At 70.2% G+C, this 47,903-nt stretch carries 40 protein-coding genes and 1 pseudogene; 23 read left to right on the top strand and 18 right to left on the bottom strand.

Annotated features, from left to right (window positions below; translation table 11 throughout):
* Positions 1–87: 87 nt before the first annotated feature.
* Positions 88–6,378: an amino acid adenylation domain-containing protein gene (locus ACIA1L_RS32350; protein ID WP_396076862.1), complete on the bottom strand. Its 6,291-nt coding sequence runs from the start codon at positions 6,376–6,378 to the stop codon at positions 88–90.
* An 8-nt stretch (positions 6,379–6,386) separates the two neighbouring features.
* Positions 6,387–6,590 (bottom strand): MbtH family protein, encoded by a 204-nt coding sequence (locus tag ACIA1L_RS32345; RefSeq protein WP_396076861.1) that lies wholly within the window; start codon positions 6,588–6,590, stop codon positions 6,387–6,389.
* Positions 6,591–7,245: 655 nt separating this feature from the next.
* On the opposite strand from ACIA1L_RS32345, the gene lepB reads away from it, so the two are divergent.
* Positions 7,246–7,872: a signal peptidase I gene (gene lepB / locus ACIA1L_RS32340; protein ID WP_396076860.1), complete on the top strand. Its 627-nt coding sequence runs from the start codon at positions 7,246–7,248 to the stop codon at positions 7,870–7,872.
* 46 nt (positions 7,873–7,918) lie between these two features.
* Here lepB and fahA read toward each other — a convergent pair whose 3' ends face one another.
* From fahA to ACIA1L_RS32305, 7 genes are all read right to left on the bottom strand, one after another.
* A complete protein-coding gene (gene fahA / locus ACIA1L_RS32335) occupies positions 7,919–9,148 on the bottom strand; it encodes a fumarylacetoacetase (protein ID WP_396076859.1) in 1,230 nt (409 codons plus the stop codon).
* Positions 9,145–9,996 (bottom strand): hypothetical protein, encoded by an 852-nt coding sequence (locus ACIA1L_RS32330; protein WP_396076858.1) that lies wholly within the window; start codon positions 9,994–9,996, stop codon positions 9,145–9,147. Before ACIA1L_RS32330 ends, fahA begins: the two co-directional genes overlap by 4 nt.
* On the bottom strand, positions 9,993–11,198 hold the full coding sequence (locus ACIA1L_RS32325) for a homogentisate 1,2-dioxygenase (RefSeq protein WP_396076857.1): 1,206 nt from the start codon (positions 11,196–11,198) through the stop codon (positions 9,993–9,995). The genes ACIA1L_RS32330 and ACIA1L_RS32325 overlap by 4 nt, the downstream gene beginning before the upstream one ends.
* Before the next feature lie 69 nt (positions 11,199–11,267).
* The gene (gene hppD, locus ACIA1L_RS32320; protein ID WP_396076856.1) at positions 11,268–12,473 is read right to left on the bottom strand and encodes a 4-hydroxyphenylpyruvate dioxygenase; all 1,206 of its coding nucleotides are present in this window, start codon (positions 12,471–12,473) and stop codon (positions 11,268–11,270) included.
* Positions 12,474–12,702: 229 nt separating this feature from the next.
* Positions 12,703–13,935, bottom strand: a complete 1,233-nt coding sequence (locus ACIA1L_RS32315) for an ATP-grasp domain-containing protein (RefSeq protein ID WP_396076855.1) — start codon at positions 13,933–13,935, stop codon at positions 12,703–12,705.
* An 11-nt stretch (positions 13,936–13,946) separates the two neighbouring features.
* Positions 13,947–15,215: an MFS transporter gene (locus tag ACIA1L_RS32310; protein WP_396076854.1), complete on the bottom strand. Its 1,269-nt coding sequence runs from the start codon at positions 15,213–15,215 to the stop codon at positions 13,947–13,949.
* Positions 15,216–15,248: 33 nt separating this feature from the next.
* The gene (locus ACIA1L_RS32305; RefSeq protein WP_396076853.1) at positions 15,249–17,243 is read right to left on the bottom strand and encodes a PEP/pyruvate-binding domain-containing protein; all 1,995 of its coding nucleotides are present in this window, start codon (positions 17,241–17,243) and stop codon (positions 15,249–15,251) included.
* A 253-nt stretch (positions 17,244–17,496) separates the two neighbouring features.
* Between ACIA1L_RS32305 and ACIA1L_RS32300 the strand changes: the two genes are divergently transcribed.
* Positions 17,497–18,189 carry a 2-phosphosulfolactate phosphatase gene (locus tag ACIA1L_RS32300; RefSeq protein ID WP_396076851.1) on the top strand — a complete coding sequence of 231 codons (693 nt, stop codon included), beginning with the start codon at positions 17,497–17,499 and terminating at the stop codon, positions 18,187–18,189.
* Here the strand turns inward: ACIA1L_RS32300 and ACIA1L_RS32295 are convergent.
* A complete protein-coding gene (locus ACIA1L_RS32295) occupies positions 18,176–19,324 on the bottom strand; it encodes a M15 family metallopeptidase (RefSeq protein ID WP_396076850.1) in 1,149 nt (382 codons plus the stop codon). The two genes, ACIA1L_RS32300 and ACIA1L_RS32295, sit on opposite strands and share 14 nt — an antisense overlap.
* A 399-nt stretch (positions 19,325–19,723) precedes the next feature.
* Between ACIA1L_RS32295 and ACIA1L_RS32290 the strand changes: the two genes are divergently transcribed.
* The 12 genes from ACIA1L_RS32290 (at position 19,724) to ACIA1L_RS32235 (ending at position 32,261) form a co-directional block, all read left to right on the top strand.
* Entirely contained in the window at positions 19,724–21,400 is a 1,677-nt protein-coding gene (locus ACIA1L_RS32290; RefSeq protein WP_396076849.1) for a CAP domain-containing protein, read from the top strand.
* A gap of 157 nt (positions 21,401–21,557) precedes the next feature.
* The gene (locus ACIA1L_RS32285) at positions 21,558–23,180 is read left to right on the top strand and encodes a methyl-accepting chemotaxis protein (protein WP_396076848.1); all 1,623 of its coding nucleotides are present in this window, start codon (positions 21,558–21,560) and stop codon (positions 23,178–23,180) included.
* Positions 23,181–23,199: 19 nt separating this feature from the next.
* Complete coding sequence (locus ACIA1L_RS32280; RefSeq protein ID WP_396076847.1) at positions 23,200–23,493, top strand: hypothetical protein; 294 nt, start codon at positions 23,200–23,202, stop codon at positions 23,491–23,493.
* Positions 23,494–23,507: 14 nt separating this feature from the next.
* Positions 23,508–24,029, top strand: a complete 522-nt coding sequence (locus ACIA1L_RS32275) for a GAF domain-containing protein (protein ID WP_396076846.1) — start codon at positions 23,508–23,510, stop codon at positions 24,027–24,029.
* Between the two features lie 89 nt (positions 24,030–24,118).
* Positions 24,119–25,891 (top strand): ATP-binding protein, encoded by a 1,773-nt coding sequence (locus ACIA1L_RS32270; protein ID WP_396076845.1) that lies wholly within the window; start codon positions 24,119–24,121, stop codon positions 25,889–25,891.
* A gap of 56 nt (positions 25,892–25,947) precedes the next feature.
* On the top strand, positions 25,948–27,681 hold the full coding sequence (locus tag ACIA1L_RS32265) for an ABC transporter ATP-binding protein (RefSeq protein ID WP_396076844.1): 1,734 nt from the start codon (positions 25,948–25,950) through the stop codon (positions 27,679–27,681).
* Entirely contained in the window at positions 27,678–28,427 is a 750-nt protein-coding gene (locus ACIA1L_RS32260) for an energy-coupling factor transporter transmembrane component T (protein ID WP_396076843.1), read from the top strand. Before ACIA1L_RS32265 ends, ACIA1L_RS32260 begins: the two co-directional genes overlap by 4 nt.
* The gene (locus tag ACIA1L_RS32255) at positions 28,424–28,981 is read left to right on the top strand and encodes an ECF transporter S component (RefSeq protein WP_396076842.1); all 558 of its coding nucleotides are present in this window, start codon (positions 28,424–28,426) and stop codon (positions 28,979–28,981) included. Before ACIA1L_RS32260 ends, ACIA1L_RS32255 begins: the two co-directional genes overlap by 4 nt.
* 2 nt (positions 28,982–28,983) lie before the next feature.
* Positions 28,984–29,790, top strand: coding sequence for a siderophore-interacting protein (locus tag ACIA1L_RS32250; protein WP_396076841.1), 807 nt, complete (start codon positions 28,984–28,986; stop codon positions 29,788–29,790).
* A 124-nt stretch (positions 29,791–29,914) separates the two neighbouring features.
* Entirely contained in the window at positions 29,915–30,550 is a 636-nt protein-coding gene (locus ACIA1L_RS32245; RefSeq protein WP_396076840.1) for an HNH endonuclease family protein, read from the top strand.
* 29 nt (positions 30,551–30,579) lie between these two features.
* On the top strand, positions 30,580–31,707 hold the full coding sequence (locus ACIA1L_RS32240) for a hypothetical protein (RefSeq protein ID WP_396076839.1): 1,128 nt from the start codon (positions 30,580–30,582) through the stop codon (positions 31,705–31,707).
* Complete coding sequence (locus tag ACIA1L_RS32235) at positions 31,695–32,261, top strand: TOPRIM nucleotidyl transferase/hydrolase domain-containing protein (protein WP_396076838.1); 567 nt, start codon at positions 31,695–31,697, stop codon at positions 32,259–32,261. The genes ACIA1L_RS32240 and ACIA1L_RS32235 overlap by 13 nt, the downstream gene beginning before the upstream one ends.
* An 89-nt stretch (positions 32,262–32,350) precedes the next feature.
* Here the strand turns inward: ACIA1L_RS32235 and ACIA1L_RS32230 are convergent, their stop codons facing one another.
* Entirely contained in the window at positions 32,351–34,273 is a 1,923-nt protein-coding gene (locus ACIA1L_RS32230; RefSeq protein WP_396076837.1) for a LamG-like jellyroll fold domain-containing protein, read from the bottom strand.
* A gap of 219 nt (positions 34,274–34,492) precedes the next feature.
* Entirely contained in the window at positions 34,493–34,954 is a 462-nt protein-coding gene (locus ACIA1L_RS32225; protein ID WP_396076836.1) for an acyl-CoA thioesterase, read from the bottom strand.
* Positions 34,955–35,237: 283 nt separating this feature from the next.
* On the opposite strand from ACIA1L_RS32225, the gene ACIA1L_RS32220 reads away from it, so the two are divergent.
* Both ACIA1L_RS32220 and ACIA1L_RS32215 read left to right on the top strand, forming a co-directional pair.
* A complete protein-coding gene (locus ACIA1L_RS32220; RefSeq protein WP_396076835.1) occupies positions 35,238–36,011 on the top strand; it encodes an ABC transporter ATP-binding protein in 774 nt (257 codons plus the stop codon).
* Positions 36,008–38,494, top strand: a complete 2,487-nt coding sequence (locus tag ACIA1L_RS32215; protein ID WP_396076834.1) for an ABC transporter permease — start codon at positions 36,008–36,010, stop codon at positions 38,492–38,494. Before ACIA1L_RS32220 ends, ACIA1L_RS32215 begins: the two co-directional genes overlap by 4 nt.
* Here the strand turns inward: ACIA1L_RS32215 and ACIA1L_RS32210 are convergent.
* The gene (locus ACIA1L_RS32210) at positions 38,484–38,831 is read right to left on the bottom strand and encodes a VOC family protein (RefSeq protein WP_396076833.1); all 348 of its coding nucleotides are present in this window, start codon (positions 38,829–38,831) and stop codon (positions 38,484–38,486) included. The genes ACIA1L_RS32215 and ACIA1L_RS32210 overlap by 11 nt on opposite strands.
* Between ACIA1L_RS32210 and ACIA1L_RS32205 the strand changes: the two are divergent.
* The 3 genes and pseudogenes from ACIA1L_RS32205 to ACIA1L_RS32195 all read left to right on the top strand — a co-directional run.
* Positions 38,806–40,038 (top strand): annotated as a pseudogene (locus tag ACIA1L_RS32205) (GAF domain-containing protein); the annotation flags it as partial. The gene ACIA1L_RS32210 and the pseudogene ACIA1L_RS32205 sit on opposite strands and share 26 nt — an antisense overlap.
* A 6-nt stretch (positions 40,039–40,044) precedes the next feature.
* Positions 40,045–40,554 carry a methyl-accepting chemotaxis protein gene (locus tag ACIA1L_RS32200; protein ID WP_396076863.1) on the top strand — a complete coding sequence of 170 codons (510 nt, stop codon included), beginning with the start codon at positions 40,045–40,047 and terminating at the stop codon, positions 40,552–40,554.
* A gap of 181 nt (positions 40,555–40,735) precedes the next feature.
* A complete protein-coding gene (locus tag ACIA1L_RS32195; RefSeq protein WP_396076832.1) occupies positions 40,736–41,164 on the top strand; it encodes a hypothetical protein in 429 nt (142 codons plus the stop codon).
* On the opposite strand, the gene ACIA1L_RS32190 is transcribed toward ACIA1L_RS32195, so the two are convergent.
* Positions 41,161–41,712, bottom strand: a complete 552-nt coding sequence (locus ACIA1L_RS32190; protein WP_396076831.1) for a DUF3455 domain-containing protein — start codon at positions 41,710–41,712, stop codon at positions 41,161–41,163. The two genes, ACIA1L_RS32195 and ACIA1L_RS32190, sit on opposite strands and share 4 nt — an antisense overlap.
* A 174-nt stretch (positions 41,713–41,886) precedes the next feature.
* Here ACIA1L_RS32190 and ACIA1L_RS32185 point away from each other — a divergent pair, with 174 nt between their 5' ends.
* Positions 41,887–42,987, top strand: coding sequence for a winged helix DNA-binding domain-containing protein (locus ACIA1L_RS32185; RefSeq protein WP_396076830.1), 1,101 nt, complete (start codon positions 41,887–41,889; stop codon positions 42,985–42,987).
* A gap of 73 nt (positions 42,988–43,060) precedes the next feature.
* Positions 43,061–43,747 (top strand): hypothetical protein, encoded by a 687-nt coding sequence (locus tag ACIA1L_RS32180; protein WP_396076829.1) that lies wholly within the window; start codon positions 43,061–43,063, stop codon positions 43,745–43,747.
* Positions 43,748–43,785: 38 nt separating this feature from the next.
* Here ACIA1L_RS32180 and ACIA1L_RS32175 read toward each other — a convergent pair whose 3' ends face one another.
* The 4 genes from ACIA1L_RS32175 to ACIA1L_RS32160 all read right to left on the bottom strand — a co-directional run bounded on the left by ACIA1L_RS32175 (position 43,786) and on the right by ACIA1L_RS32160 (position 46,855).
* Complete coding sequence (locus tag ACIA1L_RS32175; RefSeq protein WP_396076828.1) at positions 43,786–44,412, bottom strand: GPP34 family phosphoprotein; 627 nt, start codon at positions 44,410–44,412, stop codon at positions 43,786–43,788.
* A 1-nt stretch (position 44,413) separates the two neighbouring features.
* Positions 44,414–44,629, bottom strand: a complete 216-nt coding sequence (locus ACIA1L_RS32170) for a hypothetical protein (protein ID WP_396076827.1) — start codon at positions 44,627–44,629, stop codon at positions 44,414–44,416.
* Between the two features lie 4 nt (positions 44,630–44,633).
* On the bottom strand, positions 44,634–45,545 hold the full coding sequence (locus ACIA1L_RS32165) for an SPFH domain-containing protein (RefSeq protein WP_396076826.1): 912 nt from the start codon (positions 45,543–45,545) through the stop codon (positions 44,634–44,636).
* Between the two features lie 92 nt (positions 45,546–45,637).
* Positions 45,638–46,855 (bottom strand): multiprotein-bridging factor 1 family protein, encoded by a 1,218-nt coding sequence (locus ACIA1L_RS32160; protein WP_396076825.1) that lies wholly within the window; start codon positions 46,853–46,855, stop codon positions 45,638–45,640.
* Positions 46,856–46,976: 121 nt separating this feature from the next.
* Here ACIA1L_RS32160 and ACIA1L_RS32155 point away from each other — a divergent pair, with 121 nt between their 5' ends.
* On the top strand, positions 46,977–47,207 hold the full coding sequence (locus tag ACIA1L_RS32155) for a hypothetical protein (protein WP_396076824.1): 231 nt from the start codon (positions 46,977–46,979) through the stop codon (positions 47,205–47,207).
* Positions 47,208–47,405: 198 nt separating this feature from the next.
* Positions 47,406–47,681: a hypothetical protein gene (locus ACIA1L_RS32150; protein ID WP_396076823.1), complete on the top strand. Its 276-nt coding sequence runs from the start codon at positions 47,406–47,408 to the stop codon at positions 47,679–47,681.
* Positions 47,682–47,903: the final 222 nt, after the last annotated feature.

Below are 47,903 nucleotides of genomic sequence, written 5' to 3'. Positions count from 1 at the left end.
CTACGACCCCGCCAAACACGGCGGAGCCTCGCGGTTCACCACCTCCCCGCCGCTCGCTCAAGCGGCGTGAGGTTGACACAGGGGGTGTCATGCGGGGTTCTCCTTCTTCGCCATGCGGCGCAGGGTCGGCCGGGCGGGTCGGGCGCTCGTCAGTCGTTCGCTGATCAGGGCCGGCGTTCGGGCGGCGAACAGGTCGCGGATGGACAGTTCCGCCTTGAGTGCGGTGCGGATGCGGCTCACCAGTCGGGTCGCGAGCAGGGAGTGGCCGCCGAGGGCGAAGAAGTCGTCGTCGATACCGACGGCGGGCAGGCCGAGCAGATCGGCGAACAGCCCGCAGAGGACTTCCTCCCGCTGGTTGCGAGGCGCCCGGCCCGGTTCGGTGACCACCACCGGGGCCGGCAGCGCAGCCTTGTCGACCTTGCCGTTGGAGGTCATCGGGAAGGCGTCGAGGACAACGACTGTCGGGACCATGTAGCCGGGGAGTTCGCGGGCGACGTGCTCACGCACCCCGGCCGGGTCCAGCTTCCGGTCGGCATCCGTCGTCACGTACGCGACGAGGCGCTTGTCGCCGGGCTGGTCCGCCCGGGCCAGCACCACGGCCTGGACCACGTCCGGGTGGCCGGCGACCATCCGGGTGACCTCGCCGAGCTCGATCCGGAAGCCGCGGATCTTCACCTGGTCGTCGGTGCGGCCCAGGAAGACGAGCTGCCCGTCCGGGGCCCACCGCACCAGGTCGCCGGTGCGGTACATCCGCTGTCCCGGGTCCCACGGGCAGGCCACGAACCGTTCCGCGGACAGGTCCGGGCGGCGCAGATAGCCGCGGGACAAACCCTGACCGGCCACGTACAGCTCGCCGGGCACGCCGGGCGGAACCGGGGACAGTCCCGCGTCCAGAACGTACAGGCGGGTGTTGGCGACCGGGCCACCGATGGGCGCCGGATCGACACCCGCCGACAACGGGCGACTGACCGTCGCGCAGACGGTGGCCTCTGTCGGACCGTACGCGTTGATCAGGCTGCGGCCGACCGACCACCGGTCCACCACCTCCCCGGACGGCGCCTCCCCCGCCACCCCCAGCGCTCGTACGCTCGGCAGCGCGTCGACGGGCAGAACGGCCAGTGCGGCGGGTGGCAGCGTCGCCTGGGTCACGCCGTGCTCGGCGATCGTCGCGGCGAGCGGCGGCCCCACGGTGAGCCGACCGGCGGACGGCACCACGAGCGTCGCCCCGGTCGTCAGGGCCGGGAAGATGTCCCACACCGAGGCGTCGAAGCTGGGCGAGGCGAACTGCAGGATCCGGCTGTCCGGGGTGATGCCGAACCGCGCCACCTTGGTGTGGATCAGGCTCGGGAGTCCGGCGTGGGTGACGGCGACGCCCTTGGGGCGCCCGGTGGAGCCCGAGGTGTAGATGACGTAAGCAACGGTCGCCGTGGTCAGCTGGCGGACCCGCTCGGCGTCGGTCACGGCCGTGTCCGGCAGCGCGGACAGCTGCTCGGTCAGGCCGGCGGAGTCGAGGAGCGTCGTGGGCACGTCCAGGTCCGGCAGAGCGGACGCTGTCTCGGCGACGGTCAGCAACCGGACCGGCCGGGCGTCGTCGACGAGATACCGGATCCGGCTGTCCGGATAGGACGGATCGATCGGCAGGAACGCGGCTCCCGACTTGGTGACGGCAAGCATGGCGATGACCCAGTCGACGGATCGCGGGAAGGACAGCGCCACGATGTCTTCGGCGCCGATCCCCTGACCGATCAGCCAGCGGGCGAGCACATTTGCCCGGGCGTCGAGCGCAGAGTAGGTCAGGGTGCGGTCGTCACCCACGACCGCCGTCGCATCCGGGGTCTTGTCGACCTGAGCCGCGAACAGCTCGCCGAGCGTGCCGTGCGGCACCGATGTCGTGGACTCGTTCCAGGTGACCAGCAGGCGCTCCCGCTCGGCAGGGGTGACCACGTCGATCTGGCTGATCCGGCGGTCCGGTGTGGTGACGGCTGCGGCCAGCACCAGGAGGAACCGGTCGACGAGCGCTCGCACCGTCGTCGCCTCGAACACGTCGGTGGCGTACTCGAACTGGCCGTCGAGGCCGGCGGCCCCGGGATGGACGACGAATGAGGCGGTCAGGTCGAACTTGGCGATGCCGAGGGGGACCAGCGCCGGCGCCACACTGCCCTCCGGCAGCTCCCACGCAGCCTGGCCGGCGTCCTGCACGGTGAGCATCGCCTGCACCAGCGGCTGCCGGACCGCCGTACGGTCCGGCGCGAGCTGTTCCACGAGCCGGTCGAACGGCACGTCCTGGTGGGCGAACGCGTCCAGGTCGCCCTCGCGGACCCGACCGAGCAGCGTCCGGACATCGGGATCGCCGGACAGGTCGGTACGCAGAACCAGGGTGTTCACGAAGAATCCGGCCAGCTCGTCAAGCGCCTCGTCGGCCCGGCCCGCGGTCGGGGTGCCGATGACGACGTCCTTGCCGGCGCCGACCCGGTGCAGCAGCACGGCGAACACCGCGTGCAGCACCATGAACAGCGTCGCGTCGTGCTCGTGGGCCAGCCTGAGCAGCGCGCGGTGCAGCTCTGCGGGCACGGCGAACGGCACTTGCCCACCGCGATGCGACGGCGTGGCCGGGTGGGCCCGGTCCACCGGCAGCTCCAGATAGGGCGGCGCACCGGCCAGCGTCTCGCGCCAGAAGGCCAGTTGCCGATTCTGCAAGCTGCCGGGGTCCGCCGCGTCGCCCAGCAGTTCGCGCTGCCACAGGGCGTAGTCGGCGTACTGCACCGGCAGGGCGGGCCAGTCCGGTGCGATCCCGGCGAGTCGGGCGGCGTACATGGCGGACAGGTCCCGCATCAGCGGCGCGAGGGACAAGCCGTCGGCGGCGATGTGGTGCAACACGAGCAGCAACAGCTGCCCATCCGGACCGTCGGCACCGAGATGAGCGCGCAGCGGCAGGTCGCGGGACAGGTCGAAGGCGCGGTGCGCCGCTTCGGACAGCCACTGTTCCGGGTCTCCGCCGGGCCGCTCGATCGTGATGGTGGCCTGGTCCGCGGGCCGGATCACCTGGTGCGGCACGCCTTCGTCCGCGGCGAACACGGTCCGCAGGCTCTCGTGCCGGGCCACGATGTCGGTCAGCGCCGCCTGCAGCGCACCCTCGTCGACCGGGCCGGCGAGGCGCAGCGCGTACGGCATGTTGTAGGTAGCGCTGGGGCCGTCCAGCTCGTGCACGAACCACAGCCGCTGTTGGGCTGCGGACAGCGGCACCACGGCGGGGCGGGGCATCTTCGCAAGCGACGGGCGGGGGCCGGACCGCGCGGACGCCAGCAGCTCGGCGAACCGGGCCGGGGTGGGTGCGGCGAAGACGTCTCGCAGGGACGACTCCACGCCGAGGGCGGCGCGGACCCGGCCGGTGAGCCGGGCAGCCAACAGCGAATGCCCGCCGAGAGCGAAGAAGTCACTGTCCGGGCCGACCTCGGGCAGGCCGAGCAGCTCCGCGAAGAGCCGGCAGAGAATCTCCTCGCGCGCGGTCCGGGGCGCGCGGGCGGGTTCCGCCGGGGCGGCCAGGTCCGGAACGGGCAGCGCCCGCCTGTCGACCTTTCCGTTGCGGGTGAGCGGGACCAGGTCGATCAGCGCGACCGTGCCGGGCACCATGTGCGCCGGGAGCCGGGCGGCGGCGTGGTCGCGGACGGCGGCCGGGTCGGCGGCACCGACCACATAGACCACAAGTCGTTGGTCGCCCGCGCGGTCCTCGCGCACCATGGCGACCGCCTGGCGAACGTCCGGGTGGCTCGCACAGGCCGCCTCGACCTCGCCGAGCTCGATCCGAAAGCCGCGGATCTTCACCTGGTCGTCGGTCCGCCCGGCGAAGACGAGCTGTCCTTCGGAGGTCCACCGGGCCAGGTCACCGGTGCGGTACATGCGCTCACCCGAGGTACCCAGAGGGTGGGCCACGAAGCGACCGGCGGTCAGGTCGGGCCGGCGCAGGTAGCCACGGGCCAGGCCCACTCCGGCCGCGTACAGCTCGCCGACCGCGCCTGGGGGCAGCGGGCGGAAGTGCTCGTCCAGGACGAACACCTCGGTGCCCGTGATCGGCGCGCCGATCGGCACCGGCGTGCCGGCGGCGAGCGGCTCGCTCAGGGTGGTGGTGACGGTGTTCTCGGTCGGACCGTACACATTGATCATGCGACGGCCCGTGTGCCACTCCTCGACCAGGTCCTGCGGCACGGCCTCACCGGCGACGGCCAGAACTCGTACGCCGGGAAGGGCGTCGGCGGGCAGCACGGCGAGCGCGGCGGGCGGCAGTTTGAGATGGGTGACGCCCAGCTCGGCCACCGTGGCGGCCAGCGGCGCCCCGACGGCGAGGCGCTCCGCGGACGGGGTCACCAGGGTGGCGCCGGACAGCAGGGTGACCCACAGGTCGGACTGTGCCGCGTCGAAGCTTGGCGAGGCGAACTGCAACATCCGGTCGCCCGGACCCACCTGCAACCGCTCGCCCTGGGCGGCGGCGAGGCTCGACAGGCCGGTGTGGGTGACGGCGACGCCCTTGGGCTGGCCGGTCGAACCAGACGTGTAGATCACGTACGCCGGGTTGGCGACCCGCACCGGGCGCACCAGCTCTGCGGCGTCGAGCGGGGCGTCCGAGCAACCGGTCGCGTCCAGCAGGACCACGGGAACTTCGGTTGCCGGCAGGTCCGCGGCCGTTTCGGGCACCGTCACGAGCGAAACGGGCCGGGCGTCGCCCAGCATGTAGCGAATCCGCTCGGCCGGGTAGGCCGGGTCGATCGGCAGGTATGCCGCGCCGGTCTTAGCCACCGCCAGCATCGCGATAGCCCAGTGCACCGAACGCGGGAAGGAGAGGGCGACCAGGTCCTCGGCACCGACCTGCCGGCCGATGAGCCAGCGGGCGATCCGGTTGGTCTCGCGGTCCAGCTGCGCGTAGGTGAGCGTGTCGTCCTCGCCGGCCAAGGCGACGGCGTCCGGGGTGCGCCGCGCCTGAGCGGTGAAGAGCTCAGAGATCGTGGCCGGTACGACCGCGGCGCCACCGGCGGACCACGCGGCGGTGCGCTCGCGTTCGACGGCGGTGAGCAGCTCGACGTCGGCGACCGCGCTGTCCGGCGTCGCCCCGGCGAACCGGGTGAGGAAACTGAGGAAGCGCGTACGGTGCCCGGCGAGCTCGTCGCCGGAATACAGCGTCGGGTTGCCGTCGAGGGCGACGTCGTAGCCCTCGCCCGCACGGCGGTCAAAGACGATCATGGCGAGGTCGTCGACCCAGCCGTTCGTCAGATTGCTCGCGGCTGCCGGGCTGGCCCCGAAGGACAAGCCGTAGTCGAAGCTCTGGATGTTGGCGCGCGGACCGGCGGGCCGGGCGCCTCCCGGCGCGCCCTGCTGATCCCGGCGCAGGTCCTCGACCCGGTAGTTCTGGTGCCGCAGCACGGCACGCGCCTCGGCAGCGACCTGCGCGATGAGTGCCGCGACGCTCGCCTGCGGTGCGACTGCCACTCGCAGCGGCAGCAGGTTCGACAGCATGGCCGGGGTCGCCCGGTCCTCCTCGTGCGCGCGTGCGGCGACCGGCAGACCGACAACGACTTCTTCGGCGGCGGTCATCCGGTGCAGGTACGCGGCCCAGGCGGCGATGACCACCAGCGGCCAGCGCGTCTGGTGGGCCGCGGCTGTCTCGTCCAGCAGCCGTACGGCGTCGGCGTCGAGCCGGCCGGGCGCGCGGATCACCCCGGTGGGCTCGGTGGGCTGCCGGTGGGACAAACCGGCCGGCTCGGGGCAGTCGCGCAGGTAGTCGGCCCAGAACTGGCGGTCCTGGGTGCGCTGGTCGGAGTCCGCGTACGCCCGTTCTCGACCGACAAGTGCCTCGTACCGACCGAAGGGGCGGTCCGGGATCGGGGTGCCGGCCGCGAGCGCCGAGTAGACCTCGGCGACCCGGCGCGCGACGAGGCTCATGCCGTAGGCGTCGATGACGAGGTGGTGGTAGCTCTGCCACCAGAGCTGACGGCTGTCGGAGAGGCGATAGAGGGCAAACCGGAACAACGGCTCGCCCGACAGGTCGAAGGGCTCGGCCTGCCGGGCGGCCATGTGCGCACATGCCGCCTCGAACGGCTCCCGCTCGCCGCGGAGGTCGAAGACCGGGAACTCCCAGTTGTCGACCGCGCCGAGGTGTTGCTGCGGTTCGCCGTCGGGGGCTTCGGCGAACCGGGCGGTGAGGCATTCCGCTTCGCCGACCGTGTGGGCCAGGGCCCGTTCGAGCAGGTCGGGCTGGACCGGGCCGGCGATGTCCAGGTATTCGGCGAGGGTGTGCACCAGGCTGTCGGGGGCGAGCTGCTGGGCGTACCAGATGCCGAGCTGGGCGGTGGTCAGCGGCAGGGCTACGGGGATGTGGGGGGCGGTCATGACAACGGTCAGCTCATCGCTTCGATCAGGCTCTTGGGCCGCATGTCGGTCCAATTTTCATTGACGTAGTCGAGGCAGTCCTGCCGCGGACTGGCAGTTTTGACAACGGTCCAACCAGCCGGCACGTCGGCGAATTCGGGCCAGAGCGAGTGCTGGCCTTCGGCATTGACCAGGACGAGAAAAGTGCCGTTCTCATCGTCGAAGGGATTCATTAAGCATCCTTACTTTCTTTGGCGGCACGGGTACGCCCGCAGCCGCAGACGCGACACGAAAAGCGACCAAGGCCCAACGGGGAGCGACACTAACACGAGGAGAATTCGGGTAAATCCGTTCATAGCGTCCATTTGCTGTCCACGTTGTGAGACGCCGCACGGGTGAGCTGAGCCACGACTTTGGCGCCCATGAATGCGTTGGGCACCCGTTCGAAACAAGCTACCCCAAGGTAACTTCGCCCAAAGTAATCACGCTAGAAAATTGCACCCCGCGCGCAGCTAGCAAATTCGAGGTGAACGCCGACTGAAAATGGGTACCCGGCAGGCGGGGTCGCCACCAACGACTCCAGGTAGCGACCACAATGCCGACCACTCCTTACGCGGTCGGCAAGCTTCTTGCCTCATCCGGCAGCGCCTCGATGCATCAAGCAGCGAGAGATCGCCGGTACGGTCCGATCACCCGCTGTCACGGTGCACCTGTGGGTGCCGGCCTGACTCCACACAAGACGATGACCTGCGGGCGTTGCCCGAATTCGCCGTCGTCGAGGGGCAACCGGGAACCCGATGCGACCGAACCGGTCAAGCCCTCGAGCGGCCGGAGTCGGTGCCCTGCCGGGCCACTGGCCGAGGCGCACGCGGAATGTACTCTTCGTCCGTGGCTACCGAGACCGACAGCAGCAAGGACGACACACCGCGGACCGCCGGGTCCCGGCTCAAGGAACTGATCATCCTCGCCGTGGTCGGCGTGCTGGTGGCGGTCGGCGTCCGGGCCTACCTGCTGCAGACGTTCTACATCCCGTCCGGATCGATGGAGCAAACCCTGCTCATCGACGACAAGGTGCTGGTCGACAAGATCAGCTATCGGATGCAGGAGCCCGAGCGCGGCGAGATCGTGGTGTTCCACCCCCCGCAGGCCTGGAACGCCGGGGAGGGCCAGGAATACATCAAGCGGGTCGTAGGCGTGGCCGGCGACCGGGTCGTGTGCTGCGAGGAAACCGGCCGGATCACCGTCAACGGCCAGCCGCTCGACGAAGACTACGTCTACCCCGGCGACAAGCCGTCCGAGCGCGATTTTGACGTCACCGTGCCCGACGGCTTCGTCTTCCTCCTCGGCGACCACCGCAGCGCCTCCGCCGACTCGCGGGCGCACCTCACCGAGCAGAACGGGATGGTGCCGGTGGACAGCATCGTGGGCCGGGCCTTCGCGACGTACTGGCCGCCGGCCCGGATGCGCATGCTGTCCGTACCCGAGACTTTCAGCGCCGTTCCCGACGTCCACTGACCGACTCGTCCCGGCCGGTCGGTGACCGGCCGGGACGTCGGCGAGCTCAGCTGGCGGGTCGGATCCGGCCGCGGACCTCGCCGAGACCGATGACGCTGCCGCCCGGGCCGGGCAGGGACGCGGAAATGACGACCTCGTCGCCGTCCTCCAGGAACGTGCGGGTGGATCCGTCGCCCAGCTTCAGCGGCTCCTGACCGCCCCAGGACAGCTCGATCAGCGAGCCACGCTCATCGGCCTCCGCGCCGCTGATCGTGCCGGAGGCGTACAGGTCGCCGGTCCGCAGCGAAGCGCCGTTGGCGGTCATGTGCGCCATCATCTGGGCGCCGGTCCAGTACATGCTCGCGAACCGTGGACTGGAGATGAGGTGGCCGTTGAGGCGCACCTCGAGGCGGATGTCGAGACCCCACGGCGGCGTCTCCGCGTCGTCCAGGTACGGCAGCAGCGGCACGGTCCGCTCCGGCGGCGCGACCCGAGCCGCCTCCAGGGCGGCCAGCGGCAGCACCCAGGGCGAGACCGAGGTGGCGAACGACTTGCCCAGGAACGGTCCCAACGGGACGTATTCCCACGCCTGGATGTCCCGGGCAGACCAGTCGTTCACCAGGCAGATGCCGAAGACATGCCGCTCGAACGCGGTGTGGGCGACGGGAACACCCAGCTCCGACGGCGCCCCCACGACGAAGCCGAGCTCGGCCTCGATGTCCAGGCGCTGCGACGGACCGAAGGTGATCTCCCCGTCCGGGCTGCGCCGCTGACCCTGCGGCCGGACGACGTCGGTGCCGGACGCGATGACGGTGCCGGCGCGGCCGTGATAGCCGATCGGCAGGTGCTTCCAGTTCGGCGTCAACGGGTCCTGACCGGGCCGGAACATCCGCCCCAGGTTGGTCGCGTGCTGTTCGGAGGCGTAGAAGTCCACGTAGTCGGACACGCTGAACGGCACATGCAGGCTGGCGTCCGTGGCTGCCACGAGATGCGGCTCCACCCGCTGCCGGTGGGTGTCGTCGGTGAGCCAGGCGGTCACCGCGGCCCGCACCTCGGCCCACACCTGCGGCCCGGCCGCCAGCAGCGCGTTCAGCGCGGGACCGCTGACCACGGAGACCAGATCCGGAGCCAGGTCGCGCGCCGCACCGGCCAGATCCAGGATCAGCGCACCGATCGCCACACCGACCCGCGGCTCCGGCGTAGCGGCGGTGCTGAACACGCCATAGGGCAGGGCGCCAACGCCGAACGGGTGGTCCGCCGGGATGTCGAGCCAGGTGGTGGGAAGGGCGGCGGTCAACGCTGTTCCTCTCGCAGAAGTCCGTGGTGCCGCAGGCCGTCGATCGGCTCGACGACGCTGCAGGTGCCGAAGCTGACGAAATGCCGGCGGACCCGGGCGGCCGTGACGGCGTCCATCCCGGCAATCGCGGCCGCGATCCGGGCACCGTCCTGGTCGGCCAGAGCCGCGGCGACCGCCTCGGTGTCTGCGCCGTCTATCGCACGGGAGGTCGCCACCAGAACGTTCAGGAAGCCGTGGTGCTCAAATCCGGTGGCGGGGTCCCGGTGCCGGATCGGGTCGTGCAGGCCGGCGGTGAGCTTGAACGCGGCGTCACCCCGGACCGCGGCCTGCACCGCGGCGGCGAGCGCCGGCTCGCTGGGAAATGCCGACGCCACCACGCCGCCGGTGCGGACCTTGAGGCGCAGGCCGGCACCGACAAGCGCCGCCACCTGCGCTGGGGTGACGTCACCGAGCGGCAGTTCGACATAGGTCGGCACTCCCGGCGGCGCGTACCGGTCGAGGGCGGCGATCAAGGTGCTCAGCGTCGCGGCGGACGCGGGCACCTCCAGGGCGACCAGCCGCACCCGCGGCTCGGCGCCCACCTCGGCAATGGCGGCGTCGACCTGGTCGGCGCCACTCGGCAACGTCAACGAGACAGCCAGCGGAGCACCGCCGGTCAGCTCCCCCGTCAGCTCCGCCCAGCGCGGGAAGGAACAGATGAAGGGGCCGAGCAGCGGCGCCTGCGGGGTTGCCCAGCGCTCCCGGTGCAGGCGCACGGCGTCGGCCATCGGGGCGTCGCCGGGCGGGAACACCGCCGCGTCGTCGAACAGGCCGTCGAACAGGCCCGGTGCGGTGTCGGTCGGGGTCACGAAGCCGGGCCCCGGCCGGCCCAGGTCCAGGCGTACTTGCCGTCGTCGCTGGCCCGGCCGCCCTCGCCCAGGCCGAGCGGGCGGAAGGTGTCCACCATGACAGCCAACTCGTCGAACCGCTCCGCACCGAGGCTGCCCTCGATGGCGCTGGGCTGCGGGCCGTGCGAGTGGCCGCCCGGGTGCAGCGAGATCGAGCCGACGTTGATGCCGGAGCCCTTGCGGGCCTCGTAATCGCCGCCGACGTAGAACATGACCTCGTCACTGTCCACGTTGGAGTGGTAATAGGGCACCGGCACGGCCAGCGGGTGGTAGTCCACCTTGCGCGGCACGAAGTTGCAGATGACGAAGTTGTGCCCCTCGAAGACCTGGTGCACCGGCGGCGGCTGGTGCACCCGGCCGGTGATCGGCTCGAAGTCGGCGATGTTGAACACGTACGGATACAGGCAGCCGTCCCAGCCGACCACGTCGAACGGGTGCTCCGGCACCACGTGCACGGTCCCGGCGAGCCCGGCCGGCCCGTCGCCCCGGTGCTTGATGTAGACCTCGACATCGTGGGCATCCAGCACCCGGGGCGCGTCCGGCACCCGCAGGTCGCGCTCGCAGTACGGCGAGTGCTCCAGGAACTGCCCGAAGCGCGAGAGGTACCGCTTGGGCGGGAGGATGTGGCTGTTGGCCTCGATGGCGTACAGGCGCAGCGGACCGTCGCCGGACGGCACCCAGCGGTGCGTGGTGGCGCGGGGCAGGATCACGTAGTCGCCGGAGCCGACCTCCAGGTCGCCGAAGACGGTCTCCACGGTGCCGGTGCCGGCCTCGACGTAGATGCACTCGTCGCCGGTGGCGTTGCGGTAGAGCGGGGACGGTTCACCCGCCACGACGTACGAGATCCGCACGTCGGCGTTGCCGAGGACGAGCCGGCGGTCGCGCACCGCGTCGCGCGACTTCCATTCCTGCTCGCCGAAAAGCGTGTGCAGCTTCAGGTGTCGGGGCAGCAGCGGCTGATTGGACACCGTGCTCTGGTCGGGCAGGTCCCAGGGCCGGGCGTCGACGACGGCCGACGGGACGTGCCGGTGGTAGAGCAGCGACGAGTCGGAGGAGAAGCCCTCCTCTCCCATCAGCTCCTCGTAGTAGAGCTTGCCGCCGGGATCGCGGTGCTGGGTGTGCCGCTTCGGTGGGATGCTGCCGGACCGCTGGTAGTGCGCCATCCGTGACTCCGTTCGCCCGATCGGTTGCCGCCGGTGCCGGGGCGGCGCGAGGCCGCCCCGGGTCGCCGATCAGAAGTTACCGCGCCGCTCCTGCTCGCGCTCGATGGCCTCGAAGAGCGCCTTGAAGTTGCCCTTGCCGAAGCCGAGCGATCCGTGCCGCTCGATGAACTCGAAGAACACCGTGGGGCGGTCGCCAGTCGGCTTGGTGAAGATCTGCAGCAGGTAGCCGTCCTCGTCGCGGTCCACCAGGATGCCGCGCTTCTGCAGCTCCTCGATGGGTACGCGGACCTCACCGATCCGGGCGCGCAGCTCCGGGTCCTCGTAGTAGGAGGCCGGGGTGTCGAGGAACTCGATGCCCTCGCCGCGCAGCACGTCGACGGTGCGCAGGATGTCGTTGGTGGCGAGCGCGAGGTGCTGGGCGCCGGGGCCGCCGTAGAACTCGAGGTACTCGTCGATCTGCGACTTCTTCTTGCCCATGGCGGGCTCGTTCAGCGGGAATTTGACCCGGTGGTTGCCCGAGGCGACCACCTTCGACATCAGCGCGGAGTAGTCGGTGGCGATGTCGTCGCCGACGAACTCGGCCATGTTGGTGAAGCCCATGACCCGGTTGTAGAACTCGACCCACTCGTCCATGGCACCCAGCTCGACGTTGCCGACGACGTGGTCCAGCGCCTGGAAGACCCGCTTCGGGGCACCCTCGCGCTTGACGAACGACGAGGTGCGGGCGACGTAACCGGGCAGGTACGGGCCGGTGTAGCGGGCCCGGTTGACCAGGGTGTGCCGGGTGTCGCCGTACGCGGCGATGGCGGCCATCCGGACGGTGCCGTGCTCGTCGGTGACGTCGTGCGGCTCGACCAGGACGGTGGCGCCGGTCGACCGGGCGTGCTCGACGCACTTGTCGACGTCGGGCACCTCGAGGGCGATGTCGGTGAGGCCGTCGCCGTGCTTGGCGTGGTGGGCGATGACCGGGCTGTCCGGCTGCACGCCGCCGTTGATGACGAACCGGACCGCGCCGCTCTTGAGCACGAACGACACGTGGTCGCGGTTACCGGTCTCGGGGCCGGAGTAGGCCACCAGCTCCATGCCGAACGCGGACTGGAAGAAGTGCGAGGTCTGCGTCGCGTTGCCGACCGCCCACACGACCGCGTCCCACCCGGTGACCGGGAACGGGTCGCTGCCGGAGTCGTACTCGACGAGCCCGACGAGCTGCTTGAGGGTGTCGAGGTCGAGCTCCGCGAGCCGCTCCTCGTTGGTGAGCGTGTCGTGCACGGACATGCCGGTCTCCTTCACCTGGTCGTCGGCGGATGCCACCTAGCTTGGTGAATGCGGCCCGGCTGCACAACAAGCGCATTCTGCGGCGAGCAGATTGTTCAGAGTGACCGGCCGGACCGGGGTCATGCTGCACAATCTGCTCAGCACGTGGGCTCACTCGCCGAGCCGCCCACCTCCGTATGGTCGCGCGTCCGGCCGGGCGGGCATGCCGATACCGGGGAAACGGCCCGGCTCAGGAAGCGAGGGTGACCCGGACGTCGCGGGCGGCGGCCAGGGCAGCGTTGTAGGACAGGCTCGCGCTGCCCGCCCGGGTGCGGATCTGGCAGATCGCCCCCCGATGGTCGCGCGGCGGATACACCTCGTCGCCGATGCCGGCAGACCACACCACACTGGTCACGAACGGCGATTCCTCGATCGCCGCGCGATCCGGCAGGTCCGTGACGATGCCGATCTCGGCCGGGTAGACCGTGACGGTGCTGGCGTACTGACCGGTGGGCGCCACGTCCGGCAGCCGTTCACCGAGGGCGCTGCGGCACAACAGCTCCCAGCACGAGACGGTCAGGCAGTCGTCCATCATCAGCGCCAGCAGGCCGCCGCCGAGCCGGGCGTTGACCTCCACCAGGACCGGCCCCTCGGGCGTCAGGATGAACTCGGAGTGCAGGAAGCCCTGGGTCAACTCGAAATGCTTGGCGCACGCCTCGACCGCCCCGACCATCTCGTCGGCGTCGGCGTGCGGCACCGCGGCCGGGAACGTGTACGACACCTCGCAGAAGTGCGGCCGCGGCCCGAGCTGCCGGTCGGTGATGCCCAGCGTGACGCACCGGCCGTTGTCGACGACGGTCTCCACGCTGTAGAGCGGCCCGGTCACGAACTCCTCGGCCATCAGCTCGCCGCCGAGGTAGCGCCCGGGGGCGATCAGCGTCGCGTGGTGTGCGCGTACCTCTTCCTCGGTCCGGCACAGCAGCACGTCGAGGCTGCCGGAACCCTTGACGTTCTTCAGCACGATCGGCCCGCCGACCGTGGCGAACAGTGCGAGGGCGTCCGAGACGTCGTGCACCGCCGCCCAGCGCGGCGACCGGATGTCCAACGCCGCGTAGTGCTCCCGGGCGAGGCGCTTGTCGCGCAGCACGGCGATGGCCTCGGCCGGGTGGAAGGGGACGCCGAGCTCGTTCGCCAGCGCCGCCGCGAACGGCAGGTTGCGGTCGCCGATGCTGACGACGCCGTGCGGGGTATCGCTGGCGCGGACCCAGTCGGCCAGACCGGCGTCGAGCGCCTCGGTGTCGGTGTCGGCGCTGCGGAAGATCCGGCCGCGGTCGGCAAGCGTTGGCAACAGGTCACCGGCCGGGGCGGCGGCGTACCGATCGGGATCGGTGCTGACGAGCCCGACGTCGATACCGTGCTCGACGGCCCAGGCGAGGGCGGACAGACCGGTGCCGGCGATGCCGGCTTCGACGAAGACGAGCATGGTGGGACCTCCTAGGTCGCGGCGTGGCGCCGGGAGACGTACGCGGACAGCGGCGCCAGCACCAGGATGAGAACGACTGCGGCGCCCGCCGACAGCAACAGGAACGTCTGCAGGCGGCCGGTGGCGAGGAACGATCCGAGGGCCAGCGCGACGCCGGCGCACACGGCGCGGTCGATGAGGGACTCGAAGGACAGCAGGGTGGCGCGGAAGCGGGACTCGGTGATCGCCTCGTTGAGCAGCTTCCGCTGCACCGGGTAGACCAGCCCGGCAACGAGCGAGAACGCGCACAGGCAGACCACGGTGAAAACACCAGGCGCGGGCACCACCAGGGCGAGGCTGGCCGCCATGAGGACCGTGAGGACCGACACGGCAGCAAGGTCGCCGGTGAAGCGCCGGACGCGGTGGCTGAGCGTCGCCCCGGCCACCTCGAACAGGGTCATCGCGGCGAGGACGGTGCCGTGCCATACGACCGGCGTGTCCTTGGCGGTCAGGATCGGCTGGAACAGGTTGACCTGCAGGATGCGTGACAGCGTGAAGACCGCGATGCCCTGCAGCATGATCAGCACCAGCAGCGGCTTGCGGCGCAGGAATCGGGCTGCGCCGCCCACCGTACGCAAAGTGGAGGCCTGCTTTCCGGTGGCCTCGGAATGCTCCGGGTCGGCGCCGAGCAGCGCCGGCAGGCGCAGCGCGAGCAGCAGGGCGACGACGGCGTTGAGCGCGGTCAGCCAGTAGACACTGGCCGGCAGCCAGGCCATCAGCACACCGGCGGCCGGCCAACACACGATCTTGCCGACCAGGCTGTAGGCCCGGGCATTGCCTTCGGCGCGCTGGTAGAACCAGCCTGCGTCGTGGCGTTGCAGGTACTCGTAGAGGTACGCACTCGCCGCACCGGAAACCAGCGACCGGGCCAGCGCGATGAGCAGCCAGTGCGCGAGGAAACCGCCATAGCTGGGCTCGGCGATCGGCACCAGGTTGGCTACCAGCAGCACCGCCGCGCCGCCGATCATGCTGCGGCGCAAGCCCAGCCGGTCGGCGAGCAGCCCGGTCGGGATCTCGAACAGACAGAACGCGATGTAGTAGATGCTCTGGATGCCGAAGATCTGCCGGTCGTCGAGGCCGACGACCTTTTGGTACGTGTAGAAGACCGGCACCCAGACGAGCAGGCCGAAGAAGAACTGGAAGCCGTAGTGGATCCAGACGATCCGGCGGACGTGCTCCGGCGCCTTACGGGACGGCTTCGCCTGGGCCTCAGCGGGCATGGTGGTGCCAACGGCGGACATGCAAATGCTCCTGCGGTGCAAGTCAGGGCCGGGTCAGGCCGAGTACGGGCGCAGCTGCACGATCGCGATGCGGTCGTCGTCGGCGACCCACTCGATGTCGACCGGCGCCGAGAAGGTGTAGTCGGGCGAGAAATGCGCCTGCAGCAGCCGCCCGGCCACGGCGAGGCGTTGCAGCCGCGCGCGACCGGCCTCGGGCAGGTCCTGCTCGGCATCGCCCAGCGACACCGTGCGGCCGCCGCCTTCCACGGTGTTGAACAGGTACTGCATCGGCGCGTGAGACCCCGCCACCACGTCCACCACGGACCGGGTCGAGACGTTGAGGTACACGTTGCGGAAGTCCGCGGGAGCCAGCGGGTTCGTGGTCACCATGACACCGCCCATGGTGTTGGCGACTTCCTCCTGGATCACCACGCCCATGTAGGAGTCGTCCAGGGAGATGCCCGCCTGCTGCCGGAGCCGGACGCTGCGCGGCGACAGCAGGGACGCCCACACCGTCTTGAGGCTGTCCATCACGTGGTCGGCGGTGGTGACATGGTTGACCGACTCGTAGATGCCGGCCGCCGAGAACCCGGCCAGGTCCTCCGCGTTCGACGAGCTGCGCACCACGAAGCTCGCCACGCCGCCCAGGTGGGACACCAGCGCGTCGTCAACCCGGGACCGGATGGACTCGGGGACCCGGGTGCGGCGGACCAGGCGCTGCAACTCGAGGCAGAGCGGCTCCACCTCGCGCGCGTCGAGCTCGAGGGCCATCTTCAGTTTGCCGATGGTCTGCTGGATGGCCGGCGACGACTCGAGGAACTCCCGCTGCAGGGAGAACGGCAGGGCGATGCCGCGCGGCACCCACATCAGCTCACGCAGCAGCCGGTTCGCCGCCTGCGACAGCCCGCCCGGGCTGCTCTCGCCAAGCAGGTTCTCCAGGTAGCCGAGCAGGTCCTTGCGGAACGGCCGGGGCACCCGGTAGAAGCCGAGGAGGCGTTCGGACCCGTGGCGCAGGACGTGGTGCAGCTCGCCGAGGTTGGCGGCCTTGGTGCCGTACCGGTAGTGGTCGGCGGCGCGGATCTCGGACAGCGCGGCGATCGGGCTCTGGTGCACCTCGGGCGGCTCGACGCTGACCTGCTGCGACACCCAGGCCGGGCGGTCCAGGTCGGCCGGGCGCTCGATCGGGGTGAGGCCGATGGCGTCGGCGCTCGCGGTGACCTCGTAGCGCACCCACTCGCCGTTCAGCCCCGCGGCGTCGATCCGGCTGAACGCGTCGAGCTGGATCGCGTTGGGCACGGCCCAGCCGGCGGCCAGCACGTTGGTGTGTGACAGCGGCGTGGTGTGCTGCGCGTTGATGATGCCGGACAGGCGCGGGATGTCGTCGGGCACCCGGTCCATCACGATGATGTCGTACCACTGCAGCGGCGGGTCGGCCTTGCGGTAGGCGTCCTCGTCGCGGAAGGCCCGCAGCCGGCCCTGCGCCACCCCGGGCTGCAACGCGACGAACGGCGCCGCGGAGAAGATCTCGTGCGCGGCGATGCGCGGCATCTCGGTGGCCGGGACCTCGGTGAGCTGCTGCTCCTGCCGGTGGGTCGCCGGCTTGAACAGCAGCGGCAGGCCCGGGTCGATGTTCTCGGCGACGAAGGCGTAGAACCAGCGCAGCATGTCGGTGGACATGGTGTCGACCTCGACGGTCTCCAGGCAGAGGAAGCGCCGGGTGCCGTTCTCGTCCTCGCGCGCGTGCAGCGACAGCAGTCCCAGGTAGAGCCGCCGGTCCGGGTCGCCGTAGAACGCGTGGTTGTACTGGTCGACGTTGGTCTCCAGCTCCTGCCGCGTGATGCGCAGGATGTGCTCGGCGATGTAGTAGCCGTGGAACGCGTACTGCTCGTTGTCGATGAAGTGGATGACACCTGCCTGGCGGTCCACCACGACCTTGACGAAGCGGTGCCCCGACAGAGTGCCGGCTAGCTGGTCGAACGCCTCGATGGTCAACCGCTCGCCGACGAGTGCCGGCGGGGCGAGGTAGTCCTGTGCGGTCTGAGTGTCCACTGTCGTCCATCCTTCCGGGCTGGCCGGTCAGTGTGGGGTGTTTGCCCGGCACGAGCACCGTCAATCACGGTGACGGCAGACAGATCATGTCGCCGCTTCGCTCACCCTAGAGATCGATGTGGTTGCTCTCCGCTAGCTCCCCACAGCAATCGATGCATCTAGCTCTGTTAAGGAAGAATTAAGGACACTGCTGAGCTGGATGAATGTCCGCTGAAGATCCACACCGCACCAGCGAACGAGAGGCAAACTCCCGATGACTACGCCCCGTTTCGCCGGAATATCCGGCCTTGGCGAGAATCTCGACACGGTGGTAGTGATCGATGTCATGCGCGCCTTCACCACCGCCGCATGGGCCCTCGCCCGCGGCGCGGAATGCATCCTGCTGGCCGCCGACGTGGCACATGCTCTCACCCTGAAGGCCAGCCACCCCGGCGCCATCGCCCTGAAGGACGGCGCACCCGCGGACGGCTTCGAGACCGTCAACTCCCCCGGCCACGTGTCCGCACTGGACTTCACCGGCCGTACGGTCGTGCAGACGACCACCGCCGGAACCCGCGGCGCCCTCGCCGCTCGGCACGCGCGGCGCGTCCTGTGCGCCAGTTTCGTGGTGGCCGGCGCGACGGCTCGCGCGCTCCGCGCCGACCCGGGTGCCGCCGTCACCTACCTTGTCACCGGCGACGATGGCACCGCGGACGAGGACCTAGCGTGCGCGGAGTACCTCGCTGCCCTGGTCGTGGACCCGGCGGCGGACGTGACGCCGTACCGGAAAAGGGCGAGGGTGTCAGCCGCAGCCGACACCCTCGCGACCGGCCTCAGCCGGGGTCATCTCGGTGTGCACACCGACGACGTGGACCTGTGCCTGGACGTCGACCGGTTCGATTTAATGGCCGCCGCGGACGTCGACGGGGTCAGCGTCCTGCGGCGGGCGGTGGTCAGCCGCCGGTGATGGACCAGTGCCAGGCCTCGGACGGCAGGTTGACGAAGCCATACCGGGCGGCGTGCGCGGACAGCCACCGGAAGCCGGCGGTGTCGGCGGAGAGCGACCGGCCGTCGGCGGTGATGTCCACTGCCAGGCCAAGCTCGTGCAGGGACTGGCCGGGGATCGCGGTCGGGACCCGACAGGACGAGGCCGGCGACTTCCACACGTCGGGGCAGCCGTTGGCCTTGCGCAGCCGGATCTGCTGCTCACGGGTCCGGAAGCCACCGCCGGACAGCACGACGCCATCGGACTTGGCATCGGCGAGCATGCGCCGGAACGAGAAGGCGACGCTTCTATGCACGGTGACGCCGTTCACCTGGGTGGTGTCGGCGGTCTTGAACGTGGTCCGGACCTCGGCGACGACGTTGCGGCTGAGAGCGGCGGCCTGACCGGCCAGCTCGGCCGACTTGTCGAGGGCGATGAGCCGCTGCTGGTTGGTCAGGATCGCCGCCGACGTGTTGCGCCAGCCGGTAACCGCCCGGTCCAGCCCTGAGGTAGCACTGGAGGATGCGGCCAGCGCCGTCTTCAGCGTTGCCGCCGCGGTACGGGCGTCCGCCCGGCGGGCCGTCACGATCTTGGCTGCGGACAGGACGACATCCCGGCTCGCCGCGACGGACTTGGCGTTACGCGGGCGCTGCTGCGTCACCACCGTGAGCTTGTTGCGGGCCGTCGCCAGGGATTCCACGGCAGCCGATTGAGCGGTGCGCGCGGCGGCATCGGCAGCGACCGCGGCGGTCAGCTCGGCCAGCGCCGTCGCGTGCGCGGCGCGGCCCTGGGTGATCCGGGTGGAGTACATCCGCAGGTTGGTCCGCTGGGTGGCGAGCTTCGTGCGCAGCTGCACGTACGCCGGCGTCGGCGTGAGGCTGTGGTACATCAAGGACGACCACTTCTTCGCGGCCTGCGGCACGGCGGTCGCGGACGCATCCGGTGTCGTGGCGGTCGGCGCCGCGGGGGCGGTGGCCGGCGGCTCGGCGGGTCCGGCCGCGGCGGTTGCCGGGGCTGCGGTGGCGGTCAGGGCCGAAGCGGCAACGGCAACGGCGGCGGCAGTGGCGAACGGACGGCGAGTCTTGCGGGCGGGGCGATGGTGCGGTCGGGACTTCATCTGGTTCGGCGCTCCTCGGCCTGGGTCGGTCAGGGCGTGTCCTGGCCGACTCTGCTGGCCGGGAAGAGCAGTCCCGTGCCGAGCGCGGAGCGAAACGGTTGCAGGCCCATCCCACCGTGGCTGATGTGACCCAACGTGAGCGACTCTCCGGGACCTTGTGCTCACCCTCGGCGCCTGGCGCAGTGACCCACGTCTCCCCCTTTCGGGTCTCCGACCTCGGGTTCTGAACGCTCTCTAAGCCTTTTCTTAAGCCTTCCTGTGCCCCGCCCCACGCTGGTGAGAAGGACGGGAGAGTACCGGGGTCCGCGCCGAAGGGGACGCTCCGTTACTTCCGGAGCTGTCACCGGCGGTGACGGCTCACCGGCGATCGCCGGTGTGGGGGAGACGGAAGGACGCAACATGCAGGCGAGACGGATCGTCGCCACGGTGACCATGGTGTCCGCCGCGGGACTCGCGGCGGTGCTGACCATCCCGGCCTTCGCGGGCACCGACGCGAAGCCGCAGGGATCGGCCGGCGCGCAGGCACCGGCACCGAAGCAGGCCGGCGAGGCAGACGCGCTGCTGGAAGCCATGCAGCGCGACCTCCAGCTGACCCGGGGCGACGCCGTGCAGCGGCTGGGCGCGGAGGCGATCACACCGGAGCTCGAGTCCACGCTGCGTACGGTCACCGGCGACGCGTACGGCGGCGCCTGGATCAAGGCCGGCACCAACAAGCTGACCGTCGCCGTGACCGATCCGTCGCTGGTGGAGAGCATCCGCGCAGCCGGTGCCGACCCGACGCTCGTCGCGAAGAGCACCGACAAGCTCGAAGACGCGCAGCGCCGCCTGGACAGCAAGGCCGCCAAGGCACCGAAGCAGGTCTCCGGCTGGTACGTCGACCCCAGCTCCAACACGGTCACCGTCATGGCCCGCGCCGGCAGTGAGAAGAAGGCGCGTGACTTCGCCAAGAAGGCCGGCCTCGGCGGCGCCGACGTCAAGGTGCAGACCGTCGAGTCCGACTTCACCGCCATGTTCGACGTCCGCGGCGGCGACGCGTTCATCATCAACCGGTCGTCGCGCTGCTCGGTCGGCTTCCCGGTGACCACCGGCTTCGTGACCGCCGGCCACTGCGGCGCGCAGGGCTCCACCACGGTCGCCCAGAACAACGCGCAGGGCACGTTCCGCAGCTCCAAGTTCGGCAACCGGGGCGGCAACGACTACGCGGTCGTCGACGTCAACCGCAACTGGACGCCGAAGCCGGTGGTAGCCACCACCAACGGCGGCCAGGTGCCGATCGCCGGCTCGAAGGAAGCCCCGGTGGGCGCCTCGGTGTGCCGTACCGGCTCGACCACCGGCACTCGCTGCGGCGTGATCACCGCTCGCAACGCCAGCCTGAGCGTGAGTGGGCGCGCTGTCACCGGCTTCATTGTCACCAGCGCTTGCGCCCAGCCCGGCGACTCGGGTGGTTCGCTGCTCGCCGGCAACCAGGCTCAGGGCGTGCTTTCCGGCGGCTCCGGCAACTGCAACGGCGGCCGCGCCAACACGGTGTACCAGCCGATCAACCCGGTCCTGCGGACCGAGGGCCTGAAGCTGGTGACCACCGGCGGTGCCGCTCCGGCGCCGGCCCCGCAGCCCACCAGGCCCGGCAACGGCGGCACGCCGAAGCCCACCCCGACCCAGCCCAGCGGCGGCAACGCCACCCAGCGGGCCGAGAACGAGGTCGTCCGCCTCGTGAACCAGGAGCGGGCCAAGGCCGGTTGCGCGGCGGTGACCGTGGACAGCCGCCTCGCCGGCGCGGCGAAGGCGCACTCGCAGGACATGGCGAGCAACCGGTTCTTCGCGCACACCAACCGGCAGGGCAAGAGCCCGTCCCAGCGGGTCACCGCAGCCGGTTACAAGTTCCGGCTCACCGGTGAGAACATCGCCTTCGGACAGGCCGACGCGGCCGCGGTCATGAAGGCCTGGATGAACAGCTCCGGGCACCGGGCCAACATCCTCAAGTGCGGTTATAAGAACATCGGTGTGGGCCTGGCCCTGCGCAACGACTCCGGCCGTCAGGTGCCGTTCTGGACGCAGGAGTTCGGCGCCACCTTCTGATCGGTTTCCCGCTCCCGTACTACTCCGCCCACCCTTCCTGGACCGCCATCTGCGGAGGGGTGGGCGGTTTCTATGTTTAAACCCGAAGAAGGCCAGTTCATGGCTAGGGTCGGAGCTGTTCCGCACGAGTTTTCCGGCGTGAAGGGCTGACCCTGCGATGACCGCTGCCGCGCCGAGCCGGCCACGCCGGAATCCGCTGCTCCGCTGGATGGCCGACCGACGGATCGCCACCAAAGTCAGTACCGCGGTCCTGCTGATGGCGATCGTCGCGGTCGGGGTCGGCGTCCTCTCGATCACCCGCATGTCGCAGCTCAGTCACGCCGCGGACGACATCTACGACCTGGGTGTCGTACCCATCCAGCAGATCGGCCAGCTCAAGATCGACATGGAGCAGACCCGCCGCAACGTGCTCAACCACGCGGTGTCGCGTTCGGCCGAGTCGAGGACGAAGTACGAGACGCTGCTCAAGGAGAACGACGCCGCGTTCGCCCGCGACTTCCAGACCTACCGGGCCGACACGGCCAACCCTGCCACGGCCGACGAGATGGCCGCCGCCTGGCAGCAGTACCAGCAGATCCGCGACGACCGGCTGCTGCCCGAGAGCCGCGCCGGCAACATCGCCACCTTCGAGCAGATTCGCGACACGGAGGCGCTCCCCGCCGGCAGTAAGGCCGCCGAACTCGCCGACACGCTCAGCAAGCAGGAGAGCGCCTTCGCGAAAACGCAGCAGGAGAACGCCGCCGACGCCTTCACGTCGTCCCGGACCATCATCATCGTCATGCTCGCCGTCGGCGTCCTGGTCGCGCTGGCCTTCGGGCTCTACATCGCCCGGGCACTGGTGGCCCGGGTCAAGCAGATGTCGGTGATCGTGGCCGGGCTTGCCGCGTGCGACCTCACCCAGCGGGTCCGCCTCGACTCCCGCGACGAGTTCGGCACCATGGGACAGGACCTCGACTCCGCGATCGAGTCCGTCCAGACCACCGTGCACGACCTGGCCGTCACCGCGACCGCCCTGTCCGCCGCGGCGGTCCAGCTGTCCAAGGTGAGCGGCGAACTGTTCACCGGCGCCCAGGAGGCCTCCGGCAAGGCGTCCCTGGCCGCCGACTCGGCCGAGCAGATCAGCGACAGCGTGCAGACGGTCGCCGCCGGCGCCGAAGAGATGACCGCTTCCATCCGCGAGATCGCCAGCACGTCGAGCCAGGCCGCCCACGTCGCCAACGAGTCACTGACCATCGCCCGGGCCACCAGCGGCGAGCTGGCCGAACTCGGCCGGGCGAGCACCGAGATCGGCGACGTGGTGCGGCTCATCACCGCCATCGCCGAGCAGACCAACCTGCTCGCCCTGAACGCCACCATCGAGGCCGCCAGGGCCGGCGACGCCGGCAAGGGCTTCGCCGTCGTCGCCTCCGAAGTCAAGGACCTGGCCCAGGAAACCGCGCGGGCGACCGAGGACATCACCGGCCGGATCACCGCCATCCAGACGAGTACGGAAACCACCGGCACGGCGGTGCTGCGCATCGAGGAAGTCATCGGGCAGATCACCGACTACAGCACCACCATCGCCTCAGCCGTCGAACAGCAGTCGGCCACCACCAACGAGATGACCCGGTCGATCAGCGAGGCCGCCACCGCCAGCACCAACGTGCTGGCCAACTTCGCGGGCGTCGCCCAGGTCACCACGGCCACCTCGGACACCGCCCACGCGAGCCAACTGGCCGCCGACGACCTCTCCGGCCTGGCTACCAAACTCAACCGGCTGGTCAGCCGGTTCAGCTACTGACCCGCAAGGCAGGGTGACCATGAGCTCTCCTGATCCGGCGCAGGCGTACCGGCTGCAGCGACCCGACATCGCCGAGGCCCGTACGGCGCTGCGGCAGCTCTACGGGCACCGGACCGACGACCTGTGGCGCACGCTGCTCACCAGGGCCGGCCTCAGCGGTTACGAAACCGACGAGGCCTCGCTCACCCGACTGCTGACCGCGATGACCGACACCGACCCGGTCATGGCGCTGTGCGCGCGCAGCCTCACCATCCGGATGAACGCCCACACCCATCTCACCGCCGCCCACACCCTCATCCGCGACGCCGAATAGCCGGGAGCACGCTCATGACCGACGTCGACCCCGTCGCCAACCTCGCCCGCATGCAGGTGCTGGCCGGCTACGACCTCTTCGACCCCGGCCTCGCCGCCGACCTTCGCCGCATCTGCCAGCGCAGCGCGGAGACGATCGACATCCCGCTGACCGCGGTGCAGGTCGTCCTGAACACGGCGACTGCCGTACTCGCCACGAACGGCCCCGAGGCGGACTTCCTCACGCCGCTCGGCGGCACACCCAACGAGTACAGCCTCTGCCTGAACGTCGTCGTCGACCGCGCCCCGTACGTGGTGGACGACCTCACGGCCCACCCCGCCTGCGCCACCAACCCCGCGGTGCGGGCGGGCATGATGCGGTCCTATGCCGGCGTGCCGCTGACGTTGCCCGACGGCGAGATCATCGGCAGCCACTGCGCCGCGGGTCCGCAGCCGCGCCACTTCACGGAAGCCGACATGGCCGTCCTCAGCACCGCCGCCGGCGAGATCGTCGCCCGGATCACCCGGCAGCGCATCGTGCCGGCGACTCCTGCCTGAGGAAACCGGCATGCCCACGAGGTCTCAGCACGGTCGCCGAACCGGGCATATGCGCATTCAACGGCGTTTCGGCGGATAGCGTCGAGAACATGGACCCCCGCTGGCCGGCCCCGCGCAGCCCCTGGTGGCGCTCCGGGCTGGTCGTCGGTCTGGTGGTGCTGCTCGGCGCACTGGGTACGGGTCTGTCCACGGTCGCCCTGCGCGTCACAGCGCAGAGCTGGAGCGAACGCGCCTTTGCTCAAAAGCAGGACGTCATCGCCAAGGTCATCGTGGCCGAGCTGATCCAGTACGGGGTGGCGCTCGCCGACCTGTCCGCTTCGATCGGTGCCCAGCCTCGCCTCACCGCGGGCGGGTTCGCGGCCATCACCGCACCGTTCAACAATTCCCGGCTGCCCGGCGCGACCGAGATCAGTTTCGTCGTACCGGCCACCGCCGCGACGATGCCCGTGGTGCAGGCGGACTGGCGGGCGCGGGGCAGCGCGGGGCTCACCCTGACCGCCGGCAATGTCGACGGTGAGCACTACTTTCCGGTCCTCGGGCGGGCGCTCGACGGGGGGTCGGCCGAGATCGGCGACGACCTCCTGCCGACGACCGACATCGTGACGGCCTTGCAGAGCGCCCGAGCCGACGGTGGCGTGGTGACCAGCAGCACCTACCCCTCGGCGGACGGCATCGACCGGTCCTTCGTGATGGCTGCGGCCGTGGTGTCCACTGGAACGGACGGCAAGGCCGGCGAGTTTCTCGGTTGGATCACCATGGCCTTCCGGGGCAGCGAATTCCTCGGCCCGGCGCCTGGCCTCATCGGCGGCGACCAGGTCAGCATCGAGTTCACCGACGTCTCGGGCGAGACACCGGTGCGGGTCGCGAGCTGGGCCTCCCCCGCGCGGGCGGAGACTGTCATCGCGCCGAAGACGGTCGAGCTGCCGTTCCCGCCGAAGCAGTGGCGGCTGACCGTGCGGCCGACCGTCGCCTTGCTCCCCGCGACCGAGGCTTGGCTGGCGCACGGCGCGGCGGCGATCGGCAGTGTGCTCACCCTGCTGCTGGCGAGCCTCACCGCCACCGTGGTGACCTCGCGCGACCGGGCGCTGCGCCGGGTCGATCAGGCCACCCTCGAGTTGCGGTACGACATCGCCCGGCGCGAGTCGGTCGAGCTGCAGTTACGCAAACGCGAAGAGGAACTGACCGGCTTCGCCGGGGTGGTGGCCCACGACCTACGCAGCCCGCTGGCCAACGTGCTGGGCTATGCCGAGCTGATCGCCGACGAGGATGACGGTTCGCTCTCGGCCTACCAGCGCGACAACCTGGCCCGTCTACGCAAGAGCGCCGACCGGATGCGAATGCTGATCGACGACCTGCTCGCGTACGCGACAGCGGACCACACCGTGCTGCGACACGACGACGTCGACCTGAATCTGCTGGTCGACAGCATCCTCACGGAACGCCTCGACGGCACATCGTCGGGTGCACAGGTCAACCATGCGAGCCTGCCGACCGTACGGGGCGACGAAAGCCAGATTCGTCAGGTCCTCGACAACCTGATCGGCAACGCCATCAAGTACACGCCGCCGGAGCGGGCCGCCGAGATCAGCATCGGCGCCACCCTGGAAGTGACGCTCGGTGAGGACATGGCGGCGCCGGCCTGGCACCGCATCGAGGTCGCCGACCGGGGCATCGGCATCCCGGAGGACCAGCGGGCCGAGGTCTTCCACGCGTTCATCCGGGCCGCGGGCAGCGAGGACTTTCCCGGGACCGGACTGGGTCTGGCGATCGTGCAGCGCATCATCGAACGGCACGGCGGCACCGTCGGCGTGGACGGCAACCCTGGTGGCGGCAGCCGGTTCTGGTTCACGTTGCCCGCGTGACCACTGCTCTCCGGGGTACCCATTGCGATAAATTTAGGTTCGCCTAACATAACCGCGTGCTCGACCAAGGTCATCCCCCGCTGCTCGCCCTGTGCGAGGTCGGCGTCGTGCACTCCGACGAGGAAAATCCGGGCGCCGAGCGGCCGGCGACCCCGTCCGGGGTGAGCTTCGCGATCCGGCCCGGCGAGGCCATCCTGCTGCTCGGCCCCTCCGGCTGCGGCAAGTCGACGCTCGCCCTGACCACGAACGGCCTGATCCCGCACATTGTCGGCGCCGAGCTGGCGGGCACCGTGGAAGTCGGTGGCAAGGACACCCGTGCGCATCGGGTTCCCGAGCTGTCCCGCGACGTAGCCATGGTCTTCCAGGACCCGGACGCGCAGATCGTCACGGCGACCGTGCTGGACGAGGTCTGCTTCGGCCCGGAGAACCTCGGTCTGCCGGTGACCGAGATCGCTGCCCGGGCCGAGGAGGCACTGCGGCGTACCGGCCTGTGGGACCGCCGCGCCGACGACCCGGACCGACTCTCCGGCGGCGGCCGGCAACGACTCGCGATCGCCTGCGCCCTCGCGATGCGCTCCCCGCTGCTCGTGCTGGACGAACCGACGGCGAACCTCGACCCGGCCGGCGTCGAGGAGGTCTACGCCGTCCTGCGCGAGATCGTGGCCGCCGGCGACCGGGGCATTCTGCTCGTGGAGCACAGCCTGGACACGGCCATCGACCTGGTCAGTCGGGTGGTCGTGCTGGACCGTGCCGGCCGGGTGCTCCTCGACGGACCGGCCCGGGAGACCCTGGCCCGGCACTGCGACCTGCTGCTCGGCCTGGGTGTGTGGCTGCCGGTCAGCGCTCTCGCCGGCGTCCGGCTGCGGGCCGGCGGGGTCCCGCTGGAACCCCTGCCGCTGACCCCGGCCGAGCTGGCCGCCGCGTTGGACGCCCAGCCTGAGCTACCGCACCGGTCAACGACGGAAGCGGCTCCCCGTCCCGCCGGCGATCCGGCGCTCGTCGTGGAGCGCCTCACCGTCGTTCGCGGCGGATCGCCGGTGCTGCACGACGTCAGCCTGCGCATCGGCCAGGGCGAGTTCGTCGCCGTCGTCGGCGCCAACGGGGCCGGGAAGACGACCCTGGCGCAGGCCGTCGCGGGCGTGGTCCGCCCGCCGCGCGGCACGGTCACCGTCGCCGGACTCGACCTGGCCCGCGCCGACGCCCGGGAGCTGACTCGGCGGATCGGATTCGTCTTCCAGAACCCCGAGCACCAGTTCGTCACCGGCCGGGTGGACGAGGAGCTGGCCCTCGGCCTGCGGCTGCTCGACCTGCCCGCCGACGAGGTGCGGGCGCGGGTCGACGAGATGCTCGTCCGTTTCGGACTCGACCACCTGCGCGCCTTGCACCCGTTCCTCCTGTCGGGCGGCCAGAAGCGCCGGCTCTCGGTCGGTACGGCTGTCATCGCCCGCCCGAAAATCCTGGTGTTGGACGAACCCACCTTCGGCCAGGACCGCGAACGCGCTGTTGAGTTGCTCGACCTGCTCACCGGCCTGCACGCCGAGGGTGCGACGGTCATCGTGGTCAGCCACGACATGCAGCTCGTGGCCGAGCACGCGACCCGGGTGGTGGTGCTCGCCGAGGGCCGGATCGCCGCCGACGGTACGCCCGCCGAGGTATTCAGCCGCGAGCTGCCCGGATTGCGCCCACCGCCGGTCGCCCGGGCCACCCGGGCGCTGGTCAACCACCCGTCGTGGCGTACGGTGACCCGCCTCGCCGATCTGCCCGCACCTGCCGCGGTGGACGCCGGATGAGCCTCGCCGATCTGCGGACCTACAACCCGCTCGCCAAGCTCTTCGGGCCGCTGCCGTTGATGATCCTGGTGATCGGCACCCGGGACGTGCGCACGCCGGCCATCGTCGCCGCGGCAGCCCTGACGCTGATTCTCCTCGCCGCCCGACCGAACCGCCGGACGTTGGCCTGGCTGCTGTGCGGCATCCCCGCCATTCTCGCCGTCATGAGCGTCTCCTTCGGCGTCTGGACCGATCCGGCCCAGGTCTCGCATACCCGGTTGCTCGCCGATCTGGGCCCGTTCGAGCTGTGGACGGGGGCGGTGGAGACCGGCCTGTCCACGGCGCTCCGGATGGTCGCGGTGCTGTTACTGGCGCTGGTCGGCGGCCTCACCACGACCGGCCCGGACCTGGTGCGGGCGATGATCCGCCAACTCCGGGTGCCGTACCGGATCGGCTATGCGGCCCTGGCCGCGTTCCGGTTCGTGCCGCGCTTCAGTCACGAGCTGGAGGTCATCCGCAGCGCCCACCGGGTCCGCGGACTGTCCGGCGGCCGTGGCCCGATCGCCGCCCTGCGCCGCTCCGGCGGTTACGCGGTGCCGCTGCTGGCCGGCGGCATCCGGCATGCCGAGCGGGTCTCGCTGGCCATGGAGTCCCGGGCGTTCGGCGCCTTCCCCACCCGGACCGAGCGGTACCTCGTGCGGTTCCGGGTCCGCGACGTCGTTCTGATCCTCGCTTTCTGGTGCTTCACCTACGGAGTTTTCGCATGAAGTCCCTCACCACCCGGTTCCTCATGACCTGCGCGGCAATCGGCGCGGCGAGCGGCGTCCTGCTGGTGCCCGCCAACCACGCCAGCGCGGTCCTCGCCACGACCGTCCCCATCGTCTACGCGGGCATGATCGGTTTTTGGATCATCGGCCCGGTCCTGGGTCTCGCGGTCCTGCGCCGCCCCGGTGCGGGCGTGCTCACCATGCTCATCGCCGGCCTGATCAACGTGCCGCTCACCCCGTACGGCCCGACTGCGGTGGTGACGACGCTGATGGTCGGCGTGGCGGTCGAGCTCGGCTTCCTCGTCACCTGGTACCGCATCTGGCGGTCGTGGCTCTTCTACCTGACCACGACGGTGTTCACGGCGATCTACGCGTGGACGGCGTACGTCGCTTTCGAGATGTCCAAGACGGCCTTCGCCGTCCAAGTGTTGTTCTACGTCCTCATGCTGGGCAGCTCGGCGCTGGCGACCTGGGCCGGCCTGGTCCTCGCCCGTCGGGTCGCGAAGACCGGCGTCACCCGCGGCCTGGTCCGCACACCTTCGATGGGAGCCTGACCGTGGGCAACTACAAGCTCCGCAAGCCGGTAAATCCGCAGGTTCTCCTGGTGGAGGTGCAGCGCACCGCCCGGGTCACACCGAACGTGATCCGGGTGACGGTCAGCGCTGAGGGCTTCACGCCACAGGGCTATGACCAGTGGTTCCGCCTGTTCCTGCCCCGCGAGGGCCAGGAGCACCTGCGGCTGCCCACCCGCACGTCGAACCTCTGGTACGCGCAGTACCTGACCACACCGAAGGCCCGGCGGCCGTGGGTGCGCAACTACACGGTGCGCGCGTTCCGGCCGGACACCCACGAGCTCGACATCGACTTCGTCGTGCACACCGAGGAGGACGGCTCGGCGGGCCCGGCGGCGGCGTTCGCGCTGACCGCCAAGGCTGGTGACCAGGTGGGCCTGCTGGATCAAGGCTGCGGCTACAACCCGCGGCACCCGCACAACTGGACGCTGCTGGTGACCGACGAGACCGGGCTGCCCGCGGTGGCCGGAATCTGCGGTTCGTTGCCGGACGACGCCCAGGGCATTGCCATCGTGGAGGTGCCGTCGGAGGCGGACAAGCAGGAGTTCCGGGTGCCGGCCGGCATCGACCTGCGCTGGATTGTCCGCGGCCCGGACGAGCACGTGCCGGGGCGCGCCGCGCTGGCCGCGCTCAAGGCCGCGGACCTGCCGGTCACCCCGGTGTACGCGTTCTTGGCGGGTGAGTCCTCGCTTGCGACGGGTGGCCGCCGGTTCCTGGTCGAGGAACGCCAGATACCCAAGCAGAACCTCGACTTCATCGGATATTGGCGGTACGGCCACTCCCAGGGCTGACCTGGCAACGGTTCCGCTGGCCGTCATCTGGAGTTAACAAAAGCAACACTCCGGATACCATGACATCCATCTATATCTCAGGTGGCACCGCCCGGTGCCACCTGAGCTCGATGGGAGCCCGGTCATGCCCCGTACCGCTTGCCGCGTCGCCGCCGTCCTGACCGCCACCGCAACTTTCATCGTGGGCACCGCCACCGCGGCATCCGCCACACCGCCCGGTATTCCCAGCAAGGCAACCGCCCAGGCCCAGCTCAACGCCCTCACCGTGGCCGCGCAGGGCTCCATGAGTGGTTACTCCCGCGACCTGTTCCCGCACTGGAGCACCGTCAGCGGCAGCTGCAACACCCGGGAGACCGTCCTGATGCGCTACGGCCGCAACGTGGTCACCAACTCGTCGTGCGCTGCCACCTCCGGTAGCTGGTACTCCCCGTACGACGGTGCCACCTGGACCGCCGCGTCCGACGTCGATATCGACCACCTGGTCCCACTGGCCGAGGCCTGGCGCTCCGGCGCTAGCAGCTGGACCACCAGCAAGCGGCAGAGCTTCGCCAACGACCTCACCCGCCCCCAGCTCATCGCGGTCACCGACAACGTCAACCAGGCCAAGGGCGACCAGGACCCGTCGACCTGGCAGCCGTCCGTCACGTCCTACCGGTGCACCTACGCCAAAATGTGGATCGCGGTGAAGTCCTCCTGGTCGCTCACCCTGCAGTCCACCGAGAAGTCCGCTTTGCAGGGCGCGCTGAACACCTGCACCTGATCCAGCGCCGGCGGCGGTAGCCTGACCCGATGTCAGCGGCTCCCGCTCCCCCTTCGGACGTCCTGCCGAGCCTGCTCGGCGTAGCACCCGGCGACGTGCCGGCCGCGCTGAGCGACCTCGTCGGTTCGCCGGTCGGCCCGTCCGAGGTCCGTGTCGATGCCGTCGCGTACGCGTCCGGGTCACCGGCCACCGGCGGGCTGTGGCGGGTCCACGGCGCCGGCTGGTCGATGTTCGTCAAGCAACTGCACCACGTGCGGCACTGGCCCGGACTCGCCCTGATGCCGCCGCCGATCGCCCACGACTTCGCCGCCGAGTTCCCCTGGCGCACCGAGATCGAGCTCTGGGACCCGCGCATCCAGGCTTCGCTGCCGAACGGGCTGCGCGGCCCGATCCTGCACCGACTGATCGAGTTGCCCGATGACCGGCTCGTCCTCTGGCAGGAGGACATCACACCAGCGCCGACCCCCTGGGACACCGAGCGATTCGCCCGCGCCGGCTACCTGCTGGGCCGCTGGAACGCCCGGTCGATGACCCCGGACGTGCTCGCCGTGAGCGCCTTCCCGCCGGGTTATGCCCTGCGCATGTACGCCGAGAAAGCCGTCCAGTTCCGCGGTCTCGCACCCCTGCACGACGACGGACTCTGGTCCCACCCCTGGCTCGCCGACCACGGCGACCTGCGCTCCGGCCTGCGCGACCTCGGCCCGCGCATTCGAGAGCTGCTGGACCGCCTCGACGCCCTCCCGCAAGCCCTGCCGCACGGCGACGCCAGCCCGCAGAACCTCCTGGTTCCGGCCGACGGCAGCGCCGAGTTCGTGGTCATCGACCTGTCCTTCCGTACGCCCCACACGCTCGGGTTCGACCTCGGTCAGCTGCTCATCGGGCTCACCCACGCCGGCCAGCTGCCGGCCGACAACCTGCCCGCGGTCAGCGCGGCGATCGTGCCGGCCTATCTGCGCGGGCTCGCCGAGGAAGGCGTTTCGGGAGTGGACGCCGAGGTCCGCGAAGGCTTCGCCACGTCGGTGTTGCTGCGCAGCGGATTCGACGGGTTCCGCTACGACCTGATCGGCCGCGACGACGCCGAGTCCCGGCACGCGTTCGCCGAGCGAGTCACGATGTCCCGCGTCCTCCTGCAGCAGTTCCGGGAGTGGAGCGTCTGACCACCGCCGTCATCCTCGTCGAAGGCGACAGCGACCGGATCGCCCTCGAAACCCTCGCCGCCCGCCGCGGTCAGGACCTCGCGGCGCGCGGCGTCGAGGTGCTTTCGATCGGTGGCGCTCACGCGATAGCACGCCACATTGCCCGGTTCGGTCCACGGGGTGCCGGCCTGCGCCTCGCCGGACTCTGCGACGCCGCCGAGGCAGACCTATTTCTCCGCGCCCTCACCGCAGCCGGCATCGGCACCCCCCAGACCCACGCCGACCTCGGACGCCTCGGTTTCGGCGTGTGCGTCGCTGACCTGGAAGACGAACTGATCCGCGCCGTCGGCGTACCGGGCGTCGAGGCGGCATTCGCGGCGAACGGCGACCTCCAGGCCTTTCGCACCCTGCAAAACCAGGTGGCCTGGCGGGGCCAGCCCGTGCCCGACCAGCTGCGGCGCTTCCTCGGTGCCGGTTCCCGGCGCAAGCTGCGCTACGCGCGGTTCCTGGTCGAGGCGCTCGACGACGATCGCGTGCCGAAGCCGCTCGACGCGGTCCTCGCGGCGGTGACCTAGCCGACGCGGCTCGCGAAAAGACCCACCGGCCGGTGGCAAGCCTTCAACAAGGCGAGCTACCGGCACCGTAGTGAGCGGCCGTCAGGCGGCTACCGGGACGGAACGCGGAAGTGGCATACCGCCGTGGTCTCGGAGGTGTTCACCCCATCGGTGCTGCGGGCGTGCCAGCCGTAAAGATGACCGGGAATCAGGGCGGGGACGGTGACAGTGACCACGCCGGAGCCGGTGGTCGGTTTACTGACGCCAGCAGCGTCGCCCAGGTAGATCACGTGTTTGTTGTTCTCGTCGTTGTCCCAGAGCGAAAATTCGCCCCAGACCGGCACGGTGGGATCAGGGTGGTCCACGCGCACGGCGAGCTGCGGCGTCAGGCTCGGCACGACGCCATACCCACCGTGGGGATGGCAGCCAGGATCGGCTGGGTTGGCGGCGGCGGGAATCGTCGTGTTCTCGGTCGGAGATGTGGGCCGCACCGTCTGGGCGGCGTACAGATTGGCGAGCTCGGCGGGTTTGAGCGGGTAGGCATAGGCGCGGACGTCGTCGATGTCTCCCTTGAACGGATTCTGCAGGGCGCTGGCGGGTCCGTCCGGCGCTTCGGCGCCGACGGAGAAGGACCCGTCCGCCGTCCAGCGAGCCGAGTGTGCTGCCGTGCCGGCGAGTTTGCCGTCGACATGGAGGGTCATCTTCGCGGTGCTGGCGTCGAAGATGGCGACGAGGTGTGTCCAGACACCGGTTCTGGCAGGCGCGGCGACGCGGTCGACGGCCCCGCCACCAGCGGTGTCCTGGGCCGGCATGGCGAACTGCCAGCTGCTGTCGGACTTGCTGTAGCTCAGTTGCAGACCGTAGGTCGACTCACCGCGTTCGCTGATCACCGTTCCGGAGGACGCACCGGAAGCCACCCGGGCCCAGGCCGACACCGTGAAGCTGCGCCGCGTGGGCACCAGGACGCCGCGCGCTTTGGGGCCTGCGACCCGACCATTGCCACCGAACCGCATGGACCCGCCGCGCACGGCGGACCATGTCGCGTCCCCCGTGACGACGCCGGAGTACCCGTGGCCGGAGGCGTCGGCTGCCGTCGTTCCGCTTGTCTCGGTGAAGTTCCAGGTGATGCCCTGGCCGCGGGTGTAGCCGATCACCGGCGCGTGGTCGGAATAGCCGTTCGGGTCTTCCGCACCCGGGGACTGATTGAGGCTGTCAGCCCACTCGGTCAGCACGTCACAGCCGGAAAAACCGGCCGTGGAGAACAGATAGTCCAGCTTGGTCGGTGCGTCAGGCTTACCGTTCACAGGTGCGTTGAAGTGCGTCACTTCGTTGACGGCGTCATTCGGCACATAGGCCTGCTCATCGCATTCGGCGTAGGGGCCGTCGTACAGCGGTTGCAGCATGTTCTGGGAGCTGAAGGAATGGTTGAAGTCTCCGCCGAGCAGGACGTGGCCCATGGCGCCGAGCTTCCTGACCAGTACGGCGGTCTGCTCCTGATATTGCTGCCTGTTGTCGTGCGCCAGGTGCACGTTGCACAGTGTGGTGACCCATCCTTCGACCTTTGCGCAGTGCATCGGCTTCAACCGAGGGTCGGACGGCGGAAGCAGGTCGACGCCCCAGCTCTCGCTGATCTTGCCGCGGACCAGGATGGCGCTACCGATGGTGCCGTCGATGCCGTCCCGGCACCTGGTCCCGCCGGAGTTCTGCCCGATCTTGGTGACGTAGGTCCACTCCGGGCCGAGCACATGCAGCACCATGGTGAGCAGATTGTTGGTCTGTTGCCCGTTCTCCGGGTAGCAGATCTCCTGCAGAAGCAATGCGTTCAGGTCACGGGTGTGCGCGATGCTGGCGATCGCCTCGGCTTTGCCCTGCTGCTGGTTGCGCCACGGACAGAAGGCATCGTTGCCACGTGACCCGCCGGCCTCGTTGCAGACGTTCCAGCTCATCGCCCGGATCGATTCAAGCTGATAGGCCGCTCCGGCAGGGTCCACCACCGCGCCGGCCGGCTCGAGGGGAGCGGATGTCGCGGACATGCCGGCCACCTTGATCAGACCGAGGGTCGCTACCACGGCGACGGCGGCCCCCCATGATGTCGCCGCCCGAAGGCGGCGGACAGCATTCGACACGCGTTTCTCTCCCCCGTGAGATGAGCCGGTTCCCAGATCGGCCGGCGCCGCCGAATTTGATCTTCCGGCGCGGCAAACCGTAACACCGCCGAGGGTCGATGCGCGGCCCGCCTGCGAGGCCCCTGCCTAGGCAGCCGGCTGCAGGCGGCTCACCAGGTCGCGGGCCGCCGCAGTCCACTCCGTGGGGCGCAGGGTGTGCTGGTCGACCCGGATGATCGTGCGCTTGCCGTGGGCGTAGGTGACGTCGCCCTCGGCCGAGCAGATCCGGAACCGGTAGGTGAGGCTGGACCGGCCGATCTTCTCCAGCGACAGCGCCGCGGCGTACCGGCCGGGCCGGTGGATCGAGCGGTCGAAGGTGACGAGCAACTCCTTGACGACGTTGTAGCCGTCCTCGAGGAGCCCGCCGTCCGCATCCACCCCGATGCCGTGCCGCTGCCAGTACTCCACCCAGGCCCGCTCGGCGAGCGTGGCGTAGCGCGAGTTGTGCAGCATCCCGAGCGAGTCCAGGTCGTCGAAGTGCACACCGACCGACACCAGGACTTCGCCGTCGGCGTTCACGACATCCTCGAGCGAAGCAGGGGACACCATCAATGCACTCCTCGCATAGGGCCCACCCGTTCCCCGCGCGGGCACGAGACCGCACTGTAACGCCCCTGTTGCGGGGCGCGGACCGGGTATGGCGATCTTGTCGTTCGCTGGCGCGACGGTAGCGGCAGCCCTACCGCGACCCGGCCTGCTGGCAGCATGGATCATGAAAGCTCTCCTGCCTAGCGTTACAGACGTCACAACGCGTGCCGGCCCACAACCTCTTGCCGGCGCCATTTCGTCTTACCGGCGTCCGTCCTCGCCGCATCGTCAGGAGAAGAAACCCATGCCCGTCCCCCACCATCCCGCCGGTTCCGGCGCCATCGCCGTCCGGGTCGAGCAACTGACCCGCGTGTACGGCGGGGACGGTCAGCCCGTCACAGCCCTCGGCGGTGTCGACGCCGCGTTCGCCCGCGGCACGTTCACCGCGGTGATGGGACCGTCCGGATCCGGCAAGAGCACCCTGCTGCAGAGCGCCGCCGGCCTCGACCGCCCGACGTCCGGGCGAGTGTGGGTCGGCGCCACCGAGCTCTCACAGCTCTCCGAGACCGCGCTGACCAAGCTGCGGCGTACGGAAATCGGCTTCGTGTTCCAGGCGTTCAACCTGATCGGCGCGCTCACCGTCGAGGAGAACATCCTGCTCCCCCTGCGCCTGTCCAAAGTGCGGCCCGACCGGCGGTGGATCGCCGAAGTGGTCGACCGCGTCGGACTCGGTGAGCGACTGAAGCACCGGCCTGCCGCCCTCTCCGGCGGCCAGCAGCAGCGGGTCGCCATCGCCCGCGCGCTGGCCATGCGGCCGAAGGTCATCTTCTGTGACGAGCCGACCGGCGCCCTGGACACGCAAACCGCCGCCGAGGTGCTCGCGCTGCTGCGCGCCGTGGTCACCGACCAGGGACAGACGGTCATCATGGTCACCCACGACCCGGTCGCCGCCTCCTACGCGGACCGCGTCATGGTGCTGGCCGACGGTCGCATCGTGCGGGACATGCCGCAGCTGGGCGCCAACCGCATCGCTGAGGAACTGGCCTCGCTGGGCCGCGCCCGGGCGGTGCGCTCATGATCAGGCTTGCCGCACAGCTGGCGAGCCGCCGCCTCGGCAGCGCACTCGCCACCCTGCTCGCCCTCACCATCGGCGTTGCGCTCCTCACGGCCATGGGCGCCCTCCTAGAATCCGGCGTCCGCCACCAGCCCGCCCCGGGCCAGTACGCCGCCGCCGACGTGGTCGTCGCCCGGCCGGAGATCGAGTTCACCGCCGAGCAGACAGGCACCGAGTCCGGCGAGACCATCGCCCTGCCCGAAGGCGGCACTGTTCCGGCCGTCCTTGCCGACGAGATCCGCCGCCTCCCCGGGGTGGCCGCCGCGGCCGCCGACTACCAAGTGCCGGTCGTCGCAGCGGGGCCGGCCACCGGCCACGGCTGGAACAGCGCGACGCTGACCCCGTACACCATGGTCAAGGGTGCCGTGCCGACCAGGCCGGGTGACGTGGTCCTTGACGCTCGCGTGGCGGGCAGCACCCAGCCGGGCCAGCAGACACAGCTGGTCGTCGCCGGAATCCCGCGGGACTACCGGGTTACCGGCATCGCCGAAGGCGCAGGCCCGCCGAGCGTCTTCTTCACCGACGCCCACGCCGCCGAGCTGGCCGCAAAGCCCGGCCGCGCCACCGCAATTGGGGTGCTCGCCAAACCCGGATCGGACGTCGACGACCTCGCGAATGCGATCCGCGACCTGCCGGGTGCGGCGGACGCCGTCGCTTACACCGGCGACGATCGAGGTAAGGCCCTGCGCGATCCGCACGCGGCCGCGGAGATGCTGGTGGCGGTCGGCGGCACCTTCGGCGGGTACGTCGCGATGCTCGTCGCCTTCGTCGTGGCGGGCACGATCGGGCTCTCCGTGCGGCACCGCCGTCGCGACCTCGCGCTGCTGCGGGCCATTGCCGCCACGCCGGGCCAGGTACGCCGCATCATCGTGGCGGAAGCCGGACTTCTCGGTCTGTGCAGTGTGGCCCTCGGTGTCCCGGCGGGCCTGCTCGCCACCGGCTGGGCCCGCGATCAGTTCATCGAGCGTGGCTTCATTCCGGCGGACTTCGCCATCGTCACCGGCGGACTCTCCACACTGATCGCCGCGGGCAGCATCGTGGTGCTCGCCGTGCTCGCCGGCCTGATCGCCGCCCGCCGGGTGGCCCGGATCCGCCCGGTCGAAGCGCTCGGTGAGACGGCCATCGAACCGACCCGCAGCGGCAAAGTCCGGTTCATCTTCGGCGTCCTGACGTTCGCCGGCGCCTGCACCGCCGCCGGCTTCGCCGGCGGCACCGGTGGATCCACCGCGGTGAACAGCGCGATCGGCATGCTCTACCTGTTCGTCACCGCCGTCTCGCTGCTCGCGCCCTGGATCAACCGGCTCAGCGCCTGGGTGCTGGCCCCCGTGCTGCGGCTGCTCTGGGGCTCCAGCGGCTACCTCGCCGGCAAGAACCTGAAGGCGAACGCCCAGGGCATGACCACAGTGCTGACCGCACTGGTGCTCTCGGTGGGCTTCGGCGGCTCGGTGTGGTTCCTGCAGGACAACATGCTGCGGCAGACCATCAGCCAGAACCGGGAAGGCACGCTCGCCGACCGCACGCTGATCTCCCCGCACGGGGTGCCGCCCGAGGCGGTCGCCGAGGCTCGGCGCACCCCGGGTGTCGAGGCGGCGACCGGCATCCAGCGCACCTCCATCGTCGTGGCGGGCAGCACGCCCCACACGATCGAGGCGCTCGGCATCGACCCGGACGGCGCGGCCGGCACCCTCGACCCCCGGATCGTGTCCGGTCGACTCGCCGACCTCGGCACCGACAGCATCGCGGTCTCCCGCCTGCAAGCCGGCACCACCGGTTGGCAGCTCGGCGACAAGCCGACGTTCTGGCTCGGCGACGGCACGCCCGTCGCGTTGCGCATCGCCGCCGTGTACGAGCGCGGCCTAGGCTTCGGCGACGTGCTGCTGCCCCGCCAGGTCCTCGCCGGGCACACCGCGACCAGCCTCGACGACCAGATCCTCATCCGCACCAAACCCGGCGCGGACCCCGAGGCTCTCACCGCCCTGGCCGCCCGCTACCCGGGCAGCGCCGTCGTCACCACGGCTGGCCGCAACCAACAACTCGCCGTCGACCTGGCCCTCAGTGCCTGGCTGAACAAGCTGCTCATCGGCGTCATGGTCGGCTACGCCGCGCTGGCCGCCGCCAACACCATGGTGATGGCCGCCCTCGCCCGGCGCCGCGAACTGTCCCTCCTGCGCCTCGTCGGCGTCACCACCCGGCAGGCCAAACGCATGGTCAACGCGGAACAGATCGGCCTGTTGGGCGTCGCCCTGGTCATCGGCGGCAGCATCGCGGCGGGCACCCTGATCGCCGTGGTCGACGCCCTCACCGGCAATCCGGTGCCGTACGTGCCGGTGCTCGGGTGGGTGGCGGTCCTGGGCGGCACCACGGTGTTGGCCCTCGCCACGACGATCCTGCCCGTCGCCCGACTGCTCCGGATCCCCCCGATCCACAGCATCGGCATCAAGGAGTAGGCGGACCGCCGCCGACGCCGAACTCGTTGCCGTCCGGGTCGCGGTAGATGAGTTTGCGGACACCGTTGTCGTACGTCTCGCGGGTCGCCGGCTCGACGCCGCGCTCGGCGGCCGCCGCGGCGAAGGCGTCCAGGTCGTCGAGGAACAGGGTGTTCATCGCGTGACCGGCCTGGTCGGGGCGGCGCTCGATGTATACGTAGCGGTGTTCGGCGAGCTCCCAGACCGCTTCGTCGTCGTTCGGGAAGAAGGCGGGCGGGGCGCCGAACAGACGCTCGTAGAAGGCCAGGGCGGCGGCTCGGTCGGTGACCGGGATGCCCGCGAACAGCTCGACGGTCATCCGGCCAGGATACCGGCGCGAACGCCCGCAACCGGTTGGCAACCACCGGAGGAGTGGCTGCGGAGCAGTTGCGCAACCCGCTTGGCTGCGGCATACGGCTGCCGAAAACCCAGGGCGACAGACCTGGCTGAGCGTGGAAGCAAAGGTGGCTGGCGCCATGGGGTTCTTCGGCAAGCGAGCGGTACCAGCGGCTGGCGAGAGCACCGTCATCGCCGAGGCCCGGCAGAACGCCTCCGCGGTCAGCACGGTGGTCCGCGCACTGCAGGGCGCCTCCTCCGCGGCCGGCGCGGCGCAGGCTGCGCTCGACGCCGTTCGGGAGTGTTTCGGCTGGGCGTACGGCTCGTACTGGCGGATCGACACGCAGGAGCGGGTGCTGCGGTTCTCGGTCGAGTCGGGCGATGCCGGGCCGGAGTTCCGCTCCGTCACCCGCAGCGCGAGCTTCGCCGAAGGCGTCGGGCTGTCCGGCCGGGCATGGAAGGCGCGGGACCTCGTGTTCGTCGCCGACATCGGTCAGGTGCACGACTGTGTGCGGGCGCCCGTCGCCCAGCGGGTCGGCGTCCGCAGCGGCGTCTGCTTTCCGCTGATCGAGAACGGGCAGGTCGTCGGCACCATGGACTTCTTCGCCACGGCGACGCTGGAGCCGTCGGAGCAGCGGCTCGAAACCCTGCGCAGCATCGGTCTGCTGGTGTCGCAGGCCCTCGAACGGATCAGCGCGGCCGAGCACCAGGCGGACGCGGCGGCCGACATCGCGGCGGTCAACACCGTGCTGCGGTCGCTGTCGCGGACCAGCTCGGAACAGGACGCGATCCGGTACGCCCTGGACACCGTCCGCGCCGAGTTCGGGTGGGCGTACGGCTCGTTCTGGGCGGTCGACGAGCGGGACAACGTGCTGACGTTCGGCATGGAGTCCGGCGACGCGGGCGAGGAGTTCCGCCGGATCACCCGCTCGTCGACGTTCGCGCCCGGTGTCGGGCTGGCCGGGCGCACGTGGCGGCAACGGGAGATGGTCTTCGTCGCCGACCTGGGCACGGTCACCGACTGCGTCCGGGCGCCCGCGGCGCAGCGGGTCGGCGTCAAGTCGGGCGTGTGCCTGCCGCTGATCGTGCACGGCCAGGTCATCGGCACACTGGACTTCTTCGCGACCGAGCGGCTGACCATCTCGGAAAGCCGGTCGAGCGCGCTGCAGAACACCGCCTTCCTCATCGCGCAGGCCGTGCAGCGCATCCGGGACAACCAGCGGCTCAGCGCGGCGGGCACCGAGCTGATCACGTCGATCGAGGAGGCCGAGCGCAACGTCGTGCAGGCCACCATCGTGGCGGGCAAGGCCACCGAGGCGACCGACGAGGCGAACACGGCGGTCGGCCGGCTGTCGCAGTCCAGCGGCAAGATCGGCGACGTGGTCAAGGTGATCACGTCGATCGCCGAGCAGACCAACCTGCTCGCCCTGAACGCCACCATCGAGGCCGCGCGGGCGGGTGCCGCGGGCAAGGGCTTCGCCGTGGTCGCCACCGAGGTCAAAGATCTGGCGCAGAGCACCGCCCGAGCCACTCAGGACGTCGCGACGCTGATCGCTGCGATCCAGTCCGACGCCGGCAACGTGGTGCACTCCCTGGGCGCGATCGGCGACATCGTAGGTCAGATCAACGAAACCCAGGCGATGATCAGCAGCGTGCTCACCGAACAGGCCGCGGTCACCCGCGACATCGTCGGAGCTGGCGGTTAGGCCACGCGGACCCGGCCGTTGACCATAAGCTGCATTCATCCGTACGCCACATGCTCTGACCAGGCTCGCGGCGGCCAGTGCCACACTGGCCGCCGCGGTCCTGTTCGCCTTTCCCGGGCCGACGCAGGCGCAAGCACAGGCGGCTGTCGTCCGCTATGACGCGCCGATCAGCCGCACCCGGGTGATGGTGCGGGCGCTGAACTGGCTCCGGCGGGAGATCCCGTACTCACAGAACAACAGCCTGGCCCGCTGGGACCTGAACAAGGGCCGGCGCTACCGGCCGGACTGTTCGGGCTTCGTGGCAATGGCGTGGGCGCTGGATCCGCGGCGGCCGGGCCTGGGCCGTGCGCCGGTGACATGGGAGCTGCCGGGTTACAGCTACCGGGTCACCTGGCCGCGGATGCGGCGCGGCGACATGCTGTTGCACTCGGCGCCCGCGAACCGCGCGGAGGAACACGTCCGGCTGTTCGCGGGCTGGGCCGACGCGCGCCGTACCCGCGCCTGGATCATCGAGCAGAGCAGCACCTACCGCGGCACGGTTCGCCGCGTGGTCACGGTGTCCTCGATGCGCGGACTCTACAAGCCGTTCCGGTACCGGCTGATTCGTTAGCCCCAGAAGACGTAGCGGGCTCCGTAGCGTACGGAAGCGGTCTGACCGTCTCGGCACTTGCGCGCGGGGGCGACGCCGCCGGACGTGGCAAGCCGCTGGATGTGGGTCGCCTTGGCGAGGATGCCGTCAGCCGGGCCGCTGTGGCTGTTGATCTCGAGCAACAGCTCGGGGATCGTGCCGTCGCGACGCTGCTCGCCCACCTTCACGGCGGTCACCAGGGAGCCGTCCCGCTCGGACTGCCAGCTCGGTCCCTGGAAGTGATGGATCCGCCCGCCGGTGCCGACCAGTTTCGCCTCCGGCACCGAAGCGCCCACGAACGTGCCTTTCGCGCAGGTGTAGGTCTGGGTGCCGCTGACGACGCGGTACGAGCCGAGCTGCCGCAGCCCCGCGGGTGGGGTGATCGGCGACGGCGAGGGCGTAGCACTCGGGCGGGGCCGTGGCGGCAGGGTCTGCTCGGCGGCGGAGGCTTGGAAGGTGACGGCCGTGACGGCGCCAACGACGGCGAGGGCGGCGGCTCCGCCAAGGGCGGTGCGCAGTGGGGTCCGCATGAACGAGTTCCTCCGGCTGGGAATGCGACGTCTGTCGACCATGGACACGGGCGGCAGCCGCCGGCGGTTCATCGATCTGCCCGAATGGCTGCGGAGCCGGCCCGTTCGGACAGCCCCGAAGGGAGGACCACAAGCGGACGGAAACTGACCGCTATTGCGGGCAGAGTGCAGGGTATGTCGCACCGACTCAGCCTGCAGGCACTCAACCGCGCCACGCTCGCCCGACAACTCCTGCTCACCCGGGCGGACATCCCGGCCCTCGACGCGGTCGCGCACCTGTGCGGCCTGCAGGCCCAGGAGCCGCAGGAACCGTACGTGGGGTTGTGGTCGCGCCTGCACGAGTTCGACCCTGAGGAACTGTCCGGGCTGGTCGCCGACCGACGGGCGGTACGAACCCACCTGATGCGCCGCACCATCCACCTGGTCACCGCTCGCGACGCCCTCGCCTGGCGATCCCGGCACGACGCCATGCTGCTCCAGCGGATGCTCGGCGTCTACCGCCGCGACCTGGCCGGAATCGACCTCGACGAGCTCGCGGCAGCCGGCCGGGAACTGATGGCCGACGGTGAACCCCGGTCGATGGGCGACGTCGGCCGCGCACTGGCCGCCCGCTGGCCCACCCCAGGATTCCGGGCACTGGGCGAGGCGGTGGTCGGCTCGCTCGTCCCGATGGTGCAGCTGCCGCCCCGGGGCTTGTGGAAGACGGCTGCGGGCGTACGCAACGCGCTGTTGTCCTCCTGGTTGGGCAGCGAGGTAGCCCCGCTCGCCGCGGACGCCGACCCGGTCGGCGCGGAATTGATCCGGCGTTATCTGGCCGCATTCGGTCCTGCGGCGACCGCCGACCTGCGCGCCTGGTCCGGCCTGGCTGGGCTGCCCGGCGCGGTGGCGGCCGTGCGGAACGAGCTGGCTTCCTTCCGCGACGAGCGAGGTCGGGAACTGCTCGACCTGCCCGACGCGCCGCGCCCCGACCCGGACACCCCCGCCCCGATCCGATTCCTGCCCGCCTTCGACAACGCGATCCTCGGATACGACGACCGCAGCCGCATCATCGACGACGCCCACCGCGGCATCTCCGTCGCCGGCGAACGCGCCGTCCTCGTCGACGGCAGGGTCGCCGCGACCTGGACCGTCACGGACGACGTCGTGGTGGTCACCCCGCTACGGCCACTCTCCCGCGCCGACCGGTCCGCCGTCGCCGACGAGGGCCACCACCTCGCCGGATTCCTGTCCGACGGCGCACACCGTCGGGTCCGCGTGGCAGCATCTCCCGCCTGAACAGCCCGTCGCCGCCCACCCCGCCCGGTCGTTGATCGTGACGTTGAGAAGATCGGGTGGACGGAGCAATGCGGTGCTGAATGGAGCTGTCCGGCCAGGTGGCCTCGCCATCGCCCTCAGCGGCACGGCCGCGGCCGCGATCGCCATGGCCGCCGCCCCATGGGTCCGCGCCCAGGTGCTCCCGATCATGGTCCTGCCCCTGCTCCTCGCGGTGATAGCCGGCGGCGCCGCCGCGGCAGCCCTCCCCCGCTGGGCCGCCGGCGGCGCCATCGTGGCCGCCGTAGCCGCAGTGCAGGTCGCCGGCATGGCAACGGTCGCCCGCCGCGACATCCTCAACTTCGCCGGCGCCGGCGGCACCAGCTACGACCAGGCCTACCTCCAATCCCCCTTCCTCACGGCGCTCGCCGTAGCCGCAGCCGCCGCGGCAGGCCTGGCCCTGCTCATGGCCCTCCTGCTCCTCGTCGACCCACGGCGGCTGGTCCGCGCCTACCGCAGCCTCGAAGTGTGGGCCGGGCTCCTCGTCGTGGCCGCCGTCCCCATCGGCCTGTGCTGGGCCCTTGGCTACGGCAGTCTCAGCGCGCTGGGCCAGTTCGCCCTCTGGTGGTCAGTGCCGTGGGGGCTGGCACTGGTCGCGGCCGGGATCGCCCGCGCGCAAGGACGCTGGGCCGCCTGGCTCAGCCTGGCCGGATCCGTGGCCCTGAGCGTCGCGTGCGTCGTCGCCCCGCTGCTCAACGGCCCGTATCTACGTTTTCCCGACTGATCGCGCCGGCCCCGTATATGCGTTTTCCCGACAGAGTCTCAACCGGCGGCGCTGGCCGAAGCCGCCTGGATCGACTTGTGCAGGGCGGGTCCGATCGGGCCGGTGAGTTCGGAAAGCTCCTGGATACGCCGCTTGTGGGCGCGCCTGCTCCGGCGGTCGAGGACGAGATTGAGTTCCCCCGCGGCGACGATGGTGACGAGCGCGGCGTCGGCGGGATCGACCCGGCCCGCGGCGCCTCGGAGGGCACCGTTGACCCGGCTGACGAGTTCCTTGCGAACCCGCGGGTCGCGCATGGTCACCCTCGTTGCAGGAAACAAACCCAGCATTTTGTACGGTTCGCAGCGCGCCCAACCGCCGTCCGCAAGTTGCTGGCGGACCGCGCTGACGGTGGGGCGCTGCCGCTTACCGATCCAGTGCTGCCACTTGCGGGGCCTGGCTCCGGCGATTTCCTCGAGGAGCCCGTCGAGGACCGGGTCACCGGACGGGCGCGCGCTGCTGCTGACGGCGCGGCCGCGTTCGTCGGCCAGGTGGCCCTTGAGGTAGAGGTCGGCGAGAGCGGCGGCACGCAGCATCGCACCTAGTTCCGTGCTGAAGCCGACTCGTCCTTTGTCGGGGTGGTAGGCCAGGAGGTAGCTGCACTGTGGAAGGTTGCCGGGCACAGTCATCTCATTCCTCTTCCGACTCGGGTTCGGCAGGGGGTCGGCCGGGGCCGCGCATCCGGCCGACTCCCCCGGGCAGCCGACTGGCGTCGGCGAGCGCTTTCCGCAGCAGGAACTCGATCTGGGCGTTCGTGCTGCGCAGCTCGTCCCCGGCCCACCGTGCAAGGGCGTCGTGCACGGCAGGGTCGAGCCGGAGAAGGAGCTTCTTTCGTTCGGTAGCCATGGGCCTAGGAGTAGAGAGTGCCCGCGTTGACCACAGGCTGGGCGTCTCGATCGCCGCACAGCACCACCAGCAGGTTGCTGACCATCGCGGCCTTGCGCTCCTCGTCGAGGTCGACGACTTCGTGCTCGGCCAGGCGCTGCAGCGCCATCTCCACCATGCCGACCGCGCCTTCGACGATGCGGGCCCGGGCCGCGACGATGGCGTTTGCCTGCTGTCGGCGCAGCATGGCGTGCGCGATCTCAGGTGCGTAGGCGAGGCGGGTCAGCCGGGACTCGATGATCTTCACGCCGGCGGCGGCCACCCGCACCCCGATCTCTTCGGACAGTTTGGCGGTGATCTCGTCGGCGTTGTCACGCAACGACATCCGCGCGGTGTCGTGGGAGTCGTACGAGTAGGTGTTGGCGATGTGCCGCACCGCGGTCTCGGTCTGGATGGCGACGAACTCGATGAAGTCGTCGACCTCGAAGACGGCCCGGGCGGTGTCTTCGACCTGCCAGACGACGACCGAGGCGATCTCGATGGGATTGCCGTCAGCGTCGTTGACCTTCAGTACGTCAGTTTCGTGGTTGCGGATTCGGGTGGAGACGCGGCGCCGCGCAGTCAGCGGGTTGACCCAGCGCAGTCCGTCGGTGCGGACCGTTCCGGTGTAGCGCCCGAGCAGCTGGAGGACGCGAACCTCGCCGGGTGCCACCGGCGTGAGGCCGGCCAGGGCGGCCAGAGCCGCCAACCCGAAGAGCACGCTGACACCGACGGTGCTGAGAATGGCCGCGTCGCCCTCCTGCTGCAGGCCGGCGATGAACCCGGCAGCACTGAGCAGCAGCACCAGAACGGAGACGGCGAGGACCGGCCAACCCGAGGTGCCCCGGGCAATGCGCTCCCGAACCTGCGGCGCAGGCAGATCGAGGTGTTCCGACATGAGAGCCTCCCTCAACGTGGCGATGTCTAGAGGCTAGCAATGTGATATCACTTTTCGCAAGCAGCACCATCACGTCGCCAGAGCGGTGCCCGTTATCCAGCCAGGCCGATCTTGAGCGCCAGATCGGTAGCTTGCCGACGCAACGCCGGCGAACCAGCGAGGACGTCGGAGGCCATCTGGCGGGCATAGCCGTTGAACCGGATCGTTTCTGGAGCAGTGCGATATGCCTGGACAAGCAAGCCGAGAACAGCGTCGTCCTCCCGGCCGAGGTGGTGACCACGCGCGACTTCGATCAAATGCCGCGCGCGGCGAGGCCGCGAGGGAATGACATCGCCGCCATGGGCCGCAGTTGCCAGCCGCACCGCCCTGGCGCCCCTGCGGAGCTCGACTTCGAGGGTGACCGCGTGAGCAATTATCACGGGCCGGGAAAAGCTGGTGGCGCGCTGGTAATAGCCCTCGGGCAACCTCTGCATGATGCGGTCTGCCTCGTCCCAGGATCGCCACGCGCTTCCGGAACGGCCGGAGCGTGCGGCGGTGAACGCCGCGGCGGCATGCAACGCTCCGCTCATCGCAAGCAGTTCGTTGTCGGCATCAGGTAGGTGTGGGCGCAGCGCGGCAAGGACCTCGTGGGTAACGGCTTGGGCGGTGTCCCAGTCCCCCGCGTCGCGGTGCGCCTCAATGGCGAACCAACTCGCTTGGGCGAGGGCCAGCGGGCTGCCGGATTCCTGAGCGGCGAGCATTGCTCGGTCAGCAACCCGCCACAGCAGATCGGCGGCAGGTTGGTAAGCCAGAAACATCTGCGCCAGACCAAGGACATCGGCAAGCTGCGCTTGAGCACGGCGCCGCTCGGGTCCTGAGTAGGTGCGGCAGGCAAGTTGGACGTCGCGAATCAGGTCAGGTAGCAGACTGCCGATGACGGTGCGATGGTCGGGAGCAGCGTGCCGAGCCCGCCATGCCGCAGCGACTCGGTCATCGATGTGCTCCAGCGACGGCGCCGGATCATCAGGGGCGGCCCATTGATTGAGCGCTCGGCGGACCTGCGACAAGGCGGGGTGCGCAGCCCCTGGGTGGAGAACGACTTGCTCGTCCACAGTGATCAGGGATTGCACCGGCACCTGAAGCGCTCGGGCAATCTGTCCGAGGGTCGTCAGCCGGGGCGGCAGGATGCGTCCGGTCTCGACGCTCTTGACCCAGTCGACCGACTTGCCGACCAGCCCGGCCAGCACCGCCCGGGTCATGCCGGCCCGCTGACGGTACAACCGGATCAGCTGTCCAGCGCTCAACGCTGGCAGTTCGTCGGGTCCTCGCATTGTCTGTACCTTTCGCGCAACGACATTGCCCACCGTACGCGCTGTGCGTCGCGCTGAGCAGTGCCGAACAGGGGGAGCATTGCTCCCCCTTCCCCACCCTCGCAGCACATAGGTTTCGCCGATGATTTCGTACGCGCTCGTCGCAGCCGCCTCCTTCCTCACCGGCCTGGCGATCGGCTGGTGGCTGCGTCTCACCACTTCGTGGTGCAAGTATTGCGGGCACAAGCTGGCTTGCATCGCCTGCCGCCGCACCCCCTCTGGTGAAATCGCTGATAGCCGGGCAGTCGTTTCCGCTGCCGGCGAAACGCCGAGATCGGTGACTGACCCGCGCGCAAAGGCAAGAAAACAGTGACTGACTCCCGCGAGCCGGCCTGTTACAGCGGTGGTCTCCGCGACCCGATCATGTTCAGCTCGCGTCCGCCGACTGTCCGTGGGCGCGCCCGCGTGTACTACCCACACCGCGCTGCCGCCGACGACCAGCCCGCTGCCAACCGGCAGGAACGCCTACTAGTACGCCCCTACGTGTTACCGCCGGCAAAGCGAGGTCGGGATGACGCCGCACGCCGATAAGCGGCATCCGCCTTTGCCAAGTCCCGGTGACATAGTGCGGCTGACGCGGGCTGCCTCGGTCCAATTCACCAAGCCGCTGCTGTTTCGGATCATCCGCGTCCGCGACCGGACCACCCACGAAGGGTGGGTGTGGCTCGACGGCTACGAGCTCAACGCCGCGGGAAGGGCTGTCGAGCGCCGCGAGGTCTTCGTCCAGATCAGCGGTCTCCAATCGGCAGCGATCGCACACCGCCCGCGTCATGGCCGGATGCGGTAGCTAGTGATATCAGGGTCACCATGAGGCCTCAAGTGGGCCTGTTCGTCGCCGATCCAAGTGCCACCTGGCGTGGGTCGGCACCAGGGCAACCGGACGGCACCCGGTTGGGGCCTTGGTCTGCTCCTAGCGTCCGTGAATCTTTCTCCCATGCCCGGCCGACAACGCGGCCGGACAGACTGTGGGGGAGAACAAGATTTTGCGTCGCTCGGCCATCTCGAAGAC

The sequence above is a fragment of the Actinoplanes sp. NPDC051859 genome, assembly GCF_044452725.1.
In the GTDB taxonomy this organism is placed as follows: Bacteria; Actinomycetota; Actinomycetes; order Mycobacteriales; family Micromonosporaceae; genus Actinoplanes.
Note: the sequence above shows the minus strand (reverse complement) of the source record. Positions and strands in the feature narration are given on the sequence as shown.

Coding starts and splice junctions, on each gene's coding strand:
- ACIA1L_RS32215 (WP_396076834.1), top strand. CDS start 36,008: ATGATCAGGCTTGCCGCACAGCTGGCGAGCCGCCGCCTCGGCAGCGCA.
- ACIA1L_RS32190 (WP_396076831.1), bottom strand. CDS start 41,712: ATGCGGACCCCACTGCGCACCGCCCTTGGCGGAGCCGCCGCCCTCGCC.
- ACIA1L_RS32170 (WP_396076827.1), bottom strand. CDS start 44,629: ATGGCTACCGAACGAAAGAAGCTCCTTCTCCGGCTCGACCCTGCCGTG.
- ACIA1L_RS32240 (WP_396076839.1), top strand. CDS start 30,580: ATGTCAGCGGCTCCCGCTCCCCCTTCGGACGTCCTGCCGAGCCTGCTC.
- ACIA1L_RS32255 (WP_396076842.1), top strand. CDS start 28,424: ATGAAGTCCCTCACCACCCGGTTCCTCATGACCTGCGCGGCAATCGGC.
- ACIA1L_RS32295 (WP_396076850.1), bottom strand. CDS start 19,324: ATGAAGTCCCGACCGCACCATCGCCCCGCCCGCAAGACTCGCCGTCCG.
- ACIA1L_RS32160 (WP_396076825.1), bottom strand. CDS start 46,855: ATGCGAGGACCCGACGAACTGCCAGCGTTGAGCGCTGGACAGCTGATC.
- ACIA1L_RS32150 (WP_396076823.1), top strand. CDS start 47,406: ATGACGCCGCACGCCGATAAGCGGCATCCGCCTTTGCCAAGTCCCGGT.
- ACIA1L_RS32350 (WP_396076862.1), bottom strand. CDS start 6,378: ATGACCGCCCCCCACATCCCCGTAGCCCTGCCGCTGACCACCGCCCAG.
- ACIA1L_RS32220 (WP_396076835.1), top strand. CDS start 35,238: ATGCCCGTCCCCCACCATCCCGCCGGTTCCGGCGCCATCGCCGTCCGG.
- ACIA1L_RS32230 (WP_396076837.1), bottom strand. CDS start 34,273: ATGTCCGCGACATCCGCTCCCCTCGAGCCGGCCGGCGCGGTGGTGGAC.
- ACIA1L_RS32325 (WP_396076857.1), bottom strand. CDS start 11,198: ATGGCGCACTACCAGCGGTCCGGCAGCATCCCACCGAAGCGGCACACC.
- ACIA1L_RS32280 (WP_396076847.1), top strand. CDS start 23,200: ATGAGCTCTCCTGATCCGGCGCAGGCGTACCGGCTGCAGCGACCCGAC.
- ACIA1L_RS32285 (WP_396076848.1), top strand. CDS start 21,558: ATGACCGCTGCCGCGCCGAGCCGGCCACGCCGGAATCCGCTGCTCCGC.
- ACIA1L_RS32260 (WP_396076843.1), top strand. CDS start 27,678: ATGAGCCTCGCCGATCTGCGGACCTACAACCCGCTCGCCAAGCTCTTC.
- ACIA1L_RS32155 (WP_396076824.1), top strand. CDS start 46,977: ATGATTTCGTACGCGCTCGTCGCAGCCGCCTCCTTCCTCACCGGCCTG.
- ACIA1L_RS32175 (WP_396076828.1), bottom strand. CDS start 44,412: ATGACTGTGCCCGGCAACCTTCCACAGTGCAGCTACCTCCTGGCCTAC.
- ACIA1L_RS32300 (WP_396076851.1), top strand. CDS start 17,497: ATGACTACGCCCCGTTTCGCCGGAATATCCGGCCTTGGCGAGAATCTC.
- ACIA1L_RS32185 (WP_396076830.1), top strand. CDS start 41,887: ATGTCGCACCGACTCAGCCTGCAGGCACTCAACCGCGCCACGCTCGCC.
- ACIA1L_RS32245 (WP_396076840.1), top strand. CDS start 29,915: ATGCCCCGTACCGCTTGCCGCGTCGCCGCCGTCCTGACCGCCACCGCA.
- ACIA1L_RS32270 (WP_396076845.1), top strand. CDS start 24,119: ATGGACCCCCGCTGGCCGGCCCCGCGCAGCCCCTGGTGGCGCTCCGGG.
- ACIA1L_RS32225 (WP_396076836.1), bottom strand. CDS start 34,954: ATGGTGTCCCCTGCTTCGCTCGAGGATGTCGTGAACGCCGACGGCGAA.
- ACIA1L_RS32210 (WP_396076833.1), bottom strand. CDS start 38,831: ATGACCGTCGAGCTGTTCGCGGGCATCCCGGTCACCGACCGAGCCGCC.
- ACIA1L_RS32345 (WP_396076861.1), bottom strand. CDS start 6,590: ATGAATCCCTTCGACGATGAGAACGGCACTTTTCTCGTCCTGGTCAAT.
- ACIA1L_RS32315 (WP_396076855.1), bottom strand. CDS start 13,935: ATGCTCGTCTTCGTCGAAGCCGGCATCGCCGGCACCGGTCTGTCCGCC.
- hppD (WP_396076856.1), bottom strand. CDS start 12,473: ATGTCCGTGCACGACACGCTCACCAACGAGGAGCGGCTCGCGGAGCTC.
- ACIA1L_RS32275 (WP_396076846.1), top strand. CDS start 23,508: ATGACCGACGTCGACCCCGTCGCCAACCTCGCCCGCATGCAGGTGCTG.
- ACIA1L_RS32290 (WP_396076849.1), top strand. CDS start 19,724: ATGCAGGCGAGACGGATCGTCGCCACGGTGACCATGGTGTCCGCCGCG.
- ACIA1L_RS32165 (WP_396076826.1), bottom strand. CDS start 45,545: ATGTCGGAACACCTCGATCTGCCTGCGCCGCAGGTTCGGGAGCGCATT.
- ACIA1L_RS32310 (WP_396076854.1), bottom strand. CDS start 15,215: ATGTCCGCCGTTGGCACCACCATGCCCGCTGAGGCCCAGGCGAAGCCG.